The following is a 57065-nucleotide window of genomic DNA, read 5'->3' as shown; positions in this document are numbered from 1 at the left end:
CTCCAGCCGTCGCGCCCTCCGTTGGCGCTGACGATGACTGCGCTGCTGGCTCGGTTGTCGGCGGCGCAGCATCTGGCGTAGCACTCGCAGCAGCTCGCGCCTTCGGCGCTTGATCGTTGGCAAGCCCGGAAGCCGCGCTCGACTCCGTATTCATTTGCTTGGACTCCGCGCCCGATTTCATCGGCAGAAGCCCATCTGCATTATCCAATACCGGATGCTGCATATTAAAAGCGAAGAACCCTAGAATCAACCCGGCTGCGACAACGCCTCCGGCGATTTTCCACGAGAACTGCTCCCGGTAGCGCTGCTGCCAGGACGGTTTGCGACTTGGCGGCGCAACGTCCGCCGCAGGTCTAATCGCCGCGGGAGCCGACAACGATGACAAGGCAGCTGCATCTCCTCCATTTCGCACCGCAGCACGGTCAATTTCTTCAATTTGCGGCAAGATGGCGTCTACTAAAGAGAAAGGAGGCGTCACTTTCGGCAGTTGGGACAACTCATCGGACAACCGCTGCAAGCGCTCGAACATTTGCGCGCACGCCAGGCAATCCATCAGGTGAGCATGCATCTCATCCTCTTCTTGGGAATCAAGATCCCCATCCAGCTGTCTTTGCATGTATAACATCACCTCTTGACAATTCATCCCCGAACACCCCCTTTCTGATAATCTTGGAGCAACGACTGCAAGGTGTGTCTCGCTCGAAATAAATACGATTTTACGGTATTCAGCGGCAAATTCAGTGATTCAGCAATTTCATGATAAGAAAAATCCTGCAAATAGCGAAGAATCACGACAGATCGGTGATGCTCGGGCAATTTATCGATCGCTTCTCGAATATCTTTGGCTAAATAGCCGTTTAACATCTCATGTTCCACATTGTGATCCGCTGTAAAGATCATTTCGTGCTCATCAATCGAAACCGTCGGCTTCGTTTTGCGAAATTTATCGATGCAGATGTTCGTCACAATCCGCTGCACCCACGTCTTAAAGAGCGCTTTTTCCTCATAAGAATGAATCTTGGTATAAATTCGCAGCAGTGCCTCCTGTGAAGCGTCCAGCGCATCCTGTTCATTATTAAGAATATAAAAAGCGGTTCGATAAACATGAGACTCAATTTCTCGCAATAGGGTAATGAGCGCATCACGATCACCGGCTTGAGCTGCTCTTACCAGTTCGGGTGCTATCACTGGGATCCCTCCCTTTGCACACTTATAGACGAGGCTTCGTCTTCTAAGGTTGCAAGACTATTTAAAAATTTTCATACCAACGTATTAGACGCATAGAGTGTCATTTGGTTTCATGATAACGATGGCCAAAATGCGGAAAGCCCCGGCCGGGCGCCTCCAGCTAGGAGACGTCAACCGAGGCTGCCATCTGACAAGCGCTCTCTCTACTTTAGAACGAGACAGCGAAGTTTGCAAGGTAATGTTGACAGCATTGTCACTAAACATGCAAAAATTCCCTTTACATATTCGATCAAAATGATCATTTTACTCCAAATTTTGTCCTCGATTTGATCCCCTGCATGTCAATTTCCATTTGAACTTCCCCCATTTGATCTGTGCGAAACACCTGCGCGCCTTCGTCTTCCAAACGGCCGACAACGTCCGGCGAGGGATGCCCATATACATTCTTCTCTCCGACTGAGATGACCGCTGCCGCCGGTTGCCAGAACGCCACCCATTCGGGTGTGGTTGACGTTTTGCTGCCGTGATGAGCGACTTTTAAAACGTCGATTTTGCGCCCGGTGGTGGTTATAGTACTGCCGTCATCGTCAGTTCGAAATGCGTTAGCGGGCTCAGCTCCTTCAGTAGCGGGTGAATCCCACATGTCTGCCGGATGCTCACGCAAGTAGCTCAACACCTCTGCTTCCGACGCCTTTTCCATGTCGCCGGTAAACAGCCAGCGCGTGCCTTGCATCTCCAGCAGAAGGACGACGGAGAGAGCGTTTTGCTCGCTTGCAAAACTAACATCGGTCGGAATCGTTTGCAGCGGATACAGAATCTTCATCTGGGTCTGCGGATCAATGACAAGCCAGTCTCCGAGACCAGCGGGCATCAAGGGGACATGCGCGGCAAGCAGCGTGCCAAATAATTTAGCGATCCCTGGGGATGACTTGAGCGTACCATTGAACAGAAATTGCTTGATCGGGATTTGCTCCGCTACCGCCTGCAGGCCGCCGCTGTGATCCGCGTCTTCATGCGTCAGGAGAAGGAGATCGAGCTGATGAACGCCTCTCTTTTTCAGCAGCGGTACGAGCAGCTTGGCACCGACTTCATAAGGGTCTTTTCGGAGCTTCCACGCCTCGCCCGGTTTGCCGAAGGTGACCGTTCCCCCACCATCGATTAACAAATGCTTATTGTATGGCGTTCGAATCAAAATCGCGTCGCCCTGCCCAACGTCAAGAAACTGTACACTGCCCTTGCGGTGAAACCGATCCGGCGAGTAGCCGATCCATAGTAGAAGAGCGAATGTACTCAGGCTTAGAAGGAGCGCTGTGATCGGGGATACTCGGAAACTATGGCGTTTCCATCGTCGCTTGTCATACGTGAGGAGCGGTTTAGGCTCCCCTGCCGCCGCGACGCTCCGCCACAGCGCATAAATCGCAAGCATGCAGAGGTAATAAGCCGCCATCCAACTCAAGCTGGGCGTAGGCCAGATCGTTTTGTAGGCTTGAAAGCTTTGCAGCCAGTCTGTAACCCGGAAAATCCCCTGATTCAACCAGCCGATCCCCGTACCGATCGCTTTCCCTGCCGGCATATACAGAAAGCCGATCAGCAGCGCCGCGAGCCCTGCCGGAAACACAACCATCGAAATGATCGGCACTAAGACTGCGTTCGCCGCCCAGGAAATGAGCGAAAATTGATTAAAATAATAGATCGACACTGGGAATGAAATGAGCTGGGAGACGAGCGTGATCGAAGTGGTATTGCGCAGCATTGTGTGGGGAATCCACGGCTCGAGCAGCTTGCCGGTGCGCTGAACGCCAACGATCAACCCCAGCGTGACGAGAAAGGAAAGCTGGAAAGAAACGTCCAGCACATAGTACGGATTCCACAGCAGCATCGCCCCCGCGACGATCGCCATGATGTGCAGTACATCCTTCATGACACCTTTCCGCACAGCGATCAAGGCGATCATGGACATCAGCCCTGCCCGCACAATGGAGGGCGAAGCTCCCGTGACGAGGATATAGCAGGGCAGCAGCCAGATGCAGACGAGCAGAATCGTTTCTTTCGTCAGCTTGAACCGGCGCAGCACCCAGATGACGGCGCCAAGGAATACAGCCACATTGAGGCCCGAGATGGCCAAAATATGCGTCAGCCCCAGCTCGGAAAATTGCTGGAAGCGGTCCGGGTCCAGATCGTCGGTGTAGCCGATCAGCATGCTTTTCATGAACCCGGCCTGCTCAGCCGCCGGGAAGATGCGGTCCATGCGCGCGCTGAGCGCAGCCCGCAGCGCATCGTTCCATCGCAGCAGCTGCACGGCGCTGATGCGCGCAGCCGCAGGCTGCACCTGCGCCTGGTCCACCCCACTGGCCGTCAGCAGCCAGTGGGTATGGTGCAGGCGCAAGTATCGGCGGTAGTCGAAGCCGCCGAAGTTGCGCGCCGAGGCGGGGCTGCGCAGCACCCCGCCCAGCGTCACGGCGTCGCCGCGGCGCCAGCCGGCGACGACGCTCTGCTGCGCCTGCTCCGCGAGGCGCAGCGTGACCTGCACGCTTTCCCCGCCGAGCGGGAAAGCGGCGTCGTCCTGGAAGCGGAGGGACGCCGCTTCCAGGGTAAAGCTGGCCCTGTCCCCGTCGACGGAGACAGGGCTGGCGAACCGGCCGTGCAGCGTGACCTCGCTGCCGTCCAGGTTCGCCTGCTGCTGCGCGAGCGGCAGCAGCGCGGACACGTTCCGCTGGTCGTTCCACTGGTAATAGCCGAAGGCGATCCCGACCAGCAGGACAAGGCTCAGCGGCTGTCGCCCCGGCAGCCGCAGCACATGCATGGCGATCAGCGCAGCCAGCCCCCCCGCGCTGATCAGCCAGCTTCCCGCCTGGCTGGGCACGGCCATCGCCAGCACGTACCCAGTTATCCACAGACAGCATCCTAGAACAACTGGTCTGTTCATCTTTTCCCTCCTCTGATTGGACCTCCCTAACGCTCATGCCAACAAAAAAACCTCTCCCTGGCACGCCGTATATCGGCTGCCAAGTGAGAGGTGCTTCCTGCTCCGTTATTTAATTCACAACATCCGTCATCGTACCTGGAGGCGGTTCATATCCCGCCAATTGCCGAAAGACGATGCCTCGTGCCTGCATCAATTCGCTGACCTTGGCCTGATCCTTCGGATACCCCCGGTGGAACACAATCTCCGTCACGCCGCTGTTCGCCAGCATATTGGCGCACGTCCAGCAAGGCTGATCCGTCACATACACTGTCGAGCCCTCGCGGTCCTCCCGATCCGTGAACAGCAGCAAGTTCTGCTCCGCATGGATCGTCCGGATACACCGCTGCTTCCGAACGACCTCTTCGGTCTCGCCGACCATTTTCAGCTCAATCTCCTCTACCAGCATGCATCCTGCTTCCGTACAATCGGCAACGCCCATCGGCGCTCCGTTATAGGCGGTGCCAAGCAGCTTTTTCCCCTGAACCAGCACCGCGCCAACATGTCTCCGGTTGCATCTGGAACGCGTCGACGCCATATACGCTATATCCAAAAAGTAGGTATCCCAATCTTTCCGTACGCTCATTCTCTCTATCTCCTTACCCGTTTAGCCAAATTGTGCTATTTCTCGTATTCTCTCATATTTCCTACCAGTTGAAAAGATTTACTAGGAATCAGCCACATAAAGATAAGGCCGCAATTTCTCGAAAATTTTGTCCCCGATGCCCTTCACTTCTTTCAGCTCTTCCAGGCGCTTAAATTTCCCCTTTTGGTTCCGATAATCCTGAATCGCCTTCGCCTTACTCGGGCCAACGCCAGGCAAGCTGTCGAGCTGTTCGAGCGTTGCGGTGTTCAGATCCAGCAAAGTCGATTGCGCAATACTTTGCGGGGACGGTTGTATAGACGGTGAAGCGGAAGCCGGCGAAGTTGGAGGCGGCGCTTTTTCTTGCGCAGCAGGAGTCGCCCCATGCTCCGCCTCAGATCTCGCCTCCCCCGCAGGCTTCAGCGCCCCTGCCGCAGGCGAGGCAGCCGTCCTTGTCTCGTTCGCAGCCTTTTGCCCGGCCGTTCCCGTTTGCTCCACCAGCGCCGCCTGCATCTGTGTGTTCAGTGGAATGAGCCCGGTGTAACCGCCGGATGAACCGCCTCGCACAAACGGTATCACGATCCCAAATACAAAGCCAAGCACAGCGGGGATCAGCAGCAGCTTCCCCAATTGAACCTTCGTCAATGGACATATCACCTGCCTTTTTGGCATATTCGCCTCAACCGGGCCATATACTCAAAGATAAACGGCCTTACGCCGTCTTATTGCGCTAATGAAATGAGAGACTAAAGACTGATCATTCAGGAGGGAAAACTTGATGAAAGCAGGATTCATCGGTACTGGGAGTATGGGAAGTATTCTGATTGAAGCGTTCATTCATTCAGGGGCATTCAATCCGGAGCAAATTATTGCCGGCAATCGTACCATTCGCAAAGCCCAGCTGCTTGCGGAGACGTATCCTGGTCTTCAAGTAGCCGAGACGAATAGAGAAATCGTGCAGCAAAGCGATATTATTTTCCTTTGTGTAAAGCCCTCTGAATATAAGAAAGTTATTGATGAAATCAAAGAGGACGTGCATTCCTCGCACTATTTGATCTCGATCACAAGCCCCGTCTTAATCAAACATTTGGAGGGTCTTTTGCCAGCTAAAATAAGTAAAATTATTCCAAGCATAACGAACTATGTATTGAGCGGTGCAACGCTCTGTATCCATGGCAACCGGATGCAGCCGGAGGACAAAGAATGGCTTGAAAACATTTTTACGCACATCTCCACACCCATTCGGGTATCGGAAAACTATACAAGAATCTCATCGGATTTATCGAGCTGCGGCCCGGCTTTTCTCGCCAGCTTCATTCAGGCTTTTATCGATGCTGCAGTGGAAGAAACAGGTATTTCGGCGGAGGAAGCAACGCTGCTTGCCAGCGAAATGACGCTGGGTACAGGCAAACTGCTAACAACGGGAGGCTTTACACCGGCGGCTCTGCAAAAAAGAGTATCCGTCCCCGGCGGGATTACAGCGGAGGGTTTGCGCATTCTGGACAAAGAGCTTGCGGGTGTGTTCTCTCAAGTCATTTGCGCGACGCATGCCAAATATGAAGAAGACATCGAGAAGGCTGAGCAGAGTTTTACGCTCAAAAAGTAGCCTTCTCGGGTTTCTTCTTTTTCTTTAAGGTTCGCTGTGGGTTGCCATGGCTCGTTCCGGTTCGCCCTAACGATTAACCTACAACAATGTTCACTAACTTACCTTTCACAACAATCTTCTTGCGAACGGCCTTTCCGGCGGTCGCTTCTTTGACTTTGTCGAGATCAAACGCGATCTTCTCCATCTCGGCTTCGTCCGTATCTTTGGAAATCATGACGCGATCCACGATTTTGCCGTTGATCTGCACGACGATTTCGATTTCATTGTCGACGGTCCAAGCCTCATCATACATTGGCCAAGGCTCGTAGGTGATCGACTCTGTTCCCCCCAGCTTCTCCCACAGCTCTTCCGCCAAGTGCGGCGCCAGCGGCGACAGCATTTGCACAAAGTTTTTCATCGCGGCGAGCGGCAGACGCTCGGTTTTGTACGCTTCGTTGACGAAAATCATCATTTGCGAAATTGCGGTGTTGAAGCGCAGACCTTCGTAGTCTTCGGTAATCTTTTTGATCGACCGGTGCCATGTGCGTTTGAACGTATCGCTGCCAAGCGTTTCGTCCGCGGATATCTTGCTGTGCACTTGACCGTTATCATCGACGAACAAGCGCCATACACGGCCCAGGAAGCGGAAAATACCGTCTACGCCGGTCGTATTCCAAGGCTTCGTCGCTTCGAGTGGCCCCATGAACATTTCGTACATGCGTAACGTGTCGGCGCCTTGATTGCTGACGATGTCATCGGGATTTACGACGTTGCCGCGGGATTTACTCATTTTCTCCATGTTCTCACCGAGAATCATGCCTTGATTGACCAGCTTGTGGAACGGCTCTTTCGTCGCTACAAAGCCCAGATCGTACAGCACTTTATGCCAGAAACGCGCATACAACAAGTGAAGCACGGCATGCTCGGCGCCGCCGATGTATAAATCTACAGGCAGCCATTGCTGCTGCTTCTCGTGCGAGCAGAACGCCTGGTCGTTGTGCGGATCGATAAAGCGCAGGTAGTACCAGCAGCTTCCCGCCCATTGCGGCATTGTGTTCGTTTCGCGGCGGGCTTTCATGCCCGTTTCCGGATCGATGGTGTTCACCCACTCACTGACGTTCGCCAGCGGAGATTCGCCTGTACCGGACGGCTTGATTTCATCAACCTCAGGCAGCAGCAGCGGCAGCTGATCCACAGGAACCGGCTTCATCGTGCCGTCTTCCAGGTGAAGAATCGGAATCGGTTCGCCCCAATAACGTTGACGGCTGAACAGCCAGTCTCTCAAACGGTACGTCACTTTGCCGCGGCCTTTCCCGTTTTGCTCCAGCCATTCGATCATATGCTTGATGCCTTGCTCAATGTTCAAACCATTGATCGGGCCCGAATTCACGTGCGCGCCGTCACCAGCGTATGCTTCTTTGGACAAATCCCCGCCCTCAACCACCTGAATGATCGGCAGGTCGAACTGTTTTGCAAACTCCCAGTCGCGTTGGTCGTGACCCGGAACCGCCATGATGGCACCTGTACCGTAGCCGCCAAGCACATAGTCCGCGATCCAGACCGGCACTTTCTCGCCATTCACAGGATTTACCGCGTATGCGCCCGTGAAGACCCCGGTTTTGTCTTTCGCCAAATCCGTACGCTCAAGATCGCTCTTGCGGGATGCTTTCTCTTGATACTCTTGCACCGCGTCCGCTTGGACCGCCGTCGTAATGACCTTCACCAGCTCATGCTCCGGCGCAAGCACGCAGTACGTCGCTCCAAACAGCGTATCTGGACGCGTCGTAAACACCGTCAACGCTTGGTCCGCATGTCCGTCGATCGCAAAAGTAACTTCCGCGCCCGTCGATTTGCCGATCCAGTTGCGCTGCATATCCTTGATGCTTTCGGACCAGTCCAGCTCTTCCAAATCCTCCAGCAAACGCTCCGCATATTCCGTAATTCTCAAAATCCATTGACGCATCGGCTTTCGGATAACCGGATGGCCGCCGCGCTCGCTCAAACCGTCGATAACTTCCTCGTTTGCCAGCACCGTGCCCAAAGCCGGACACCAGTTCACCGGCACCTCGTCTACATAAGCCAGGCCTTTATTGTACAGTTGAATGAAAATCCACTGCGTCCATTTGTAGTACTCCGGATCGGTCGTGGAAACCTCACGATCCCAGTCGTACGAAAAGCCCAACGATTTGATTTGACGACGGAACGTGTCGATATTTTTCTTCGTAAACTCACGTGGGTCATTTCCTGTATCCAACGCGTACTGCTCAGCCGGCAAACCGAATGCGTCCCAGCCCATTGGGTGAAGCACGTTGAAGCCTCTCATCCGTTTGAAACGGGAAACGATGTCAGTTGCGGTGTAGCCTTCCGGGTGACCTACGTGGAGGCCCGCGCCGGACGGATAAGGGAACATATCCAGGGCGTAAAACTTCGGCTTATCCGAGTTTTCCAGCACCTTGAACGTCTTCTTGTCATCCCAAATTTTCTGCCATTTCGGCTCAATCGCTTGCGGATTGTAGCCTTGCTGTTCTCTTGTTTCTTTCAATTCCTGCGTCATGTTACACGACCTCCAATAGCTGACTCTAATCTGTTCCATTCACGCCAAAAAACCTCCCATCCCTAGCGGATTTCGCTAGGGACGAGAGGTCTATTCCCGTGGTACCACCCTAGTTAACAGCAGACAGGCTTTGTCTGTGTTCACTCTTCCCCTTAACGCGGGGGTGACGATCCGGCTAACGCTTCGCAAGTCCGAAACGGTTCACCTTCTGGCTCCGAGGCGAGTTCTCAAGTTCGCGGTCTGCCGGGTTCCACCCCTGCCGGCTCTCTGGAAGACGCTCTTCCTGATACTGATCCTCATCAATGCGCTTATGCAACCTAATTAGGTATGATTATATGTAAAATAATGCCGAACTGTCAAGCCGCGGACAGGCCCATCCTTATTTCTTCGCGATAAAGAAGGCTCGCTCCGTCTGCAGTGTCGGCGTTTCCCACGTAAAATCAGCCGCCATGTGCACCTCGCTGAAGCCTGCCTTACGCAGCGTCTGCTCCAGCCACGCCAGCGGGTACGCGCGCTGTTCATGCGTTTCGTCGATCCGGCGGAACATGCCTGACTTGCCCTCCGCTTTCACGAAAATCGTCAAGTCATGCGTAATCTGCACGCGCTCCTCGTCGAGCTCGCTCGTCCAGATGTACGCGACATCGTCCTCGTTCAGATAAAACGGCTGCGCCTCCGCGTACGCAAACAACTGCTCCGGCGTATGCACGTCGAAGACGAACAAGCCGCCGGGCTTGAGCCCCGCATAGGTTTGGCGGAACGCCTCGGCGATCTCTTCCTTCTCCAGCACATAGTTAAGCGTGTCGCAGAAGGAATACGCCGCATCGACAGGCTCCTCGAGCTCCCATTCACACACATCCTGCTGCAGCCAGCGCACTGATCCCGCGCGTGCGCCGCTCAAGATCTCCGACGCCTTGTGCTCGGCGACCGCGAGCATGTCTTCAGACAAGTCGATACCCGTCACCTGGTAACCGAGCCGCGCCAAAGGAATGCTGAGCGTGCCGGTGCCGCAGCCCAAATCAACGATCGTGGACGGCTTGACGCCGAAGCGCTCGAAGCTTTCCAGCAAGAAGCGCTGCCAGTCTTCATACGGCATGCTTTCCATCAAGCGGTCATATGTATACGCGAATTGTTCGTAGCTCATCTTACTCCTGCGTCTCCTCTTGCTTCATGTACGTCCAATCATCCTCTTGGTACACAAGGCCGTCCTTCATCAGCTTGCCCAGCGCCCGTTTGAAGGCGGATTTACTGAGACCGAAGCGGCTCTGGATGAGATCGGCCGACGTCTTGTCCGAGAATGGCATGGCATGGCCAGGACGCTCCCGCAAAAAGGCGAGAATCACCTCAGCATCGTCGTCGCGGCCTTTCTCCTTCGGCTGGCGCATCGACAGGTTCACGCGGCCGTCTTCCCTTACGTAGGCGACTCTTACATCCACTTCCTCGCCGGCGCGCAGAAGCCTTGTCCGCTCGGTTGGCGCGATCAGCCCGATGACGCCAAAGCCAAGCACACCCGCATCGCAAATGACGAATGTGCCCATCTGAAGCGGACGATACACACGAGCTTTCACCCATTGGTGCTGCCAGGAGGAAGGCGCACGCACGCAAAGAGGAGCAAGATCGTCCTCCAGTGCCATCTTTGCAATCAGGCGGCCTTGGCGGTCGTGAGCCAGTGTTACATACACTTTGTCTCCCGCCAGTGGACGTAGCTCATCCATCTCCGGCACCTGACGGTACGGCAGCAGGAGATGTCGGCCGAGCCCCATTTCGAGGAAATAACCGAACCGCGGATGAATGTCCACGACCTCAAGCAGCCCGACTTCGCCCATGACGAGCTTCGGACGCTTCATCGTCGCCATCATGCGATCCTGCGTATCGTGGAAGAGGAATACCTCCACCTTGTCCCCAACTTTGATGCGGCCGACGATCTCGGCATAGGGCAGCAGATAGTCCTGATACCCATCATTCAGAAAATAGCCGTTAGGCGAAACTTCCCTCGCTACGTCTATCGTAACGAGGGAGCCTGCTTCCACTCTCATACGCGCTCCACAACCTTGGCGTCAGACCAAAGTCTCTCAATGTTATAGTAGGAGCGGTCGTCGCGGTGGAACACATGCAGCACAACGTCCCCAAGATCGAGCAGCACCCATCTCGCGGTGTCGATGCCTTCATAGCTACGGATATTCACGCCGTACTCGTGTGCTTTTTTTCTAGCTTCAGTGGCAATCGCCTGTACTTGCGTCTCCGAGTTCCCGTGGCAGATAACGAAATAATCGGCGATCAACGAGATGCCGTTCAAATCAAGCGTGACAATGTCCATCGCCTTTTTATCTTCCACCGCATTGACAACAAAAGCTAGCACTTCTTCCGGGGTTTTACTCATTCAATCATCCTCCAAAGTTAGGATTGTATTTGTTGCAGCAAATCGTTGCGCGTTAAGACGGTCAGCGGATAAATCCGCTTTCCTTTGGCTAACAGGAACGAGATCGTGGAATCGAAGCCAGCAATGAGCGCCTGCTCCAAGCTCGTCTTCGCCAGTTCGCGAATGTTATCCACGCCGGGAAAATCGCGCCCAGGTTCCATGTAATCGGCAAGACAGACGATTTTATCGAGCAGCGTCATGTTCTCGCGGCCCGACGTATGGTATCGGATGGCATCCAACACCTCTTCGTCGTCGATCCCGAACTGGGACTGGGCGATGAACGCCCCGGCATGCGAATGCCACAGTTCTTTGTCAAAGTCCAGCAGGTCCTGCGGCAAGCCGTTCTCACGGATAATCTTAGCTTGCTCTTGTACGGGCCAATATTTGCAATAATCGTGTAAAATAGCTGCCAAATCCGCCTTCTCGGCGTCGCCGCCGAAACGCTCGGCCAGCATCACGCTCGTCTCCATCACGCCCAGCGTATGGAGCCAGCGGCGCTCCGGCATTTGCTCTTTGACCGCAGCAATCAAAGCCTCACGATTCATACAGCCGGTTCACCTCCATGTACTGAAGCACCTTATCCGGCACGAGATATCGCACCGACGCCTGCTCAGCGCGGTACTTGCGAATCGCGGTCGAAGAGATTTCCACCATCGGCATCGGCACCAGCTGGACGCGCGTCCGAATCGCCTCCGGCAGCTCGTTCAGATCGAGCGAATAGCCCGGCCTTGCGAGTCCGATAAAATGAATTAGCCGCACGATGTCATCGATGCGATGCCACTGCGGCAAATATTCGACCATGTCTGCTCCGATGATATACGCGAATTCGTGCTCGGGATACTGCCGCTGGAGAAGCTCGATCGTATCGATACTATAAGATACGCCGCCTTTGTGAATTTCGATATCGATCCCCCGAAAAAATGGGTTACCTTCCGCGGCGAGACCAACCATCTCCCACCGCTGAAGGCTTGTCGCCCTCGGCTTGTTCGGCTTATGCGGCGGCACATTCGCAGGCATGAGCCAGATTTCGTCCAAGCCTGCTTCCACCCTTGCGCGCTCCGCGGCGATTAAATGACCCGTATGAATCGGATCGAAGGTGCCTCCCATAATTCCGATACGCATATGTCCACCTCTTATAGAGGAAGTTCAAAAAGTCATCTGAAAACCCGACTTTTTGAACACTCACTTATAGTCTTACACCGGAAGTTCGATCTTTTTCTTATCTTTCGATTCTTTGTACAGCACGACGATTTTACCGATCACCTGAACCAGCTCCGCGTCGGCTTTCTCCGACAATTCAGCACCAACCTCTTGACGGTCTTCCCCGCTGTTGTTGAGCACGGTCACTTTAATCAACTCGCGCACTTCGAGCGCTTCCTGAATGTGACGGATCAAATGATCGTTAATGCCGCCCTTGCCTACTTGAAAAATCGGATCAACATGATGCGCAAGCGAGCGCAAATATCTTTTCTGTTTGCCTGATAACATGGAAGTCCCTCTATTCATTCTTATTCAGCTAATGACTGTTCTACAACCTGTCTCATTGCCTCAACAGGTGCAGGCTTGCCCGTCCAATACTCAAAGGCGTACGCGCCTTGATAAATAAACATCCCGAGCCCGCCGTGAATGCGCGCGCCGATCGCTTCCGCTTCCCGCAGAAAACGCGTGATGCGCGGATTGTAAATCAGATCGCTCACGAGATGATGCGGGCGCAGCAAACCGACTGGCATCGGCACGTCCTCCACATGCGGATGCATCCCCGCGGATGTGGTGTTCAGCACGAACGCCACCTCGTCCACAACGTCCTCCAGCTCATCCATACCGACCGCAATCGTGGTCGTGAATGCGCTGATGGTGGCCGCCAGCTCGACAGCCCGCTCCTTGGTGCGGTTCGCGATATAAATCGTGCCCGCGCCTTCCTTCGCCAGCGCATAGGCTACACCGCGCGCGGCGCCGCCAGCGCCTAGCACGAGCACCTTTTGCCCCTTGAGGTCGATGCCGGTCTCTTCTTTCAACGAGCGCACATACCCGATGCCGTCGGTATTGTAGCCGATCAGGCGGCCGTTCTCGTTCACGACCGTGTTGACTGCGCCAACGATGCGCGCGCCTTCGTCAATCTCGTCCATATAGTTCATGACGTCGACTTTATGCGGAATCGTCACATTGACACCGCGAAAGCCGAGCGCCCGGATGCCGCGAATCGCCTCGCCAAGCTCCTCCGGCTTCACGTGAAAAGCCGCGTACATACTGTTCATTTCCGCTTCCTCAAACGCGCGGTTCAGCATAATCGGCGAACGGGAATGCCGAATAGGATCCCCGAAGACGCCATATAAAATCGTATGACTGTCGATCGTCCGGTTCTTCTTCTCCATGTTGCTGCGTTTCCCCCTATCGCACTAAATCAAAGCTTCACGCAAAATCACTTTAACGCCTTTCGGCGCATGGACAGCAAGCTGAGCCCCCGCCATGCTGTTGAGCTTGATCCAGCCGAGCCCGGAAATGAGCACGTCAAAAGACTTGCCCTTCGGTACGTTAAGCGGCGTCTTCACAAGCGCCGGCAGTTCATCCAGATCCGCTTTCCCCGGCGGAGTCAACATGACGCCTTTATGCTCTTCATAGAGCGCATCTGCCTTCTCTAGCTTCGTGCGGTGAATCTGAATCGCGTTCGACGTATAGCACGTAAACGACTGGTGTTCGCCGCGCACAAAATCAAACCGCGCGAGCGCGCCGAAAAACAACGTCTGCGCCTCGTTCAGCTGGAACACCATCGGCTTGAGCGGCTTGTCCGGCATGAGCGGGCCAAGATCTCGCTTTTTCACGACTTCCGTCAGTCTATGCGGATACACAATGCCCGGCGTATCAATGATGTAATGGCCGTCGTCCAGCGGAATTTTGACGAGATCCAGCGTCGTGCCCGGATACTGAGACGTCGTAAGCTCCGCCTCCAAATCGCTGTAATCGCGAATCAGACGATTAATCAATGTCGATTTGCCCACGTTCGTTGCACCGACAACATAAACGTCCATGTTGCCGCGGTGTTCAGCAACCGACGAAATGACGCGGTCGAAGCCGATATTCTTTTTCGCGCTGCACAAGACGATGTCGACAACACGCAAGTTCGCTTCCTTGACTCTGCGCTGCACCCAGTTAATGATTTTGTTCGCATTCGTCACCTTCGGCAGCAAGTCGATCTTGTTGACAACAAGCAGCACGGGATTCGAGCCGACAAAGCGAGCAAGCGACGAAATCATGCTGCCTTCAAAATCGAAAATATCGACAATTTTGACCACGAGCGCCTTCGTTTGTCCGATATGCCCCAGAAGCTTCAGAAAATCGTCCTGCTGCAGTGTGATGCTCGACGATTCGTTATAATGTTTAATCCGATAGCAGCGCTGGCAAATCAACGGCTCTTTCTGCAGTGCCGCCTCCGGGATAAACCCCAGCTTGGTTTTATCCTCCGCCTGCAGTCCAACGCCGCAGCCCACACAATGTAAGTCTACTCTTTCCGTCATGAATCCTCCCTATTTCTTCATCCTGGCGATGGCCCATTTCTCAATCAGGCGGTTCACACGGGTGAACACACCCTCATCCTGCCGGGAAATCGGCTGTACCAGAATGGTATAAAGCCCCATCCGATTGCCGCCCAGTACGTCGGTCAGCATCTGATCGCCGATCACAGCCGTCTGGCGGGCATTCGTGCCGAGCAGCCTCATCGCTTTCGTAAACGAAGCGTTCGTCGGCTTCTTCGCCCGGTAAATAAACGGCATACCTAGCGGCTCCGCGAAGGTCGATACGCGCAGCTTGTGATTATTCGATACAATCACAACTTTGAAGCCGATTTTTTGCATGCGCGCTAACCACTCGATCAGCTCCGGCGTCGCATGAGGATCGCGTGCACCGACGAGCGTATTGTCAAGATCCGTAATGATGCCCCGTATTCCGAAGCTCCATAAATGATCGGCATCGATGTCATAAATCGTCCCCACCGATTGTCTGGGCACTAGCTTATTCAGCAAACCTTTTCCCTCCACGACTTCCTTGAGATATACGTGAAACTATACCATAGAGACACCATTGTTGCAAAAAGAAAAGAACATATTTTCCCACTACGCGCGGTTTGGAAGCGGCAGCCAATCCAGGACGTTCTGAATATGACGATCCCAGAATCCCCATTCATGCTGGCCCGGCTCTTCCTCGTACTTCGCTTCCAATCCGATCGAGCGCAAATAGTCGCTGAACCGCACGTTGTCTTCATATAAAAAGTCTTCCGTACCGCAAATCTGATAAATCTGCGGTGCAGGCTGCGAGGAGCTCACCATCTGCTCCGCAAGGTGGAACAAATCGCTGGCTGTGCCTCGAAGCTCAGCGCCTTCCCCGAAGATCAGCTTCGCATCCTGCGGAAAAGCTTGCATCCGATTGGCGATGTCGACCACGCCGGACAAGCTCGCTGCTGCCGCATAGCGATCCGGATGGCTCAGCGCCAGCTTCAAAGCTCCATAGCCGCCCATGGAAAGGCCCGCTACATAGTTGAGCTCGCGCTCTTCCGCCAGCGGAAAGAACGAGCGCGCAATCGCCGGCAGTTCCTCGCTGATGAACGTCCAATACTTTGGCCCATACGCCATATCTGTATAAAAGCTCCGGTTTACCGCAGGCATGACGACCGCAATGCCATGCTTGGAGGCGTAGCGCTCAATCGATGTTCGGCGCATCCAGATGGAGTGGTCGTCGGACAAGCCGTGGAGCAGCAGCAGCGTCGGGTGCTTCGCCCCGTGTTTCTGCGCCGCCATTCCGATTTGACTCGTGGACGGCTGCGGTAAAATAACGTTCATTGTAGCGGCGACGCCAAGCGCGTCGGAGTGAAAGTGACAATCAAAAAAAGCCATGACAAATAATCTCCTCTCAGTTCGAAACCACCCCCAGTAAAGGCGAGTGGCTCGTCGTCGTTATTTCATTTGTTGTTTCACACGGGTAATCAAATCGCTGGCAGTCTGATAATCGACTTCCGTCGCTGCCCGTTGGCTGTACTTCGCCTTCTCGAACAGTTCCAGCAGTAGCTCGAGCTCGTTCTTCAGCCACTTGCTCTGCTCGCTCCAACGGGTCGTCGCTTCGCGCAGCGTCTCATGCTCCAGACGGGTGTAGCCTCTACGGCGGGAGGTTCGGAGCCATCGCTCAAACTCCACCACAATTTTCTGATTGAAATTGACGACTTGAATCTTTCTACGTCGTGCCCGGAAAGCGCGCCATGCTTCGCTGCGGAGGCCCAGAAATGCGCCTGCACCGATCACGGCAGCGGCGGCGATGCCGCCAAGTGTCCACCAGAGCCAGTTCAAGCCGCCCGACTCGGCTGCCGTTTCCGTAATATCCGGCGTGTCTGTATCCGTCGTCAGATCTTCCACAACCGGCGCCGCCTCCGGAAACGCATTCGGCAGTGTAAATCCGGATGTCGGCTCGAAGGAAATCCAGCCATACCCTTCAAAATAAACCTCGACCCACGAGTGGGCGTCGGAGTTGCGAACCGTATACGTGGCTGCGCCGTCCAGATCGACGCTCGCCCCGAGCTGACTTAGGATGCCTTGTTCTTGCATTTCGTCAATGGCGGACGATGTCCCCGACGAGTAACCCTTCACCCAGCGCGTCGGCAGCCCGATCGAGCGGGTCAATACGGCCATTGCGGTCGAGTAATAATCGCAGTATCCCTGTTTGATTTCGAACAGGAAGCGGTCGACAAAATCTTTGCTTTTCGCTTTCGACTCATCCGGTGTGTTTGTGTAAGGGTAGTGTGTCGATAAATATGCCTCAATCGCTTTCGCTTTGTCGTATCCATTCGTCGCGTTTTTCGTGATGTCGACCGCAAGCTGCTTGACGCGCTCTGGCAGATCAGCAGGCACCTGCAAGTATTCCGCCCATTCCGGCTGACCAGTATAATCCTCCTGCACCGCTCTCAGCCCGTCTTCTTCAATAATAGGCTCCTGAACGAGCAGCTTGTAATTTTGCGGGTAGCCTCCTCGGCCCATAAAGCGCAGCTCGCTTTGACGCGGTGACCACAGCACACGCTGAAACGGGTTCTCGCCGCTATTGATTTCTTCCACTTTCTGTATCGCAAAGCCGCCGAACAAAACGGGGAAAGCCTCCTGGCGTTCCATGACGATGCTTTGCGTCACTTCTTTAGTCTTAAGCAGCGACGTATTGAATCTTGCGTCAGGCTGCAAAGCGTTCACATTCACCCGAAAGATCGGGAGCTTCCTCTCCACCGGGCTAAGCTCCCAGCCTTTGCCATTATACAACGAACGGGTTTCTCCGCGGAAGTACGTTCTTTTGCTCGATTCCACCGTCATCACCGGTGTGTAATCGTAGCGGAAGCCGCCGCCCAGATGGCTGTCGTCCCGGCTATAGCCGGAAGACGCGTCGGCCGTAGAGCCCGTCGCCGTCGTGGAGATGCCTTTGCCAAGCTGCGGCACCGTCTCGCCGTTGCTCACCTTCCATGCGGTGTACGGATCGGTCAGAATCGGATTAATTGTCGGGGCAAAATACCCTACAATCCCAACGACGCAGATCAGCAGCACAATGGGCACGAGAAACGAGGACGGATAGTCCGAGATCGTCTCCCAGATGCTGGGCGCCCGCATTTTGAGATGCGTAAAATGTTTGATAATGAGCAGCATGAAGCCGCACAACAGCACGACGGCGACCTGCGGCCACAAAAAAATCGTCGAGAACGAATCGCGAACCGCGAAAAATAATACCGATACAAAAATGAGGACGACGATGCGATACCGCGATTGCACGGACCAGATCGTGAATAAATAAATGAGCCAAGCGGACAAGCTGAACCAAATGTAAGGCTCTAATTGACCGGCATTCAGACCAATGAACCGCAGCACGCTATTCCACGTTGTCAGCTTCAGCGGTACAAAATGATACCCCATTCCGATTCCATGCAGGAGTGCAATCGATACGAACTGGATAAGAATACGCCAGGACTCGCGCAGCTTGGGAATAAAATACGAAGCCGCCGTCAGCGCCAGCGTCGTCGTCACATAGGTGACGGTTTGCGGCAGCCACACGCCGTCTTCTTTCATAATCCAGATGACAAACTGATAGAGAAAGATCGCCACGAGCACAGCGGACATCCGCTTAGCCCAATCGTAGAACACCCACCGACTCCACCATACGTTAGGCATATCGCTTCACCCCTCCCAATTGCTCAGGGAGATCGGCGAGTTGATTGACCTCGTAAGCCATATAACCGAGTGCGCGAACGGCTTTGACCCAATCTTCATGCGCCGGTGCAGTCGGCCCATTCAGCGGTTTAAGCGGCTGTGTGCCGCCACCGTCGACCCAGATATGGCAAGGATTCACACCCATAAGCTCGAGCTGCTTCAGGATTTGCAGCATCGGCCCCCCCTTGGACGGGGAAATAAGGACGAAGAAGCAGCCTTGCGGCCATTCGCGTGAACGCTCCTTAATCATCTGCGACAAGGACTGGAAGCCGTCGGCCTCCACACCGACCAAATGATTCACAATCTCCGTATGCTGGTGCTGACTCATTTTCGGCTCATAGTACGTAAACGTTTTGCCCGGCGAGAGGAGCCCGAGCGCCAGCTCGCGCCCTATGCCGAAACGGAAAATCGAAGCCGCGATCGACACCGCCAGCTCGAACTGCATCGCGTCCCGATAGGAACGCGACGTCCGATCGAGCACGACAATCGTTTTGGGCAGCGATTCCCGTTCGAACTCCTTGGACTTCCATGTGCCGGTCTTCGCCGTCGCATTCCAGTGAATGCGGGACAGCCGGTCGCCGTAAATATATTCCCGAACACCGTTAATTTGCGTCGTTTCCCGATGCGACCGGGTCGACGTGGAATGATGCTGCATCCCTTTCAGCATGTGATGGAACTGCGCCCATTCCCGAATCGCCACCGTCTGCGGATAAACCGTAATCGGTTCCTGCATTTCCAACCGCCCTTTATGCTGGAAGAAGCCGAAAATATCCTCCGTCAAGCACTCCGTCGCATCGAACCGATAGTTGCCTCTGCGCAGCGGAGGGGTTAAATAATGGAACTCGCCCCGGCGCTTCCAGTCCGGCACAATCGAACCTTCAAACACCGACTCGTCGCCGTTTGCGCGGATCAAACGATCCTTGAGAAGCACATATGGAATCGGCCAGACGCCGGGAATTTGCACGGAGATGCGGATGTCGAGCATGCTGCCCGCCTCCACCTTGGCTTCGGAGCCCTGCACCGTCAGCTTGCGCGTCCCTTGCGAGCGCCGAATGCCGCTCCAATAGCCGGAGAGCAAGTAGACCGATAACAGCAGCATAATAATAAAGAGCATCGAAGCGAGCTTACCGCCTTGAAACAGCAGGAAGAACAAGGTAATGGTAAATAACGTGATCAGAAACCACAAAGCCGCAGGCAGCCGGGGACGCTCCCCGAATCGCAATAGAACGGGTCGCTTCATAGGCTCACTTCTCCATTCTTACCGGAACGCGGACCTGCTCAAAAATTTTGGCCAACACCGAAGGGACGGTCGCTCCGTCCATCCGGGCTTCCGGATGAAGAATAATCCGGTGGCTGAGCACAAACGGCGCCAAATATTTTATATCGTCCGGAATGACGTAGTCTCTGCCGTGCAAGTAGGCGAACGCCTTGGAAGCCATTACGAGGGAAAGCGTCGCCCGCGGGCTTGCTCCGAGCAGCACGGAGGCGTGCTCACGCGTTTTGCGCGTTAGCGTCACCAAATAATCGGCTACCGCATCATCCATATGCACATGGCGGACTTGATCTTGAATGTGGAGCATGCGCTCGCTATCGAGAATCGGCTGCAGCGCTTCCATCGGATGGGCGCTCCGCCCAAAGGCGATCATCGCCTTTTCCGCCGCTTCGCTTGGATAGCCCAGACTGAGCTTGATCATAAAACGGTCCAACTGCGCTTCCGGCAGCGTGTACGTGCCTTCAAAATCGATCGGGTTCTGCGTCGCGAGCATAATGAATGGCGCGGGAAGATCGAATACGTCGCCGTCCACCGTGACGTGATGCTCCTCCATCGCTTCAAGCAGCGCGGATTGCGTTTTGGTCGTGGCGCGGTTGATTTCGTCAACGAGCAGAATATTCGTCATGATCGGGCCCGGACGGAACAAGAACTTCTCTTCTTTGGGATGATAGATGGAAACACCGGTAATATCGGAAGGCAGTAAATCCGGGTTGCATTGGATGCGCCGGAAAATGCCGTTCATCGAACGGGCGAGTGATTTGATCAGTACGGTCTTGCCTGTGCCGGGAACGTCTTCGAGCAGCACGTGGCCGCCTGCCAGCATCGCGGTGAGCAGCAGCTCAATCTCTGCGCTTTTGCCTAATATGCACGATTCCAAATTGGCTTTAAGGCGGGCTATTTCTTCTACATGATGATGAGTGGCAGTTTCCATCGTGGTTCCTCCTTCGGGATATGCTGCGCCCACTTATATGAGTAAGCGTTGCCAGAAACGAATATAAACGGAAGATCGTAAAACCGAGGATTTGTCAGAAAAATGAGGAAAACATATACATTTCTAGTGTACAAGAAAGTTTTTCTGGCGTATACTTGTAAATCCTCTAAAGTTCTTTGTTTAAATATACACCATGTGCGTTACGGGATTGTTACAAGGGCATAAAAAATAGGACAAGCCTGCGGCCTGCCCTTCTCTTCCTGTGCCTCTTATCCCTTCGGCTTCGTCAACACCGCGGCGATAAAAGAAAAAATAATCGCTGCGGAAATCCCCGCCGAAGTGACTTTAAAAATCCCGGTGATAATGCCTATATAGCCGTCTTTATGCAGCTCCTCCAAAGCGCCGTGCACGAGCGCGTTGCCGAAGCTCGTGATCGGCACGGTGGCGCCGGCGCCGGCGAACTCAATGAACGGATCGTACAGATTGCAGCCGTCCAAGATCGCGCCGATGACAACGAGCGTGCTCATCGTATGTGCCGGCGTCAATTTGCCCACATCCATAAGCAGCTGGCCCACGATGCAGATTGCGCCCCCAATTAAAAAAGCCCATACAAAATTCATGCGTACAGCCCTCCTGACTCAATCGCAACGGCATGTGCGATACACGGAATGCTTTCGCCTTGCTGGAATGACAGCGGAGACAGCAAGGCGCCGGTCGCCACGACAAGAATCCGCTTCAGCTCCCCGGCAGCCATTCGCTTCAGCAAGTGGCCGTAGGTGACGGTCGCCGAGCAGCCGCAGCCGCTCCCGCCGGCCTGGACGTTCTGTTTCTCGCGGTCGAAAATCAGAAGTCCGCAGTCGCTGTAGGTCGTCTGGTCGATCGGGAAACTGTGCTTATGAAACAGTTCTCGCGCAATGCTCGTGCCAACCGCTGCGAGATCGCCGGTAATGATCAAATCGTAATACGATGGATCCCGGTCCAACTCGCGGCAGTGGGTCTGGATCGTATCGACCGCGGCGGGCGCCATCGCTGCGCCCATGTTGAACGGATCGGTGATCCCCATATCAACGATCCGACCGATCGTAGCGGCGGTCACGACGGGCCCGTCGCCTGATTTGCCCAGCAAGGCGACGCCCGCCCCCGTGACCGTGTACTGCGCCGTCGGCGGCTTCTGCGAGCCGTACTCCGTCGGATACCGAAACTGCTTCTCCGCCGTGCAGTTATGAGAGCAGGTGCCCGCCATAATGTAATTGGCGGCGCCGGAATCGATGAGCTGGGACGCGATCGCCAGCCCTTCCATCGAGGTGGAGCACGCTCCGAAAATGCCGATGTACGGCATATTCAGCGTGCGCACCGCGAATGTGTTGGAGATGATCTGATTCATCAGATCGCCTCCAACATAGAACTGGATCTGGCCGTCCGTCAGCCCGGCCTTCGCCAGCGCGCGCTGCGCGGCTTCCTCGAGCAGTGCCTTCTCGGCTTTTTCCCACGTCTTCTGACCAAGGGTCAGATCGCCGTGCACAATGTCAAAGTCCTCGCTCAGCGGACCTTCGCCCTCGTCGGGACCGACAACAGTGCCGGTGGACAAAATAACCGGCCGCGATTTGAACTCCCAGCTTTGATGCCCTTTTAGCATACGTGCCTCAGCTCCCGCCCATAAAGATTAGATGCGCGATCCCGACGAAGAAAGCGGCGACCGTGCCGAACACGATCACCGAACCGGCTAACTTGAACATATTGCCGCCTATCCCGAGTACAATGCCTTCCGCACGATGTTCGATCGCTGCGGAGCACAGCGAATTGGCAAAGCCGGTAACCGGAACCGCAGACCCCGCGCCGGCCCACTGGGCGATTTTGTCGTAAACGCCAAAGCTAGTCAGAATGACGGCAATAATGATCAAGCTTGCTACGGTCGGGTTGCCCGCCGTTTTCTCCGTAAAGCCGAACCATTTGATGTACATTTGCATGAAGCATTCCCCGATCAGGCAGATCGTGCCGCCGACGAGAAATGCACGGAAGCAGTTTTTGACGACCGGCCGCTTCGGTTCCTGCGCTTTCGCCAGCTGTTGGTATTCCTGCTGCGTCATGGTCAAATTTTTCTTTTTCTGATTTGCCATATGGCCCACTCCAATCCCTGTAACTTTATGCTTTCAACAGTACCTTCACGCTCTGAATGACCTCCGTCAGTCTGGCGGAGCTTGCCTCGTACATAAGCTTGGCTTCCGTATCTTTCGTTGTCATCGCAAACAGCTCGAGATCAGCCTCACACTTCTTCAGCGTCGCCAGCAGCATCGGCCGCTGTGTCGGCTCGGGCACCTGAATTTTATCGTCGAACAGATCGACGGTCAGATCGCCATGCGTGTCCACTTGGGCAAGGAACACATTTTCTACCGGAATGCCCATCTTCTTCAGCTCGGTCATCAGCCAGCCCTTACTCTTCCCGGCAGCGGCAAGCGGCTCCAGCTGAATCACACCGTCCAAAATCACGGCATGCGTCGGCTTCTCGATCGGCAGCTTCATGTCCAGATGCTTCGGAGTCAACGGCTGAAGATCGCTCTTGAGCAGAACGCTCAGGTCGCCGCTGGACTCAAGCATCGCGAATTCGACATCGGCGACGCGGAAAATATTTTTCGTCCGCAGTTGCTCCATCAGCTCGTCGCCCGTATATCGTTCCTTCTTCAGATTGTCCTCCAGAATCTTGCCGTCTTTAATGACAACCCGGCCTTTGCCCTCGATCCAGTTGCGCAGCGTTTTGCTTTTCATTGCCAGCAATTCCAATCCGAATGGGACGAGGCACCACACCAGAATGGCAATAATGCCATGCGAATAATTCGTTTCTACATCGGTTGAGATGGCGCCCGCCAAATCCCCCAGCGTAATGCCGATCACATATTCAAAAAATGTCAGCTGTGAGATTTGCTTTTTTCCCAATACGCGTGTCAACGCAAATAGAATGACAAGCGTGGAAAACGCCCGAATGACGATATGTATCCAATCCGGCATCGTGCTTGGCCTCCTTTTGTCCTCTTCCAGCCTTCACATTATGTGCTAAATCGGCGGCGGCTATCAGGAAAACGGACTGGATTTATTTGTTATGATAATCAATTTACACTTCGGGTATCGTAAGTAGCGGCACTCTTACTGCAGGCCACAATAAAACTAAACGAAGAGGTGCAACCCATGACTGTAGCTTCCCAAGTAAAAACGACACTCGCTTCCCTCAAAAGTGCGCAAGCCAGCCTTGAGACCTTTGCGCTGAGCACGCAAAACCAGGAAGCCAAACAGCTCTATCAGAATGCCGCCGCTTCGACGCAGGAAATCGTAAATCAGGTTTCCTCTCGTGTGCAGCAGCTTGAGAATGAAGAGCCGCAATATAAAGGCTTCTAACAGAAGCCTTACATGGAAAAGCCGACTGCGAACCGCAGCCGGCTTTTCTTCACAAGAACAACAAACATAAGATAAACACCAACAGCACGAACAAAATTAAAATGAGAAGCATCAGTTGCTCCTGTTGCAGTGGCATAGCCGCCCCTCGTTTCCCATAAAATTACTCGGGTTGTTGACCCGACGCCTTTCTAACCTCGTTTGCCAACCGATGAAACTCCTCCCGCGCCTCCGGGTCGTCAGTTGCGAAGTACGCCGCGGACAAAAAAGAGATGATCACATTGGCATCCTCTACACTTAGCATGGTATTTTGCCTCCTATGGATGGGGTTCCCCGGCCATTATTTGCCGGTCCAATAATCGAAAGTCAGTTTGCTGCTGCGGAAAAAAGCATACGGGATGTAGCAATAGCCCTGATCGCCCCACGCTTTCCCCCAGGAGTTGCGGGCAATGATGTAACCCTCGCCTTTCCGTTTGCCTTCCCGGTAACCGACGGCTAACAACGCATGTCCGCCTAGCAGCTTGTCGGTTCGACGGTTGGGCAGAGGAACTTTCCCCGTCGTACGGGCGGTCTTGCCTGTAAACGAGCTGTAGATCCAGATCCCGAAGACAACGGGATTGCCTTCCGCGAGCGCCGCTTTGATCCCGGCCAGATCGTGAATCCGGTGGTAGCCGTCGATCCGGTAATAATCTGCCGACCCTTCCGCCTCCGGCGAAGGCTCTTCGCGAAACTTGGCGATCTGGTACGGCCATATCCGCTCTGGACATACACCTGTCTTATGAAGCACTTTCATACCGTCGCGAATCGTCGCCCCGGAATCCTGCATGACCGTGTTCTCCAGTTCACGTTCATGCCAATAGTGGAACAACCGGGATAGGCGTGTCGAAGTTCCCTGATCTTTGCGCAGCCAAAACTCCCGAAGCCCGGACACGATCGCGTTCGACGTACAGGAGCCGAGCGCGCCCTGATTCACAACTGGGGGCATATCGCCGCGTAAATCGACCCGTTTAGGCAGCTGCGACTCACGAACGTACGTAACACTGCGGAAAGAAAGGTCTCGGAAATCGCGGGAATCCCGTCTGACTGTATATTTGCGCATCGTTTCTTTCCTCCTATGGAGCTGGCGAACCAGCGTACTTCAGTGTATTCACCCATAGGCGGTCAGGTGCGTTTGCCTGCTTGACAAAAAGAGCCCATCCGCTTAATAAAAGCGAAGGGACTCTTTTGAATAAATCAACGCGGGTTACCGTTATTCCGTAATCGTAACCGTGACCGGCGACCATTCGCCGATGACGGTTTGACCGTGCAGCGAGACGCTGCCTTCCGGGGTCAAGTCTTTCTCTGTCATGATGCCGAGCGCTACCGTGAATCGGTTGAACTTGATCGGCACATTTCGCTCGCGGCGCACTTCTTCATCGTTGACGAAGAAAACAACTTCATCAGCGGCTCGGTTGTACGTAATGCGGTACGTGTTGAATTCGCGCGGCATGAAGTTTGTGTCTTCTTTGAAAATGCAGAAATAACGCGTTTTATTCGTCTCCGGCACCTGCACGCCTGGGAACGGCAGCACCGCATACACGCTGGCGTATTTATCGTTGCCGGCGAAGAAATCCAGTGCCGCGCCGGTCGTAAAATCAAGCAAGTTCAGCGACACGAAGCCGTCATACAGATCGCCAGGGGTCGTCCCCGTCGTGCGGGCGCGAATTTGCAATTCGAACGATATCTCTCCGTTCTCCGGCACATCCACTTCTTTCGCCGAGTAGTACATATGCTTGGCATTGTCGAGAAACTGCACATAATCGTTTTTGCGGCTTAGCTGCGCACGGGCGTACAGCGTGTTATTACGCACAATGACCGTCGCATTCGGTTCTCTGAACTCCCAGAAAGAGCCGTCCGGCAGCGGGAAGCCGCCGATTTTCCAAACTTCGCCCTCATCTAAAATGGTATGAAAATCACCAATGGTAAATTGTCTGCTCATGGTAGTGTACCTCACTTTGCAAGTAGTCGGCTCTGACTAGAGCCGCTGAATAATCGCCTGCACAATAAGCGAAAGCATCATGATGACGCCGCCTCGCGTCGAGGCTTTCACCGAAGCGCCCATCAGCGGAAGATACGCGGGAGATGGATTTTCGGCTTTCAATAACGTGTACACCCGGTAAATCGGAATGGCTGACAGCAGAGCCAACAGCGCATAATAAGGGAAGACCCCGGCAATTACGCATACGATCAATGCGATATACGACAGGGCAAACAGCGCTTTGCTGAACCAGAGCGCCCGCCGTTCGCCCCAGACGACGACCAGCGTCTTTTTGCCTGCGGATTGATCGGCTCTCCAGTGTAAGAAATGATGATTAAACAAAATCAACGTAGTCAGCAGCCCGATGGGCAATGACAGGATAATCGGCCGAAAATCAACTTGACTCGTCTGCACGTAGTAGCTGCCCAATGTCGGCAAAATGCCGAACGACAGCAAAATCGCAATCTCGCTATAGCCTTTGCCGCGGTAGCCGAATTTAATCGGCGGCGCGACGTAGAAGTAAGCGATCAACCCGCCTAATGCGCCGAACAGCAGCACCAACCAGCCGCTGAACAGGCTCAGCACTACACCGCTCACCAGGGCAATCGCAAAAAGCCCCCAGGTCACAAGGCTAAACGTTCTCTCCTTGATTGTACCGTTGGCTAGAAATCCGGAATTCGTGGAAATCGTCGACGCAGTTTCTTTGGCCGCTGTATCAATACCGTTGCGGAAATCCCATAAATCGTTAATCATATTGGAAAATAAATGCGCGGCCACCGCCCCGATGATCGTCACAACAAAAAGCCATGGATGAAACGTATCGTTCCATACCAGCGCGCCGAGGCCGCCTAACAGAACGGGAATCACCATGACAGGAATGACCCGAAACCGCGAAAGCTTCATGAATAATGTCCAATTATTCATCGCTCACTCTCCTTTCTATTCATCTATTACTCTACGAATCTACCGCCTATGCCCTCATGTTATCCCAATCGAAATCGGCCGGCAAGTACAGAAGGTTTCCCTATGCACCATGCGGTCCCTCGTCTGGAGGAAGCTGACAGCAGCAAAAAGAATGCCGGAACGCATCCGACATTCTTGACTTCTTCCATATTGAAATTCTACTCCAGATAAAAAACTTCGCGCATCGGCGTAATCGGCACCGCTTCGCGGAAGTCGAAGGAGCCGACGACCATCTTGGACGTAATCGCATTCCAGCGGTTGCAAGCTTCGCTTTCCGCGAGGTAGGCAAAAGCTTTATCCAAATCGTCACAGTGGAACACATAGAAAAATTGATTGCCGTTCTGGAAGATCGAGTAGTCGCGGATCCCCGCTTTGCTATGCTCTTCCATAATTTCCGGCCAAGGCTCCAAATGCATGCGAACGTACTCGTCCAGCACGTCCTCCTTAATTGTCCATGTCCAAGCGAATTTACCGCTGTTCTTCATTGAGAATTGCCTCCTTGGCGTTGTGGAATCTATCTTTTTACAAGATCCTCGCGAATCGGTGTGAACACATCCAAGAGTGCAGACGCTTCCAACGCCGTCACGCCGTGCTGTGCGCCGCTAGGTATGTAAACCGTTTGGCCCTGCTCAATTACCGTCACAACGCCATCGATCGTGAATTCAATTTTCCCTTTCAAGCAATAGGACATCTGCTCATGAACATGGCTATGCTGGTAACCGACTGCCCCAGGCTCGAAGTGAACCTCCATCATCATTAAACCGCCTTCGGCTTTCAGAATGCAGCGTTTGACGCCGGGTTCTGCGCCTTCCCATACACCGATATTCGACATGTTGACGTTCTCCTCTCATTCTCAAAAAGAAATAAAGGATCGTTAAGCGCGATCCTTCACTTACCTTTCAATTATATCCGAAAGGAACCCAAATGAACATACTTGAAAACAAATGAACGTAGTTAGGCCGTCGTCTCCGCCCGGTTCTTTCCTTTGTCCGACTCGCCGGCGTTGCGGTTCGCCGCTTCGCGGTCGAGCTGCATCTCCTCGACGGTTTTCACTTTGATGCGCGCTGCGCCCTCATTCGCCCGTGTCGGAATGAGGTTGCCGGCCGCCATGCGCGCCTTCGCCTCGGCAATCGCCGCCGTGTATTGCGGCAGCCATTTCTCACCGGCAATGAGCATCTCGTCGACCATTTGCCAAATCTCTTTCGGGTTGCACACCGCGCCTACGAGCGGGTCCATCATGAACGCCTGGCGCAGCAGCTTGTCGTCGCCATGGACGGCCGCTTCGACCGCCAGCCGCTGCACGGAGATGCTGACGTTGCACACGGCAGCAGGGCCGAGCGGTAGATCGCCGACAAGCGGCATCGAGATGCCATTGCGGTCGACATAGCCAGGTGCTTCAATGATGCTGTCCGCTGGCAGGTTTGAGATGACGCCGCGGTTGACCACATTGAAATGCCCGCGGTACACGCGGCCGGTCTCCAGCCCTTCGATGATGTACGAACCGTGCTCATCGCTTCTGCGGTCCGGCGCATAAACCATCGCCGGATCTTTCATCCAGTTCGGGAAATCCGTCTCGAACCAGCTGCGCCCTTCCGTGCAAACGCGCAAATAGCCGCCGGTTTCGCCGTTGATCCAGGAGCCGAGATCGATCCAGTCCTGGATCTCGCTTGCTCTTTTGCGGTACCACGGCACATACTCGCTCAGATGGCCGTTCGACTCCGTGCTGTAATAGCCAAAACGGCGCAGCATGTCGATGCGGACTTTCTCCGTGCGCGCGTAGTCCTCGTGCTTTTCGAACGCTTCCAGCAGACCTGCGGTCAGATCCTGGCCGTTATGCTTCGCTTGAATGTACCACGTCTGATGGTTGATGCCTGCACAGATGATGTCCACATCTTCACGTTCCAAGCCGTACACGTCGGCAATCTGCTTATGCCCGTGCTGCACGCCATGGCACAGCCCGATTGTGCGAACGCCGCCGTACTTGTTGCACGCCCACGTTAGCATCGCCATCGGATTCGCGTAGTTCAGCAGCGTCACATCCGGACGTGCCATCTCGCGGATGTCCGCGCAGATGTTCAGCATTTCCGCGATGCCGCGCTGTCCGTACATGATACCGCCGGCGCACAGCGTGTCACCCACGCATTGGTCGACTCCATACTTCAGCGGGATGTCCACATCTGTCGCGAACGCCTCCAGCCCGCCAACGCGAATCGTACAAATCACATATTTGGCATCCTTGAGCGCTGCCTTGCGGTCTGTCGTCGATTGAATCTGAATCGCGAGTCCATTCTCACGAATATCGCGCTGGCACAATTCCGTGACCATCTCCAGATTGTGCTCGTTAATGTCTGTAAAAGTAACCTCCATCTGCGAAAACTCAGGGACGGACAGCAAATCCCCTAACAGTTTGCGCGTAAAACCGATGCTACCTGCTCCAATGAATGCTACCTTGAAATTGCTCATTATTCTCGTCCTCCCGCTTGAATGATCTTCATCGTCATTGTATCAGTGTAAGCGGGGAAACCGTTATCAAAATCCTCACCACTATCTCATCATTTTGTCAAAAATTCTAACTTCTATCTGGGGACGATCAATTTGTGCGTGTTCATGGAGTTGCGGTATTCCGCAGGCGTCTGGTTCGTATGCGCCTTGAACAGCATGTGAAAATATTGCCGGCTGCCAATGCCGACATAATCGCAGATCTCCGCGATCGGGACGTCGGTTTCCAGCAAGAGCATGCACGCTTTCTCCATGCGCAGCGCCGTCAAGTACGCCATCATCGTCTGGCCCGTCACTTTTTTGAAAATGCGCTGCAAATAGCCCGGATGCAGGCTCACGGCTTGTGCAATGTCTTTGACCTGCATGTCGCGGTCATAATTTTGCTGCATATACGCCATACTTTGTTTGACATAGTAGTCGCTTGGCTCGGAAGCGCCCTGCCTTGTCTCTTCCCGCAGTCTGGCGATGCGGACCAGCAATTGAACAAACAGCAGTTGAACAAGCATCCCGCTGCGGCCGGCGCCTTTGTCGAGCTCGAGCACAAGGCTCTTCATGACGTGGTACACCTCGTCCGGATCGCGCAGCACCAAATAAGACTCCGTTTCCTTCAAAAAAGCCGCCACTACCTCCTCCGCCATGGCCAACTGGAGAATGGACGGCAGCGCGCCGCTATGAGGCACGTAGCGGAATTCAACGTTCAGCATGCGGCACGGCCCCGCTTCGCCGACAAGCAGCCGGTGTGGCACGGTCGCATCCAGCACGATGAATTCCCCTTTTTTCAGCGTCACGCTGTCAGTCTGGCGGGAGGAAAGCTGAAGCTCTACGTCGCAGATCCCGTCAATGACATACATAATTTCTGCGGATTCGTGCGTATGAAAAGGCATTTGAAACCCTTGCCACTGTTTAAAATAGTACGCCACCACTTGCGGCTGAACGTGCTCCGCCGTCAAGCGGGCGGGAAATAATCCATGTGCGTCAGGCATGCGATTCCGTCCTTTCCAAATAAGCCGTCTACCGCCATTGTAAGCCGGACGCAGGCAAAAGAAAATCCCTCCCGGGATCAGGAGGGACTCGCCTTACTCGTCGCGGTCTCGCGTCGAGAATGCCTTTTTCACATTATCCATGATTTCCTCGACCGCTTCGCTGACCAAATCAGTGGGCGTGGTAGCCTCATCTTCCGGCTTCGTAGGAATCGTATCTTGGCAAACATGATCGAAGTAATGGCTTTTGTCCATCGGGCAGACCCTCCTATCGAAATGTAAAGCTGCATTCGTTTCCTTGTTGTTTGCGTAATCGCCCGTGTTTATGCACGTTGGTGACGGCAGCAGGAAATCCCTCTTGCCTAAACGCGAGAGTTGGAGTAAATTAAACCTATATGAACCCATATCAACACAAATAAACCTATTGTGAAAAAGGAGACCTCATCCATGGATATTCGTTACGCGTCCCACCCGAATGAAGTTAAACAGTTCGACACTGAACGTCTGCAATCCGAGTTTCAAATCAGCTCGCTTTTCAAAGAAAATGAAGTCACGCTCGTTTACTCTCACGTAGACCGTTTCATCATCGGCGGCGTTGTGCCAACGACGCAAACGGTGCAACTGCAAAGCGATCGTAAAAATATGGCTGCCGACTACTTCCTGGAGCGCCGCGAAATCGGCATCATCAACATCGGCGCGCGCGGTACGATTACCGTTGACGGCACAGCTTACACCATGGACAGCAAAGACTGCATCTACATCGGCCTTGGCTCCAAAGAAATTACATTCGCGAGCGACAACGCTTCCGAGCCTGCAAAATTCTATTTCAACTCCACGCCTGCACACAAAACGTACCCAACGGTGAAAGCCGCGATCAGCGAAGCGACGCCTGCACACCTGGGCAGCATCAATACGTCCAATGAGCGTACGATCTACAAATACATCCACCTTGACGGCATTCAAAGCTGCCAGCTCGTTATGGGCATGACGCTCTTGAAACCAGGCAACATGTGGAACACCATGCCAAGCCATACGCACAACCGTCGTTCCGAAGTGTACCTGTACTTCGATATGCCGGAAGATGCGGTTGTTTTCCACATGATGGGCGAGCCACAGCAAACACGCCATATCGTGATGCGCAATGAGCAAGCGGTTATCTCCCCTAGCTGGTCCATCCACAGCGGTGTAGGTACAAACAATTACACATTCATCTGGGGTATGGCGGGCGAAAACCAAATGTTCGACGACATGGACGCCGTCGCGATGAAAGACCTGAAATAATCGGTCTTCCGGGCCAAAGAATGGATGATAGCCGATGAATCCTTTGCGCCGATACGAAACGATCATGGAGGTGCTGCTCGCTCAGAAGGAAGTTACCGTGAGCGAGCTTAGCGAACGCCTGGCCGTTACCGGCAAAACGATTCGCGAAGATTTGGCCAAGCTGGAAGAAAAGGGCCTGCTCGTCCGCATTCATGGCGGCGCGATGCTGGCCCAAAGCGACCAGCTTGGCATTCTTTCTGCGAAGGCGCCTAACGTCAAGCATACCGACAAAAAATCGGAAATAGCTAGCCTGGCGCTCCGTTACATTCAGCCGCGGGACATCATCGCCCTCGACAGCGGCAGCACCACGCTTGAAATCGCCCGGCGGCTCGACAATCAGCCGCTGACGGTGGTGACGAACGATCTTTTTATCATCTCTGAGCTCGTGCATAAAGATGAAATCCGATTGGTCGTGCCCGGCGGATCCCGTTTGCGGAACATGCTGACCGGACCGGAAGCCGTCGATTACGTGAAAGGGCTCAATATTCAAAAAGCCTTCCTCTCGGCGACCGGCGTTCATCTGCAGCACGGATTTACAATTTATACAAGCGATCTCGTGGAGTACAAACGCGCCTTAATCGGGTCCAGCGCGACCGTGTATGGGGTTGTCGATCATTACAAATTCGGCCAGTGCGCTTTGCGAACGTTCGCTTCGCTGTCCGAAATGGCGATGATTCTGACCGACAGCGGTCTCTCCGATGAAACCGCGCAAAGCTTCCGGGACGCAGGCATCGATATTGTCACTCATTAGGGGAAAAGGGGTACGTTATGACATTATTTAATCTTGCAGGTAAAACAGCACTCGTAACCGGCGCATCCGGCGGACTCGGTCAAGGCATGGCGATCGGACTAGCGGAAGCCGGCGCAAACGTCATTGCCGTTTCTTCCTCCGAAAGCGTTCAAACCGTTGAAGCAATTCGCGCACTTGGCGGCAAAGCCGAGCTGATCGCGGCTGATCTGAGCAATGAAGATGTACTCGAAGATGTAGTGAACCGCGCCATTGGTTTCTATGGCAGCGTCGACATTCTCGTGAACAACGCGGGCATTATCCGCCGCACGCCGGCAGTTGACCACGGGCGCCAAGACTGGCACGATGTCATCGACCTCAACCTCAACTCGGCGTTCTTCCTCTGCCAGTTGGTTGGCCGTCATATGATTGAGCGCGGCAGCGGCAAAATCATCAACATCGCGTCCATGCTGACGTACCAAGGCGGCATTAACGTGCCTGGCTACACCGCGAGCAAGCACGCGATTGCCGGTGTAACCAAAGCGCTGGCGAACGAATGGGCTGGCAAAGGCGTTCAAATCAATGCCATCGCACCAGGCTATATGACAACGAACAACACGGCGCCAATCTTGAAGGACGAAGCTCGTACGAAATCCATTACCGAACGTATTCCGGCAGGCCGTTGGGGCTCTCCTGAGGACTTGAAAGGTCCGGTGGTGTTCCTGGCTTCCCAGGCTTCCGATTACATGAACGGCCACGTGCTTTGCGTGGACGGCGGATGGATGGCGCGCTAATGGGATTCGGCACACTGGCTCATACCGTTGGCTGCCTGCCTCTGGCGGCGCTCACCGACAAACTGCGCAATCGCCCGATCGACTTCGTGCAATTGGCGCTGAGCAAAGCGATCGCCGACATCGACACGAGTCTCGGGCGCTTGAGCCCAGGGCTCGCGAGCCATATCGGCGAGCAATTTGATCGCGCCGGGCTGCGCATCGGCGTGCTCGGCTGCTACATCAATCCGGTCAATCCGGATGCGCAGCAGCGCCGCTATGAGATTGATCGTTTCAAAGAGCATCTGCGCTACGCGCGCGATTTCGGCACGTCGATTGTCGCTACAGAAACCGGCGACCTCACGACGTATCGCGGGCAAGATCCCGAACGCTACGAGGAAATCGGCTGGAACGTTTGCCGCGAGACGTTCGAAGAGCTCGCTGAGGAAGCGGAGCGTTGGGGCGTAACCATCGGTCTGGAGCCGGTCTTCACCCACACCCTTTCCTCGACAGAGAAAATGGCCCGCATCCTGGACGAAATTCCGTCCAGCACGCTCGGCGTTGTGTTCGATCCGGTGAACCTGCTGCCGCCAACGGAAGTCGATAAGCAGGAAGCGTTCCTCGATCACGCGCTGGCTACTTTCGGATCGCGCATCGTGCTTGCGCATTTGAAGGACTTTGTCGTCGAAGACGGCCGGGTGAACGCCGTTCGCTCGGGCAACGGCCGCTTCGTGACGAAGACGTTCCTCGAGAAGCTGCACGCAGTGAAGCCTTTGGTCGATGTGTCCCTCGAGCAGTTGGATGACACGACGCTGGACAGCACGGTGCAGTACGTAAGATCACTGCGATAAAAATAAAGGTGTCCCCTGAGCCATTTCCTATGGCTTGGGGGACACCTTTTTGCTGTTGCTGGCCTGCTCAACTGGCAGATGCCCAGCTTATGCACGATATGGTCTTGTCAGCTAGTCGACAATGACGGGCTTGGCGGGGTCCTTTGAATACTCGAACATCAGCTGGATTTGCTTCTCCGTGTTCCGCTCCAAAGACAGTGGCGGGAGATTGTCCTCGGCGAAAAATGCCACTTCGCTCGTCTCCAACCCGCCCCCGGCTTGCCCACCGACAATCTCGCACAGAATAAAAATTTTGTAAATATGATAAGGTTCCGGCGGGTGGTTGTGAAACTTTTTATCTAGCACCGCAAGCAGCCGCACGGGCTTTACTTCGAATCCCGCTTCCTCTTTGACTTCCTTCACGGCAATTTCGGAAGGCGAGTAGCCAATGTCCGCCCACCCGCCGGGCATCGACCAGGCGCCGTCGATTTTTTCTCTAACGAGGAGAATCTGCCCTTCGCGAAAAACAACACCGCGCACGTCTACCTTCGGCGTCGCATAGCCTTCGTCGCTGGCGAAGGTGAGCTTGATTTTATCCCGGGACTCAAAGGTGTACGCCTCCATCATCTCGACGCTCATCTCCCGCAGCTCTTCAAAACGCTCCCGATCATAGACGTCCCTGGAATACGTTAATCCGCTTTGCGCAATCGCCTGAATTTGTTTCGCCCAGCGCAGCCAATTCGGCTGGCTAAGATCATCGGATGAATTGAGATTCATGGCGTATCCTCCCGGACTACAGATTAGAGCCTGACCCATTTAGGGCCTTGCCATGTATGAATATAATACCATGTTTCGCCGGTCGGAGACGCCCAACTTCGTGAAGCGGTCACCGTTTGCAGGGAGAACGTCATTGCCCCCTGGACATTCTGAGGGCCCCAGTCCTTCGGGATATACGGTTGGTCGAGCGCGACAGACGTCTCCGTCAAATCAATGCGGACGAGCTCTTCTTTGACGCCAAGTTTGGCATCGTGTGCCAACTCACCGGTCAGTTGAGACGAAATTTCCATCGCCGGGCTAACCCACTTGCCGTTCCCGTTACTGTCGATAAAAAAGTACCAGTCGCTGATTTGCCCAATTGTCTGGATATGCTGCGGCTGGAGCACTTGCTCAGTGTCTGCGTTATAGCCATATGCGAACGGCCCATCAGACGCATGGAACGAAACGGGCATGTCCAATACCTTCGTCGAAGGTTCAACTTTTTCTACGCCCAAACCATACCGACCATCTTGCGGAACCCATCGTTCTCCCAGCGAAGTCTGCACTTTGTACCAGATACTCGGAGGAACCATCCCCTCTTGATGGGTGTACTTGGCAAGCGGCTTCAACAGCCCGGCTTCGATCTTGGGCTCATCCGCTAACGGCTTCTCGAACGGATACTGATAAACCGGCCGTTCCGAGTTGATAGGGACGCTGCCTTCAACCGGGACGCCTTGATATTTTTCGGCATAAGAAAACGGTCTGACCCATTTATCGCCTAGCCACGAAGTATGGATCAAGAACCAGGAATTCGTATTGCGGCAAGGCGTGTACGGGTCGCAATCGGGAATGGACGCAATCGCTTGAACCTGCTGCGGGCTCAGCGCATAAGCACTCTCCGCTCTGGGCGCATCCCAAATCGGTGTTTCCGCATCCAACAACGTAATCGGCTGCTCCTTGTATGCCAATTTCCCTAACTTATATGCGCCTTCTTCCAGGTTGATCCATACTGTACCGAGCCATGTCTCGATGGGCAATTTATCCGCTGTGACGAGCCCCATCAGATTGTCTCCGTACGAGCGGGAAATCTGGACGGATTGCAGCGCGCTCAAAGCGCCGATGGCCTGTCCTGACGTCGTCTCTTGGCTGGGATACAGCTTAAAGCTATCAATCAGCGTGATGTAAGGCATCGGGTCCTGCATGTCCGAATCTGCATAAGTGCGGCTCGGCGCCGGAGTAAACAACATCGCGGCAAGCGCGAGAGCGGCGATACTTTTTTTCACAGTAAACGTTCCTTTCTATGGGGGCGTGATGTCTAAACGTGAGATAGACTAACCTTACAACGAACTCTCTTATTCTACCATAATAGGAAAAGAAAAGAGACTATTCACCAAAACTTCATGGTGCATAGCCCCTAATCGCTGCCTCAACGTTTGATATCCGCTTCCACGAGCACGTGAAACGCTTCGCCCACATGCTGCTGAAGCGCCTGCAAGGCGGCAACGCCTACGGCAATATCGTCGTCTCCTGCGCCACCGCTCACGCCGACGCCGCCGATCACTTCCCCGTTCACGACGATCGGAAAGCCCCCGACGAAAATCGTAAACTTCCCCGGCATCATCGCATGGATGCCGAACGCTTCGCCGCCCACCGCCGCAGGCCCGCCCGGCTGATTGAACAGATGCGTCGAGCGCCGATGGCCGCTCGCCGTAAACGCCTTGGCCATGGCCAGCTCCGGGCTCGTATTCCGAGCCCCGTCCATGCGCTCCATGGCCAGCACATAGCCGCCGTCGTCGACGATGCAGATCGTCTCGGCGGCGCCGAGCGCTTGAGCGGCCGCTATGCCGCCCGCGATCATCGCTCTCGCTTCCGCAAGCTCGAGCTTCAAAACAGATTTCATCAAGATGTCCTCCCTCAGCGCTTAGCGAACACATTCTGGGTAATGCCCTTTTCATATGTATGGGCTGAGCGGCAGGATATGTCGAATGGACACCAAAGACGGTGAAAAAAATACAGCCTATGTAATTGTGCTGAGAAATACAGCGATTCATTGACGTATCAACAAGTTCATCAAAGCGCTTGAAACATGCTAATCTTCAGGACTCCTCGTTTCCAATGTCTTCGCATCCGTCCTGAGCATACAGCAGAGACAATAAGAAGCCTGCAAAAAGGCAGGCTTCTTCGTATTTTCCTTGGCTAAGCGGACTAATTCCTGCAAATGTGCATCTTTTCCGCTCGGAATTTCTACTATTGGCAAAATCGCACGGAAAGCCTGCTTTTTCGCAGGATTTTCCGTTTTTGCCGCTTTTCGAGCGAGATTCCTGCCTTTTTGCAGGAATCTCCTCGCGCTGGGCTCCCGCTAGCGGCGCCGACCGAGCACTGGCAACTGGCAATTGACAACCAGCAGCTGGCAGCCGTCTGCCCCTACAACCCGAACGCCTGCGCCAGCAGGCGGTACGACTTCAGCCTCGCCTCCACGTTGTGGATCGGCGAGACGACCATGATCTCATCGGCCTGGTACGCCTCGTTCAGCGCCAGAATCTGCGCCTTCACGCTGTCAGGCGTGCCGACAATGCGCTGATGCTGTCTGCCGCGGATCAGCGCGTAGTCATTCACCGTGTACGGATAATGCTTCGCCGTGTCCACGGACGGAAAGAACGGCAGCAGCCGGCCTTGCCCCAGCGACAAGAAAAACAGATCCGTGCTCAGCGCCAGCTCATTCGCCTCTTCCTCCGTGTCCGCGCAGATCGCGAGCACGGCGGCCAAGGAATACGGCTTCTCATTCAGACTCGAAGCCGTAAAATGCTCCCGGTAAATGCGCAGCGCTTCCGCGCAATCCGCATTACCGAAAAACTGCGCGAACCCGAACGCGGTGCCCTGTTCGGCCGCAAGCCGGGCGCTGTCGTACGAGGAGCCCAGCAGCCAAATCTCCGGCGCCGTCGGAATGATCGGCGCCGCATGCAGGCCCGGGAAGCGGTGTCCCGCGGGCTGCGTATCGTGCAAGTACCCGGTCAGGTCGGCCACCTGCTGCGGGTACTGATCCACGACATTCACGTACTTGCCTTCCTGCAGCGCACGTGTCGAAATCGGCATGCCGCCCGGCGCGCGCCCTAGACCGACGTCGATCCGGCCCGGGTGCAGCGCCTCCAGCAGGCGGAAGTTCTCCGCCACCTTATACGCGCTGTAATGCGGCAGCATAATGCCGCCCGAGCCCACGCGGATGCGCTCCGTTAATGCCGCGACGTGCGCGATCAGCACCTCCGGGCTCGAATGCGCGAGCGCCTGCGAAGCGTGGTGCTCCGACATCCAAAAGCGCGTGTAGCCGAGCTTCTCGGCTTCCTGCGCGAGCGCTGTCGTCTCCGCCAGCGTCTGGGCCGCATCGCGGCCTTCTCCTATTTGCGATTGGTCAAGAACCCCCAATTTTAACATGCAGCTTCACCTCCCCCTAACTGTAACACAAATAGAAACAGAATAGCAAAGGAGGAAAAATCGACAACATTTTTACCGCCAAAACTAGACAATCTCTCTCAATTTACACCTCTATCAAACTTGCCGAATTCATGCTATTTTAGACTATACACCCAAGCAGAAGGAGAGATTGTCATGAGAACGATCTATGAAAATTACCGGGGCTTTAAAATCAATAAGGACGACAACAGCTACACGGCCATTCATTCCAACTGCATTATTATGAACCAATCGCCGCTCAGCCAAGTGCTGGATACGATTGATTCCTATATTGATTCCCAGTTGAACGCCCTCCAAGCGGACGAGTCTGCCAGTTATCCGCAGAGCTAATATAAGCTTAGCCGCCCCAACACCAAATGGCAGCGCCCTCTCCAGGGTACGCTGCCGCTTCTCTTATTTCAATTCACTCTCATCCTCAATCGCCGGAATCACAATCACCGCCCGGACGCCCTGCGCCTCCCGCTGCTCGTAATGCAGGCCGTAGCCTGCGCCAAAGTGCAGCTCAATCCGCTTTTGCACATTAATCATGCCATAGCCTTTGCTGCTCTCCCGGCCTTCCAGTACGCTGTTCAGCCGCCCCACATCGATAGGCCTGTAGCCGTTGTCCTCGACGCGAATGACCAAACGGCCCCCTTCCACGTTCACTTTGATCCACAGCTGCCCGTCCTGGTCCATTTGCTTGATGCCGTGCAGGATCGCATTCTCGATGATCGGCTGCAGCAAGACCTTCGGCACGATGTATTTCTTCGCTTCCTCATCCACTTCCCAGTGCACCTGGAACGCATACTCATACCGGAACAGCTGCAGCCGGACGTAAGCTTCCGCGTGGTTGATCTCCTCCATCACCGGAATGAGCAGCTTGCCTTTGCTGAGGCCGATCCGCATGATCAGCGACAGGTCCTTGATCATCTCCGCCGATTCATTTGCCCCTTCCATAAGCGTATGCCAATACACTGATTCCAGCGTGTTGTACAGCAAATGCGGGTTGATCTGCGCGTGCAGAATCGACAGCTCCACTTCCTTATTTTTCAGCTCCAGCTCGTATTGATCGTAGATCGTCTGGTTGAGGCGGTTCGTCATCCGGATAAAATGGTTGCTGAGCAGCACGATTTCATTCTTGCTCTCGGCGTGCAGCGAAATGCCTAAAGGCCTTCCGGGATGGTACGAGTTCGTGATGCGCGCCAGCCGCGAGATCGGCTTCAGAATCGACTGAATGAAATACATGCTCGCCAGAATCAAAATGAAAAAATACCCGAACATAATCCAGTGTACAAGCCGCTGGACCAAAATATGGTCGCGGATGATCGACTGCACCGGCACCCGCATCACAAGCCGTGTATTCGTCGCCTCGCTCGTATGAATGACCGACATCATTTCGATGCTGCCCTCCTGATGCCGGAACACGCCCTCCACCTGATCGGCCGGCACATTAGCCTTCGCTCCGATCGCATACGCCGGCGTATTCGTCGCGATCACCGTGTTGCTGTCATCGAGCAGCAGCACCTGCGCTTCCTCGTACTTGCGGAACGGCTCGAAATCGCTCTGCAGCGGCATCTCGATCCCGGACACGACCAAATAGCCGATAACCGATTCGCCGTTATAAATGCTGTTCAGCTGCCGCATATACGCAACGGTCTGCACGCCGGACGAATTAAAGCCGAATTTGTCGATGACGCGGATGATGCCCTTCCCTTTGGCACCGCTCACCTCCTTGAACCACGGCAGCTCATCCAGATTCGTGGAGTAGAAGACGCCGCTTTTCAGCAAATCGGGGTTCGGAACGAAGGAATACAATTGATTGCGGTCTGAAAAAAACAGCGAGTACGTGATGGCATTATTCGAATAATTGCTTAAATATTTATCTAGTGCTTTAAACACTTCAAAGCGCTCATACTCCGAAGAGGACGAGATGTTGTTGAGTTGCTGAATCTCCTGCGAGATCATGATTTTTTCGGTCTTTTCGTCAAAATCGCTGCTTTCGCGGTCCAGCGTCAGGTGGCTGCCCTCCACGAGCTGCAAAAGTGCGCTGCCGACCTGCACTTCTGTAATCGTTTCCAATTTCTTAGCAACGCCAAGGTCAAGCACAAGAATCGGAATCACGACGAATACAATCAGCAGCAGGATGAGCTTTTTCATCAGATTCATGTTTTGAAGCATTTTTCGCATGGGAGTAACCGCCCTTTATCAATTCGCTAATGAGAGTTAAATTCGCCGCCGTTCCCGTTACTCCTCTACGCGTCTACCCGCTGGGCCAACCATCACCGCTGCAGCGCAAAAAGCGCCGTCAGAACAGCATTCTGATCAGCGCTTGACGCCTACCCCTTGACGCTCGAAACCGAGAGGCCGCGGATGATGAATTTTTGGAAAATGAGGAAGAACACCACCGGTGGCAGCATCGCCATCGTCAGTACAGCAAAGCGGACGCTCCAGGGAATGACCGAGTTCTGATACACGACGTAGCGGTATATTCCTGTTGCAATCGGGTACATGCTTTTTTCGGTCATGACGATGTTCGGCCAGTAGAAATCGTTCCACGTTGTCGAGAACGACAGCATGAGCAGCGTTCCGATAATCGGCGTCGACAACGGCACGGCGATCGTGAGAAACGACTTGAATTCGCTGGCGCCGTCGATGCGGGCCGCTTCCAGAATTTCTTTGTGAATGCCGTCAAAAAAGTTTTTGAGCAGCAGCATGTAATACGCGTTGGCCGCAGCTGGCAGCCAGAACGCCCAGTACGTGTTGATCAGCCCCAGGCTTTTCAAATTTAGGAAGTTGGGCACGATATAGCTCGCCGGCGGAATGAGCAGCGTGGAGAAGAAGAACAGCGTCACCCACCTTTTCAGCGGGATGTGCAAATGCGACAGCGCAAAGGCAGCAAGCCCGAGAAAAAGCAGCGAAAATACCGTATTGCCGAGGTAGATAAAGAGTGTATTTTTAAGAAACGTAAATAACGGCAGGTCGAAGGCATGGAAAGCATCGTCATAATTTTGCCAGATCCAGTGCTTCGGGAAAAAGGTCGGAGGGAATGTGAAGAACTCCTCGCGTGTCTTGAGCGATCCGAAAAATGTATTTAGAAACGGATAAATCATCGTAACGGCGACGGCGACAATCACCAGCACCATCCCGGTGTAGCCGATTTTTACCGTACTTTTTTTGAAATCATAGAGCGAAATGATCCCGCGATCCTCTTGCTTCATGTCCGTTCACTCCTACGCTGCATGATATTGTAGACCACGGATAACAGAATGAGCACAAAGAACATCAAACTGCCCATCGCGCTCGCTTTGCCGAAGTCCAAATCGCGGAACGCCGTGTGGTTCAACCAGAGTAAATAGGTCAGTGTTGCATTGTTCGGACCGCCGTCCGTCATCGAAAGCTGGGCTTGAAACCCTTGCGACGTCGTGATAACCTGCAGCAGCAAAAGGAGCAGCATCAGTGTCTTGATACTTGGCAGGGTGATGTAGCGAATGCGCTGCCAGACAGAGGCGCCGTCGATTTCAGCCGCTTCGTACCAGTCCTTCGGGATACTGACGATGGCAGCAATGTAGATCAGCGTAGCGCTGCCGAAGCTTTGCCATGTCTCCATGAAGACGATGGAGGGCATCGCCAGATGCGGCGAGAAGAAGGAAAGCTGCGGAAGGCCAAGCGATTGTAAGAACGAGTTAATCGGCCCCACCGCGTCGAAAAACCACATCCACATACCGTAGAGCACGATGGCAGGAACGGCGCTGGGCAAGTAGCTGACAATGCGCGCCGCACCTTGGAACCAGCGAAGCTCGGACACGGCGATCGCGACAAGCGGCGGCACCCAGAAACCAATGACAATGCCGAGGCCGATGTAGAGCAGCGTATTTTTAATCGATGTCAGTAGCAGACTGTCCTTGAGCACAGAGACGTAATTGGCGAGCCCTGTGAAATGATTCCCGCCAACGAAGTCAACCGTGTAGAAACTGTAAAAAATGCCTTTTACAATCGGCACCCATAAAAAGATCAGAAACAAAATCACTTCCGGCAAAATGAACAGCGTCCCCCACACATACGGGTTTCGTCTCTTCTTGAGGCCTCTGGCGGCAACAGCCGGTTCTGCGCGAAGCTCCGCATTCATTCGTAACACTCCCTTATGAAATCGGATCTGGCCGCTGAGGGCTTAGAGACTGCGAGGAAAATGAAGTGTGGCTCTTTTCCTCGCAGTTCCCCAGATCCGAGGATTAATCCCTGAGGCTATTCAACCTTTACTTTGTCAAACACTTCGGTTTGCACTTTCGTGGACGTATCGGTGAGCAGCTTTTTCAGATCCACATCTTTGGTCGTGAACACTTTTTGAATGACGTTCGCCATTTCGGTGTAGAATTTTTGAGCTTCGTACTGCGCTTCCGGTTTGCCGTCCCACAGCGCTAGCAATTGCGGATCGTATTTAAACACGTTGTCGTACTTCGCCAGCAGGTCGGTGTACTTCTTACCGAAGTCCGAAGAATCTTTCCAGTAGTTGATCGGCTGCGGGATGTACACGCGGTTTTTCGTTTTGCGGTCTTCGATTTCTTTTTGTGTGGATTTCAGGAAGTCGTCGGTGAAGTACTCATCCACAATCCATTTGAACGCCATTTCCTGCTGGTCTTTGTCGCTCTTCGGATTGATGACGCGGTAGTTGCCGCCGAGCACGCCCGTATGCTTGCCGCCTTTGGTGAAGGAGGGCATTGGATACACGACGAGGTCGTCCTTGGAAATGCCGCCTTCGTTAATCGCTGTATCCGCTGCGTTGCCACTGCCGCACATGACCATCGCACCGCGTCCTTGCGCGAAGGCGTTCAGAGCATCGCCGTAACCGAGCGCCCAGTTTTGCGGGATCAGGTTTTCGTCTTTCAGCTTCTTATAGAATTGAAGCGCTTGCAATCCGGCGTCAGAGTCAAAGAGGGACACGACTTTGCCGTTATCCAGCTTTTGCACGTCACCGCCTGCGGCATAAAGGAAATTCGTCCAGTTCCAACCCGCTTCCGGCCCTTTGCCCATCGGAATAAAGCCTGCGATGCCTTTCGCCGGATCGTTGATTTTGCGCGCCGCATCCAGCAGATCGTCCCACGTCCAGTCCATCGGAGGCAGCGGAACGCCTTTTTCCTTGAACAGCTTCTTATTCAGCGTAATCGTCATGACGTACCCGTCAATCGGCACCCCGTATGTTCTGCCGTTTACGACGAAAGGCTTCGACAGCAGGTCGTTCATATCTTTGGCATGCTCCCAAGCGTTCATGGAATCGGTGATGTCGGCGATCCATTTCTTGTCGACCAGCACTTTGCCTTCCGTCGCGTATGTCGTATACTCAGTCGGCGCGCTGTTCGATGCCATTTTAATCCCGATTTCCAGGGGGTTGTACTGCCAATCATCCTTTTTGAACTCGACGTTCGGATATTTCGCTTTGAAGCGGGCAATCCGCTGATCGAGCTGGTCGTTCTTCTCCTTCTGATCAGCCTTGAAGCTTTCGGCGGTGATCGTTACTTTTTTGGCTGGAGCCGCAGTTGTTGTCCCCGTCGAAGCTGCCGTCGCTGCCGCATTCGGACTTACTGTGCTCGTCGTTGTCGTATTGGACCCGCAGCCGGCCAGTAGAACGGTCAATGCAACCGCCCCCGCACCCAAGGTAGATGCTTTTTTCATCTTCATCGTGTGGTTCCCCTTTCCAATCATTTCTCGCATTTGGTTGGTACATTTCTGATTATAGAGGGAGCCGCCCTAAACGACGATGTGTCGTGTTACGCTCTTCGTGTCACATATTACGGTCCTGCCGCTTGCTTCACATCCGAAATGTTCATCCCGAAATGTTTCTTGAACAGCTTGCTAAAATGCTCCGGCGACTCGTACCCGATGTCCTCCGATATCTCATATCGCCGTTTATCCGTCGTCAAAATGAGCCGCTTGCCCTCCTCCATCCGCAGCTTCGTCACGTAATCCCACAGATTGATGCCCATCACTTTTTTGAAAAGATAGCTGAGATAATTCGGGCTGAGATGCACGCTGTCTGCGATGTCCTGGAGCTTAAGTCCTTTCAAGCGAAAATGCTGCTCAATGTACAGCTTCGTCTCGTACACGATCCGGTGATTGGCTTCATCCACCTGCGTTTCAGTCATATTTGCCCGGTTCGCGCCGCCGCCAATGTCTTCGATGTAGAGCACGTAGTGATCCTGATGCTTCTCGCAGTACGCCAGACTCTCCATCGCCTCCCGGTACAGCACCGGCCACTCGGTCACACCCTCCCGGATGCGAGAAATCCCGAACTGGCTCTTCACATGCAAGTAGCGCTGCAAATTCGTATGAATCATTTGCGCGATCATCTGCAGTTGATTGATGCTGGAAGAACCGCGCTTCTCCTCTTCCGTGAGTTGGAGCAGCAGCGTAAAGCGTGAATGATGATTGTCAAAAAGCAGATGCTGCCACTGGCCGGCCGTCTCCTCCACCACATTCATCGCCGCATATTTCAGCAGGCTGCGGTCTTTCAGGCTCAGGATCTCTTCATCGTTGCGCCCGCCTCGCTCCAACGCCAACTTAATCGTCATCATGCTGAAATGCGTCCCATTCATGCGATGGTCAAGCTGCTCCATGATCGAGGCCACTTCCGACGGCCGAATCGTACTCGTCATCAGCTCGTTCAAATAGTAGTTGATTTCATGCGACATATGCTTGGGCAGCGAACGGACGCCCTCGCCCTGCGAGAAGCGCTGCCCTTTCTCTTCTTTGTCTTTCAGGATTTTAGTGACGATCGCAATCAGGTGCGGCGGCGTAATCGGCTTGACCAAATACTCCTTCGCGCCAAAACGGATGGCCTTCTGCGCATACTCAAATTCACCGTGGGCCGATAAAATGACAACCGGAATGGACGGATCATGCGTAAAAATGTTCTCCATGAGCTCGATGCCGTTCATTTGATCCATTTGAATATCGGTGAACACGAGATCAATCTTTTCCAAGTGAATAAAATCCAGCGCTTCAAACCCGTTACTTGCGATAAACACTTCGTTAATCTCCAGCTTTGACTGCTTCAGAATCGCAGCCACACCTTTGCAAATCATCGGTTCGTCATCGACGACCAGAATGTTAACCATAATGCCACCTCGTTCTATTTGCTGCATCCCCTTCATTCTAGTCGGAAACGGCGGGGTTGAACATGATTTTTATTACGGATATTGTGTGGGATTGTTGGGGGAAGGGGGAGTTGGGTGGTGGTGGCGTGGGGTAGAAAACTAGCTAGCTGAGGACGGTGGCGTGGAGGCGGAAAGGTAGCTAATTGGTGGCGGTGGCGTAGGGTCGACAGTAGTTAGTTGGTGGGCGGTGGCGTAGGAAGGAAAAGTAACTGGGTGTGGGATGTAAATAAGAGTGGTTGACCGCTTCTATTTGCGCAAATTAGCCAGGTTCAGTCAAAATAAGCGTGGTAAACATCCTCTATCCGGGGTCAGCTGGGGCCCTACGAGAGTTTCGAGAGCAAATAAGCGTGGTTTACCACTCCTATCCGGCACCAACTATCCATTGGATCGACCGCTTGCAGAGTTAGCTAGGGCTGGCCCCTTCTAATTGCGCCATTTTGCCACTTTCCAGCGACTTAACTAGGGCCAAACCCTCTTAGCTCGCGATATTTGCCGCATTTCACGCACAAATTCCCAACTTAAGCAGGCCTAGCCCCTTCTAGCTGCTGCTATTTCGCCATTTTCGGACGAGCTAACTAGGGCCAGGCCCTCTTAGCTCGCTCACGATGCCACTTTTCACCAACAACCGGCCACCTACACCAACAAAAAAACACCCGCCCCCACATCTATCATGGGTAACGGGTGCCGATCAGCATCAGCTATTTCATTTGCTGCAACAAATTAACGCGGTACGCTTCGCTTTCGAGTCCTTGAATCTCCTTGTACTCCTCCTCGGTCAGCCTTCTCGGCTTGCCGACGGACTTCGCGATCAAATAAATTTTCGCGCTCTCTTCCATGACTTCGGTGCGGTAGTAGGCTTCGCGCAGGTTTTTGCCTGTGGTGACCAGCCCGTGGTTCTTCAAAAGCATCGAGCTGTAGCGATCTGCTTTCTCCGCCACCAAGTTCGCCAGCTTATCCGTTGTCGGCACGACATACGGCACGAACGCAACGTCGCCGACCAGCGCCGCTTGATCCGGGAACAGCATCGGCAGCTCGTCATCGACCAGCGTCAGCGCGATGCAATACGCCGGATGCGTGTGCACAATCGCCTTCATCGTCGGATTCACCCGATAGCAAAATAAATGCATCAACACTTCCGACGACGGACGGTACGTTGAATCCAAAATGTTCCCCGACGGAATATCCACAGGTACCCATTGGTCAGGCTCAATATCTTCGAGAGCAAAGCCGCTCGGCGACAAAAACATCGTATCCTCAAAGCGCGCCGAGATGTTGCCGCCAGGTCCTACTACTAGGCCTTTCGCGACGCTTTTGCGCGCATATTTCGTTAATTCCTCTCTCGTCTGTTGTTCCGACATGAGGTTTCAGCTCCTTACCGTTTTCTTCGCAATTACTTGTCTAAAATGCCCATACGCCTCTTCCCACTCATCCGTCGCCTCAGGCACATAGCGATCCGGCGGGAACGAGTCCATGACGGCCTGCCGAATCTCCGCGAGCGAACCGACCTCGCCGTGCGCCATCACCTGCATCATCAGGTTGCCGATGGCCGTCGCTTCAATCGGTCCAGCCACGACCGGCTTGCCAGTGGCGTTCGCCGTCAACTGGCACAGCAGTCGGTTCTGAATACCGCCGCCGACCATGTGCACAGTCGACAGTCTGCGCCCCGTCAGCTCCTCCAGTTCATCGAGCGTCTGCTTGAACTTCATCGCGAGGCTGTCAACGACGCAGCGGACGAGCGCTGCTTTGGTCTGCGGCACGGCCTGCCCGGTGTCCGCGCAGTACTTGCGGATGCGCTCCGGCATATTGCCGGGCGCGAGGAAAACCGGATCTTGCGTATCGATATAACTGCCGAGTCCCGGCTCCGCCTTCGCAAGATCTTGCATGTCCTGGTAGCTGAGGGATTCCCCCTCCAGCTCCCATTGGCGTTTGCAGGCCTGGAGCAGCCACAGGCCCATGATGTTTTTGAGGAGGCGGATCTTGTTCTCCGCGCCTCCTTCGTTCGTAAAGCCATACCGCAGGCTGGCCTCCGTCATGATGGGCTGGTCGATTTCGACGCCCATCAGGGACCACGTGCCGCAGGAGATAAAAGCATAATCCCCGGCCAAGGACGGGATGGACACCACCGCAGACGCCGTGTCATGCGACGGCGCCGCTACGATTGGCATCTCGCCGATGCCGAGCTCGGCGGCAATCTCCTTGCGCAAGGCACCCTGCTTCGTGCCCGGCATGACGATGTCCGGGAACAAGCTCGCCGGCAGCCCCAGCTTTTGCAACAGCGGCGCATCCCACGTTCTTGCCGCCGAATCGAGCAGCCCCGTCGTCGAAGCGATCGTGTACTCGGCCGAGCGCTCGCCGCTCAGGTAGAACCGGAACAGGTCCGGCATGAGCAGAAGCCCAGTGCCCTGCTCTGCCGGCAAACTGTCGTCCAATTGATCGGCATGCAATTGAAAAATCGTATTAAAAGATAATGGCTGTATCCCCGAACGACTGTACAGTTCCTCGGCCGGAATCGCCTGCAGCAGCGCATCCATCGCCGCCGCATTTCGAGCCTCGCGATAGTGATATGGATTGCCGAGCAGCTTTCCTTTTGCATTTACATAGCCGTAATCCACGCCCCATGTATCGATGGCAAGGGAATCGGGCGTACCGCTGCCATGCTGTTTATAAGCGAGAATGCCTTCCTTCATTTCATGGAACAGGCGGAGAAAATCCCAATACAAGCTGCCGTGAAGCTCCACCGGATCGTTGGAAAACCGATGAATCTCCTCCGCAGACAGCTTGACGCCATCCCACTTGCCGAGTATCGTTCTGCCGCTGCTTGCGCCAAAATCCACAGCCAGCATATTCAGCTGTCTTGTGCTCATGCTTGCTGCACCTCCATGCGCCTACACGCGCTTACTTATAGAGCGGTCCGAAGTTCGTGCAAGCCCGGTAGTCAGCGCCTTCCGGATCGGACGTACCGAAGTTGCCCCAGACGCGCGGACGGAAAATTTGATTTTTCGCCACATTGTGCATGGAAACCGGAATACGCAGCATCGCCGCCAGGGTAATCAGATCCGCCCCGATGTGGCCGTAAGAGATGGAGCCATGGTTCGAGCCCCAGTTATCCATGACCGCGTACACATCCGTAAACGAACCTTCACCTGTCAAAATCGGCGCAAACCACGTCGTCGGCCACGTGGAGTCCGTGCGGTCGTCCAGCGTTTTGTGCACATCGGCAGGGAGATCAACCGTGTAGCCTTCCGCCAGCTGCAGCACAGGACCAAGTCCCTTGACCAAGTTAATACGGGACATCGTGACCGGCATGCCGCCTCTCGTCAAGAAGTCGGAGGAGAAGCCGCCGCCGCGGAAGTATTCCACGGATGCCGGACGCCAGGATGTGGCTTCCAAACATTTTTGCGCTTCTTCATCGGTAATTTCCCAGTGCGGTTTCATCACCGGCTGGCCGTCACGCGACTGCTCGCCTGTACCGTCCAGTGCAGCCGGACCGGAGTTGATCAAGTGCAGGATGCCGTTCGCCGCAGCGCCTTCGAGCGTATGGCCGGTTACGCGTTTCACCGCGTCAGGGCTCCAGTACGTGCGCACATCCGCAAAAATTTGCGCCGTATTCGTCAGCAAGTTGCCGAACAGCATGACGACGCCGTTTAAGCTGTCGTTCTCCGTTGCAACCAGGTATGGCGCGCGCTTACCGTTCCAATCGAACGAAGTGTTCAGGATCGCTTCCATGAAGTCGCCGTTCGGGAAATGATCGGTCCACTGGCGCTGCCCTTGGAAGCCGGACAGGATCGCGTTGTGACCAAGCGCCTCTTCACCAAAACCAAGCTCGTTCAGACGCGGATTTCCGACCATCAGGTCGCGAACGATCAGGGACATTTTGACAACCGTTTCCCAATCTTGATCTTTTTTCTCGCGGGACGTTTGGATACTGGCCGGATTGTTGTCCGGGCCTTCTGCGCAGTTTTCTTTCACCCAATTCAGCGCCATCTCATACTCCGCCGGATCGTAGATCACTTCGTCAATGCGGCGAACCAGCTCCGACATATCGACGTATTCGTTGCGCATGCCGAGGTAGTTCTGGAACAGCTCTTCGTTGACGATGGAGCCCGCGATGCCCATGGAGACGGAGCCGACCGACAGGTACGATTTGCCCTTCATTTGTGCGACAGCCAGACCGGCCTTAGCAAAACGAATCAGCTTCTCCTGCACATCCTGAGGAATGTCCGTCGTGCCGGCATCCTGCACATCTTCGCCGTAGATGCCGAAAGCTGGAATGCCTTTCTGCGCATGGCCGGAAAGCACTGCCGCCAAATATACCGCGCCCGGACGCTCGGTGCCGTTGAAGCCCCAGATCGCTTTTGGCGTGGACGGGTCCATATCCATCGTCTCCGTGCCGTAGCACCAGCAAGGCGTTACCGTGATGGAGACGCCAACGCCAGACTTGGCGAACTTCGTCGCCGCTGCGGCCGCTTCCGCTACACCGCCGATGCAAGTGTCGGCAATGACGCACTCGACTGGCGCGCCGTTCGGGTACTTCAGTGTTTCGCTCAGGAGCGCCGCAACCGCTTTCGCCATGTTCATCGTCTGCTCTTCCAGCGATTCGCGAACCCCTTTTCTTCTACCGTCGATCGTCGGGCGAATCCCGATTTTCGGAAAATCTTGACTCCAGCGATTCGTTTCAATTGTCATATCTTTTCATCCTCCTTGTATTGGCGAGCCTCGCAATCACGCTCGAAATGTGTCGAATTTAGGGTTACCGATAATTCAAATCACTCAACAACAACGCCTTTTTTCAAAATCACATTGGCATAAAGCGCCTTCTCGCCGGTCGCAACGATGGCATAGGCGCTCTTCGCCCTTTCGTAAAACGCGAAACGATCGACGTACTCAATCGCCGGCTTCATATGCTCGCTGATGATGGCTTCGTACTCGCTCCAGATCGGCGTTTCGACCGTGTCCCCCGGCACTTTCGCCATAAGAGCAACGGGCTGTTCACAGTAAGTATCCAGCGGGAACAGCAATAAAATCGCTTTCAATAAATCGGGTACCGCATGACCGTCACAACGAATCAGCCGCTGCGCGTGGCTTGCTGCGGGAAAATTGCCGTCGCCCAGCACGATTTCATCCCCATGCCCCATCTCCATTAACACCTTTAAAAGCTCCGGCGTCAGGATCGAAGGTATCCCTTTGAGCATCCTAAACATCTCCTAATTAAAGTTGTGTTACCGATAACTCAAAATTAGCAACTTTATGCCTTGCTGTCAATCCTTATTTTCTATACAATAGACAAATAGAATTGGGATGAAGGGTGATTAATCTCGTGATAACCATTTATGACATCGCTGAAAAAGCCGGCGTATCCGCGATGACCGTATCCCGGGTGATCAATAATACCGGCCGCATCAGTGAGGATACCCGCAAACGGGTCCGCAAGGTGATGGAGGAGTTGAATTACATCCCCAACAGCGCCGCACGCAGCCTCGTTTCCCAGAAAACGAATATCTTGTCGCTGCTCATTACGGATATTACGAATCCGTTTTATACAACCCTGGCCCGAGGTGCGGAAGATGCCGCCAAGAAGGCTGGGTATCGGCTGCTTTTTGCCAATAGTGACGAGGATTATGTGAAGGAAAAAGATTACGTCGACATGATGCTCTCCACGCGCGTCGACGGCGTTCTCTTCGCCCCAACCGGCGATCGCTCGGTCGATAACCTGAACCGCCTGCTCCAGCACCAGATTCCGCTGGTCATCCTGGACCGTGAAGTGCCCGGCATCGAAGTCGACATCGTGCTCGGTGACAGCAAGGAAGGCGCGAAGAAGCTCGTCGAGCACCTCGTCGCTCTTGGCCACCGCCGCATCGCCATGATTAACGGCTCACCGGACGTATCGACAGCGAGGCTGCGCTACACCGGCTACCGGGAAGCGCTGCTGCTCAGCGGCTTGCCGATGGACGACGAGCTCGTTGTGCATCTCGGCTACCATGTGTTCCACGAGGAAGCGGCGCTAGATGCACTGCTCGCGCTGAAAGAGCCGCCGACAGCGATCTTCGCAGCGAACAATTTGCTCGCCGTTGGCATCATTCAGTCCTTGCGCGAGCGTGGACTCCGGGTGCCGGAGGACATCTCCGTCGCCTGTTTCGATGATTTCGGGCCTGCCGAGATGATCAATCCGTTCCTGACCGTGGCGGCTCAACCGGCTTACCAGTTCGGCTTGCTCGGCATGCAGCTGCTGATCGAGCGGATTGAAGCTGAGGCCGCGCAAGCCCCACGTAAAATCATGCTGCCCTCCGACCTGATCATCCGGTCATCGACGCGAGATTTGGATTGAAAGGAGACTTGTTATGGATACGAAGGTTGAAGAAACGCTGCGCGCTTGCATTCAGCAATGGAACGCAATGGCGAGCGCGGATGAGGAGGACCAAGAAGGAGCGGCCGACCATTTTCAATCGTCGTTTTATGTATGGATCGAGGCGGTTCGCGCGTGGGTTCAGGACATGCAGCCAGCACCTGAATCGCTAGATGCGTTTATGGCGCTGCCTGATGTGGAAGAAATCATGGACCTGCTCCCTGCCCCGCTTCACCTCAACTTCGAGACAGAAGCCGAGCTGATTCTGGACAATTTCATCCGCGAAGAAGAGGAGCGGTACGATTAAGGAAACGGGAGAACGCGAAACTATCGTTAGGCGGGGCGAGTTTTTGATGTGAAAGCGGGCCTAGGCAGCAGGCGTCATGCCGGCTCTGCCGCTGAGCGCTGCCATTCGGCACTTCAATGATTTCAGACTTCATCGCCTGGGCGCGCGTTGCTTCGCCGACGCATGGCGGCGGTCAAACCCTGCTCCCGGTGCGAACCTGTATTTCCTACATCAAAATTCGGAAAACAGGGGGATTTTGCGAAGAATCCTGCATTTCCTACAGCTAAAACAAGGCTTCCCCCTCCATTCCAACGGAAAAGAGGCGTGATGGCGAGATTTACCTGTAGCTTATACAGGATCCCAACCATTTCGCCCCTTTTTTCATAAAATCACTTGTAGTTTTTGCAGGAAACGGGCAGAGGAACCTTACTGAATTTCTTCCACGGAAACGAGAAAGCGCAATGAGAGGTCGCTGCGAAAGTTGCTACGGGAGCAATTCAAGCCATGTCCGCTGGCACAGCTTCCCTCCATCTATCCCTTAGCACCGGGCGAAGCCGGAATGGCGATCCGATACGTCCCTGATCCGAGCTCCAGCACGAGGGTATCCCCCAGTTGCTGAGCGGACAGCACGCCGGCTGCTTGCCCTACATCCGCATCATTGACAACTGCGTTCTCCATGGCGCCGCCCGGCAGCCTCACTTCGGCTGTCGTGTTTGGCGGGAGCTCAAACTCGTAGGTGACCGAACTGCCGTCTTCATCTTCGCCGAGCTGCCACTCACTGCGGATCAAACCATAGACAGACTGATATGCTGCCTTCGCATAGGTCAGTCCCGAATCAGGACGCGGCTGGAAGCGAATGCGTTGATACCCCGGCACTGCCTCGTCGAGATCAAGTCCGGCCACAACCCGATACAACCAATCCCCGATGGAACCGTAGGCATAGTGATTGTACGAATTCATGTCATCGCTCCAAAATGTGCCATCCGGTTTAATGCCGTCCCAATGCTCCCAGATTGTCGTGGCCCCCTGGTGGATCGCATACAGCCAAGACGGATAGCTCTCCTGCTGCACCAATTTCACGGCCAACTCGTGGTAGCCGTTTTCGGACAAAGCGTGGCACAAATAAGGCGTGCCAACGAAGCCGGTCGTCAGATGGCAGTTATTCTCTTGCACATATTCAGCCAGCGTCCGGGCGAGCCGTTCACGCACGGAGCCCTCGACTAATCCAAAAATCAAAGGCAGCACATGTGCTGTCTGCGTATGTGCGGCAAGCCGCCCGCTCGCCGTCATAAACTCCCGCTCAAAGGCAGCGACGATTTGCTCGTACAGCTTCGCATATTGCTCCGCATCCTCATGGCGGCCAAGCACTTTCGCAGTTTTTACGAATAAGCCGGTAGAGTAGGCATAGAAGCAGGTCGCGATGAGGTCTTTGGGCGTTGCGCCAATATAGCTGCCCTCTTTGGCATCCAGTCCAAGCCAATCCCCGAAATGAAAGCCGGTGTTCCAGAGATGCTCGTCATCCCCTTGCGCCCGCATATAGTCAATCCAGGCTTTCATGCTCTCGTACTGCTCTTCAAGAACACGCCGATCTCCGTAACAAATATACAGCGTCCATGGGCATATGACTGCCGCATCCCCCCAGGCCGCAGAGGAGTACGCCTTCTCATCTAAAACATGCGGCACCACGAACGGCACGCCGCCGTCGCTGCGTTGATCGGCTTTCAGATCGCGCAGCCACTTGGCAAAGAAAGCGTCCACGCCGTAATTGAACGCCGCCGTCCTTATGAACACTTGCGCATCGCCGGTCCAGCCCAGCCGCTCATCCCGCTGTGGACAATCGGTCGGCACGTCGAGAAAGTTCCCCCTCTGCCCCCAAACGATATTCTGCTGCAGCCGATTCAGAAGGGGATGCGAGCATTCGAACGTTCCGCTAGGTTCCATATCCGTATGAATGACGTGTCCCGTGAAGCGCTCCAATTCAAGCGGCGTCTCCTCAGGCCAGCCAACAACCTTCACATACCGGAAGCCTTGGAACGAAAAATGAGGTTCATATGCCTCGCCGCCGCCCTTGCACGTATACCGAACAGTCTGCTTCGCATTGCGTAAATTGCCTGTGTAAAAATTGCCATCCCTATCCAGCACTTCGGCATGCTGGAGCGTAAGCTCCGTGCCTTCCGGCAGGTTCAGTCGGAGATGCAAGCGGCCCACCATGTTTTGGCCCATATCGATCACGGTTTCACCTACAGGCGTCCGCAACAGCGCAACCGGCTTCAGCCGCTCCGTGATCCGTGAGGGTTCATTTTCCTGCATGACCAGAATGTCCACCGCATGCTTCACTTCGCTCACAGCGGTCCAGTTCTCATCGTCGTATGTCGCTGACGTCCATCCTGTCTTTTCCATACGAGCATCATAAATTTCACCGTGATACAGCTCCGACATTAGAATCGGCCCCGTTGAAGCTCGCCAAGTCCCGTCCGTGCCAACAATATCCGTCGTACCATCGGCATAATCGATATGCACTTGAAGGAGAAGCGCCCGCGTATCCCCAAAAATGTTGCGCTGATCCTGCCAGGCCAAATTCCCTTTGTACCATCCATTCGCTAGCGATGCGCCGATCGCGTGGCTGACGCCGGAGCGAATGCGATTCGTCACATCGTAGGCTTGAACCTGCAGTCGATTGCGGTAACTCGTCCAGCCCGGTGTATACTGCCAATCGCCGACGCGCTCACCGTCCAGCTCTAGTTCGTACAAACCGAGTGACGTCGCATAAATCGTCGCCCTTCTCACCCCCGAGCGGACAGTAAATGACTTGCGCAGCAGAAAGATTTCCTCTGCCTGCGGATCGATGGATGCAGAATCAGGTGTAATAAAAACCGCCGACCAATCCGAAGGATGAAGCAGCCCCATTTCCAGATAAGCTGTCTCACTCCAAGCCGATTCCTGGCCATGCTGATCCCAGACTTTTACGCGATATTGGTATTGCTGGCGAGACTCAAGAGGCTTGCCTCCATATTCCACCCATACCGAACGTTCCGATTCCACTCTACCGGTATCCCAGAGGAGTTCGTTCTCATTAAATTCTCCCGAATCGCTGTTGCAGCATACTTGCAGACGATACGCCCTTTGTATCACATGAACGCCATCCGACTTTAGCTGCCAACTGAAACGAGGAATTGTGACGCCGAGTCCAACCGGGTTGTGCAGGCTCTCGCATCGCAAGTGTGTAACTTCGAATAAGGTCATCGTACACATTCACCTTTTCACTATGAATTCGTGCGCCATCTGTCATCGGCACCGTTACGTTTATTGTAAAGGGGATTCCTTTTCCAATTAGGGGGTACTTCGGACATTATTATAGGTTGATCTGGACAATCGTAACGCTTATTTATAAGATAGCATCATGATGCCTAAAGAACGGAAGGAGCATGCTTGTGAGCATTAAACGCCGCAGTTTTGTGATGTCGGAGGACAGTTTTTTTCATCCGGGTGTGCCAATCTATGTGAACCGGGCTTATGAATCCTTCGATTCATCCGAGCATTCCCATGAATTCATCGAGATTACCTACGTCAGCGAAGGCGCCGGCGTGCACTATATAGCTGATGAAATTGTTCCTGTCCTGCATGGAACCCTCTTTTTCATACCGGTTGGATGCCGGCATGTGTTCCGACCCAAAACGCCGGAGAAAGATCGGCCCCTGATCGTCTATAATTGTCTCATTCGCGCAGCTTATTTGACGGAACTCGGCAGCGGCTTTCCGCAAGCTTCCGGCATTTGCAGTACGTTTGCCGACAGCAGTCTTCCCTGGTTTACCATGAAGGATTCGTCCGGCGAATATCAAGCCATGTTTCGGGAATTGTACCGGGAGTTCTCCACCAAACCGCCCGGCTACTTGGCTGTGCTCACTTCGCTCGTCATTCGGATCTTGACGGGCTTATATCGGCATCAGCTTCAAATCGGCGCACCTGCCGCGGAAAAACCGCAGTGGCTAACCCTCGAAGAAGCCATCTCCTATGTTGACCGGCATTACAGCACCGACATCCGGCTTGGAGAGCTTGCGGCGCAGAGCAGCCTCAGTGAACGGCAGTTCAGGCGCCTCTTCAAAAGCCAAACCGGAATGAGCTTCACCGATTATGTCCAGAGCATCCGCATCGACGCCGCTTGCAAACTGCTCATCGGCAGCCGCAGCAGCGTGAGCGAAGTCGCGGCTGCTGTCGGATATGCCGACATGAAATTTTTTCACCGGCTGTTCAAGAAGAAAACCGGGATCACGCCAAGACAATTTCGCAATGGAGCACATGAGGCTTCTACGCTTAAATAAATGCCCCCGCGAACTCGCGCGGGCTTCTTCAGCGAGCGGATTTTAGCGCAATGCCCGGGCAAATTAATCCAGCCGACATACATTATCAATAATCAGGCGGCGAAAAACTGCCGGGCGTGCCGAGATCTCATGCCCTGCACTGCGGTAAAGCAGACTCGCTTTAAAGCTCATATTTGCAAGTCAGAAAATTCTGACTTACAATACCTAATAATTCAATCGATCGAAACGAAACATAATCGGAATGCGATGACGGAAAGAGTAGATGGGATCCATGGCTTGCCAGGGACGCGGCGCCACCGACTGAGAGCGCGCGAAGTCATGCCCCATTGAAGTTCATTCCCGAGCAGGCTGCTGAACCGCGACAACTCGCTTGCCGCGCAAGTAGGTTCGCCCGTCTCCCTGCGTTAAAGGGCTCAAGATGAAGCCTTTCCCCGTATGCGCATGCGGCTGAAAACTTCTGAATTAGGGTGGTACCACGGCTCCTCGTCCCTTGCGGCGAGGGGTCTTTTTGTATGCTTTTATCGAAATCGAGGAGGAATTTTCCATGACAAATGCTAAACTGGA

Annotated in this window: 57 protein-coding genes and 1 other annotated feature (2 of these 58 cut by a window edge); of the genes, 11 read left to right on the top strand and 46 right to left on the bottom strand. The window is 54.3% G+C overall.

What is annotated here, in order from left to right; genetic code table 11:
* The 5 genes from ABE504_RS12580 to ABE504_RS12560 form a co-directional block, all read right to left on the bottom strand.
* Positions 1 to 625, bottom strand: partial view of a hypothetical protein gene (locus ABE504_RS12580; protein WP_430088706.1) — the start only. The gene continues 629 nt to the left of window position 1, outside the view; only the first 625 of its 1254 coding nucleotides appear in the window; it begins with the start codon at positions 623 to 625; the stop codon falls past the left edge of the window.
* 14 nt (positions 626 to 639) lie between these two features.
* Complete coding sequence (locus tag ABE504_RS12575) at positions 640 to 1188, bottom strand: RNA polymerase sigma factor (RefSeq protein ID WP_430088633.1); 549 nt, start codon at positions 1186 to 1188, stop codon at positions 640 to 642.
* 298 nt (positions 1189 to 1486) lie between these two features.
* Positions 1487 to 4114, bottom strand: coding sequence for a DNA internalization-related competence protein ComEC/Rec2 (locus ABE504_RS12570; protein WP_430088632.1), 2628 nt, complete (start codon positions 4112 to 4114; stop codon positions 1487 to 1489).
* A gap of 109 nt (positions 4115 to 4223) precedes the next feature.
* The gene (locus ABE504_RS12565; RefSeq protein ID WP_430088631.1) at positions 4224 to 4736 is read right to left on the bottom strand and encodes a deoxycytidylate deaminase; all 513 of its coding nucleotides are present in this window, start codon (positions 4734 to 4736) and stop codon (positions 4224 to 4226) included.
* Between the two features lie 81 nt (positions 4737 to 4817).
* Complete coding sequence (locus ABE504_RS12560) at positions 4818 to 5378, bottom strand: helix-hairpin-helix domain-containing protein (RefSeq protein WP_430088629.1); 561 nt, start codon at positions 5376 to 5378, stop codon at positions 4818 to 4820.
* Between the two features lie 133 nt (positions 5379 to 5511).
* On the opposite strand from ABE504_RS12560, the gene comER reads away from it, so the two are divergent.
* A complete protein-coding gene (gene comER / locus ABE504_RS12555; protein WP_430088627.1) occupies positions 5512 to 6339 on the top strand; it encodes a late competence protein ComER in 828 nt (275 codons plus the stop codon).
* A 73-nt stretch (positions 6340 to 6412) separates the two neighbouring features.
* On the opposite strand, the gene leuS is transcribed toward comER, so the two are convergent.
* The 18 genes from leuS to ABE504_RS12465 all read right to left on the bottom strand — a co-directional run bounded on the left by leuS (position 6413) and on the right by ABE504_RS12465 (position 23715).
* Positions 6413 to 8872, bottom strand: a complete 2460-nt coding sequence (leuS, locus tag ABE504_RS12550) for a leucine--tRNA ligase (RefSeq protein ID WP_430088625.1) — start codon at positions 8870 to 8872, stop codon at positions 6413 to 6415.
* A gap of 74 nt (positions 8873 to 8946) precedes the next feature.
* Positions 8947 to 9184, bottom strand: a binding site (T-box leader).
* 67 nt (positions 9185 to 9251) lie between these two features.
* A complete protein-coding gene (locus tag ABE504_RS12545) occupies positions 9252 to 10013 on the bottom strand; it encodes a class I SAM-dependent DNA methyltransferase (protein WP_430088623.1) in 762 nt (253 codons plus the stop codon).
* A gap of 1 nt (position 10014) precedes the next feature.
* Positions 10015 to 10905 (bottom strand): CvfB family protein, encoded by an 891-nt coding sequence (locus tag ABE504_RS12540; RefSeq protein WP_430088621.1) that lies wholly within the window; start codon positions 10903 to 10905, stop codon positions 10015 to 10017.
* Complete coding sequence (gene rsfS, locus ABE504_RS12535) at positions 10902 to 11249, bottom strand: ribosome silencing factor (RefSeq protein WP_430088619.1); 348 nt, start codon at positions 11247 to 11249, stop codon at positions 10902 to 10904. The genes ABE504_RS12540 and rsfS overlap by 4 nt, the downstream gene beginning before the upstream one ends.
* 17 nt (positions 11250 to 11266) lie before the next feature.
* Positions 11267 to 11833, bottom strand: coding sequence for a bis(5'-nucleosyl)-tetraphosphatase (symmetrical) YqeK (yqeK, locus tag ABE504_RS12530; RefSeq protein ID WP_430088617.1), 567 nt, complete (start codon positions 11831 to 11833; stop codon positions 11267 to 11269).
* Positions 11823 to 12410 carry a nicotinate-nucleotide adenylyltransferase gene (locus ABE504_RS12525; protein ID WP_430088615.1) on the bottom strand — a complete coding sequence of 196 codons (588 nt, stop codon included), beginning with the start codon at positions 12408 to 12410 and terminating at the stop codon, positions 11823 to 11825. Before ABE504_RS12525 ends, yqeK begins: the two co-directional genes overlap by 11 nt.
* Before the next feature lie 72 nt (positions 12411 to 12482).
* The gene (yhbY, locus tag ABE504_RS12520; RefSeq protein ID WP_430088613.1) at positions 12483 to 12776 is read right to left on the bottom strand and encodes a ribosome assembly RNA-binding protein YhbY; all 294 of its coding nucleotides are present in this window, start codon (positions 12774 to 12776) and stop codon (positions 12483 to 12485) included.
* Positions 12777 to 12796: 20 nt separating this feature from the next.
* Positions 12797 to 13660 carry a shikimate dehydrogenase gene (aroE, locus tag ABE504_RS12515; protein ID WP_430088611.1) on the bottom strand — a complete coding sequence of 288 codons (864 nt, stop codon included), beginning with the start codon at positions 13658 to 13660 and terminating at the stop codon, positions 12797 to 12799.
* Positions 13661 to 13684: 24 nt separating this feature from the next.
* Positions 13685 to 14800, bottom strand: a complete 1116-nt coding sequence (gene yqeH / locus ABE504_RS12510; protein ID WP_430088609.1) for a ribosome biogenesis GTPase YqeH — start codon at positions 14798 to 14800, stop codon at positions 13685 to 13687.
* Between the two features lie 9 nt (positions 14801 to 14809).
* A complete protein-coding gene (locus ABE504_RS12505) occupies positions 14810 to 15304 on the bottom strand; it encodes a YqeG family HAD IIIA-type phosphatase (RefSeq protein WP_430088607.1) in 495 nt (164 codons plus the stop codon).
* Positions 15305 to 15394: 90 nt separating this feature from the next.
* Positions 15395 to 16171: an alpha/beta hydrolase gene (locus ABE504_RS12500; RefSeq protein WP_430088605.1), complete on the bottom strand. Its 777-nt coding sequence runs from the start codon at positions 16169 to 16171 to the stop codon at positions 15395 to 15397.
* A 60-nt stretch (positions 16172 to 16231) separates the two neighbouring features.
* Positions 16232 to 18469 (bottom strand): transglutaminase TgpA family protein, encoded by a 2238-nt coding sequence (locus ABE504_RS12495; RefSeq protein ID WP_430088603.1) that lies wholly within the window; start codon positions 18467 to 18469, stop codon positions 16232 to 16234.
* Complete coding sequence (locus ABE504_RS12490; protein WP_430088601.1) at positions 18462 to 19748, bottom strand: DUF58 domain-containing protein; 1287 nt, start codon at positions 19746 to 19748, stop codon at positions 18462 to 18464. The genes ABE504_RS12495 and ABE504_RS12490 overlap by 8 nt, the downstream gene beginning before the upstream one ends.
* 4 nt (positions 19749 to 19752) lie before the next feature.
* The gene (locus ABE504_RS12485; RefSeq protein ID WP_430088600.1) at positions 19753 to 20712 is read right to left on the bottom strand and encodes an AAA family ATPase; all 960 of its coding nucleotides are present in this window, start codon (positions 20710 to 20712) and stop codon (positions 19753 to 19755) included.
* Between the two features lie 269 nt (positions 20713 to 20981).
* Entirely contained in the window at positions 20982 to 21332 is a 351-nt protein-coding gene (spoVAE, locus tag ABE504_RS12480; RefSeq protein ID WP_430088598.1) for a stage V sporulation protein AE, read from the bottom strand.
* Positions 21329 to 22348, bottom strand: a complete 1020-nt coding sequence (gene spoVAD / locus ABE504_RS12475) for a stage V sporulation protein AD (RefSeq protein WP_430088596.1) — start codon at positions 22346 to 22348, stop codon at positions 21329 to 21331. The genes spoVAE and spoVAD overlap by 4 nt, the downstream gene beginning before the upstream one ends.
* 7 nt (positions 22349 to 22355) lie before the next feature.
* Positions 22356 to 22829: a stage V sporulation protein AC gene (gene spoVAC / locus ABE504_RS12470; RefSeq protein WP_430088594.1), complete on the bottom strand. Its 474-nt coding sequence runs from the start codon at positions 22827 to 22829 to the stop codon at positions 22356 to 22358.
* Positions 22830 to 22854: 25 nt separating this feature from the next.
* Positions 22855 to 23715: a DUF421 domain-containing protein gene (locus tag ABE504_RS12465; RefSeq protein WP_430088592.1), complete on the bottom strand. Its 861-nt coding sequence runs from the start codon at positions 23713 to 23715 to the stop codon at positions 22855 to 22857.
* A 177-nt stretch (positions 23716 to 23892) separates the two neighbouring features.
* Between ABE504_RS12465 and ABE504_RS12460 the strand changes: the two genes are divergently transcribed.
* Entirely contained in the window at positions 23893 to 24099 is a 207-nt protein-coding gene (locus tag ABE504_RS12460; RefSeq protein ID WP_126142435.1) for a DUF1657 domain-containing protein, read from the top strand.
* Positions 24100 to 24259: 160 nt separating this feature from the next.
* Here the strand turns inward: ABE504_RS12460 and ABE504_RS12455 are convergent, their stop codons facing one another.
* The 9 genes from ABE504_RS12455 to ABE504_RS12415 all read right to left on the bottom strand — a co-directional run bounded on the left by ABE504_RS12455 (position 24260) and on the right by ABE504_RS12415 (position 30810).
* Positions 24260 to 24400, bottom strand: a complete 141-nt coding sequence (locus ABE504_RS12455; RefSeq protein ID WP_430088590.1) for an N-acetylmuramoyl-L-alanine amidase — start codon at positions 24398 to 24400, stop codon at positions 24260 to 24262.
* 36 nt (positions 24401 to 24436) lie between these two features.
* On the bottom strand, positions 24437 to 25195 hold the full coding sequence (locus tag ABE504_RS12450; protein ID WP_430088588.1) for a C1 family peptidase: 759 nt from the start codon (positions 25193 to 25195) through the stop codon (positions 24437 to 24439).
* 150 nt (positions 25196 to 25345) lie between these two features.
* The gene (locus tag ABE504_RS12445; RefSeq protein WP_430088586.1) at positions 25346 to 26074 is read right to left on the bottom strand and encodes a DUF6081 family protein; all 729 of its coding nucleotides are present in this window, start codon (positions 26072 to 26074) and stop codon (positions 25346 to 25348) included.
* 36 nt (positions 26075 to 26110) lie between these two features.
* The gene (locus ABE504_RS12440; RefSeq protein WP_430088585.1) at positions 26111 to 27037 is read right to left on the bottom strand and encodes a prenyltransferase; all 927 of its coding nucleotides are present in this window, start codon (positions 27035 to 27037) and stop codon (positions 26111 to 26113) included.
* Positions 27038 to 27234: 197 nt separating this feature from the next.
* A complete protein-coding gene (locus ABE504_RS12435) occupies positions 27235 to 27561 on the bottom strand; it encodes an L-rhamnose mutarotase (protein ID WP_430088583.1) in 327 nt (108 codons plus the stop codon).
* Positions 27562 to 27590: 29 nt separating this feature from the next.
* A complete protein-coding gene (locus tag ABE504_RS12430; RefSeq protein ID WP_126142447.1) occupies positions 27591 to 27908 on the bottom strand; it encodes a cupin domain-containing protein in 318 nt (105 codons plus the stop codon).
* Between the two features lie 122 nt (positions 27909 to 28030).
* Positions 28031 to 29539 (bottom strand): alpha-glucosidase/alpha-galactosidase, encoded by a 1509-nt coding sequence (locus tag ABE504_RS12425; protein WP_430088581.1) that lies wholly within the window; start codon positions 29537 to 29539, stop codon positions 28031 to 28033.
* A 113-nt stretch (positions 29540 to 29652) separates the two neighbouring features.
* Positions 29653 to 30558 carry an AraC family transcriptional regulator gene (locus tag ABE504_RS12420; protein ID WP_430088580.1) on the bottom strand — a complete coding sequence of 302 codons (906 nt, stop codon included), beginning with the start codon at positions 30556 to 30558 and terminating at the stop codon, positions 29653 to 29655.
* A 93-nt stretch (positions 30559 to 30651) separates the two neighbouring features.
* Positions 30652 to 30810 carry a hypothetical protein gene (locus ABE504_RS12415; RefSeq protein ID WP_430088578.1) on the bottom strand — a complete coding sequence of 53 codons (159 nt, stop codon included), beginning with the start codon at positions 30808 to 30810 and terminating at the stop codon, positions 30652 to 30654.
* A gap of 192 nt (positions 30811 to 31002) precedes the next feature.
* Between ABE504_RS12415 and kduI the strand changes: the two genes are divergently transcribed.
* Genes kduI through ABE504_RS12395 form a run of 4 tightly spaced genes read left to right on the top strand, consistent with a single transcriptional unit; the run spans position 31003 to position 34223 of the window.
* Complete coding sequence (kduI, locus tag ABE504_RS12410) at positions 31003 to 31836, top strand: 5-dehydro-4-deoxy-D-glucuronate isomerase (protein ID WP_430088576.1); 834 nt, start codon at positions 31003 to 31005, stop codon at positions 31834 to 31836.
* Positions 31837 to 31870: 34 nt separating this feature from the next.
* Positions 31871 to 32626 carry a DeoR/GlpR family DNA-binding transcription regulator gene (locus ABE504_RS12405; protein WP_430088574.1) on the top strand — a complete coding sequence of 252 codons (756 nt, stop codon included), beginning with the start codon at positions 31871 to 31873 and terminating at the stop codon, positions 32624 to 32626.
* Positions 32627 to 32643: 17 nt separating this feature from the next.
* Complete coding sequence (gene kduD, locus ABE504_RS12400; protein ID WP_430088573.1) at positions 32644 to 33396, top strand: 2-dehydro-3-deoxy-D-gluconate 5-dehydrogenase KduD; 753 nt, start codon at positions 32644 to 32646, stop codon at positions 33394 to 33396.
* A complete protein-coding gene (locus tag ABE504_RS12395) occupies positions 33396 to 34223 on the top strand; it encodes a sugar phosphate isomerase/epimerase family protein (protein ID WP_430088571.1) in 828 nt (275 codons plus the stop codon). The genes kduD and ABE504_RS12395 overlap by 1 nt, the downstream gene beginning before the upstream one ends.
* A 111-nt stretch (positions 34224 to 34334) precedes the next feature.
* Here ABE504_RS12395 and ABE504_RS12390 read toward each other — a convergent pair whose 3' ends face one another.
* The 4 genes from ABE504_RS12390 to ABE504_RS12375 form a co-directional block, all read right to left on the bottom strand.
* Positions 34335 to 34979 carry an NUDIX hydrolase gene (locus ABE504_RS12390; RefSeq protein WP_430088569.1) on the bottom strand — a complete coding sequence of 215 codons (645 nt, stop codon included), beginning with the start codon at positions 34977 to 34979 and terminating at the stop codon, positions 34335 to 34337.
* 23 nt (positions 34980 to 35002) lie between these two features.
* Positions 35003 to 36241 carry a hypothetical protein gene (locus ABE504_RS12385; RefSeq protein ID WP_430088567.1) on the bottom strand — a complete coding sequence of 413 codons (1239 nt, stop codon included), beginning with the start codon at positions 36239 to 36241 and terminating at the stop codon, positions 35003 to 35005.
* Positions 36242 to 36384: 143 nt separating this feature from the next.
* Positions 36385 to 36858, bottom strand: coding sequence for a GlcG/HbpS family heme-binding protein (locus ABE504_RS12380; RefSeq protein ID WP_430088566.1), 474 nt, complete (start codon positions 36856 to 36858; stop codon positions 36385 to 36387).
* Between the two features lie 524 nt (positions 36859 to 37382).
* Entirely contained in the window at positions 37383 to 38387 is a 1005-nt protein-coding gene (locus ABE504_RS12375) for an LLM class flavin-dependent oxidoreductase (RefSeq protein ID WP_430088564.1), read from the bottom strand.
* Between the two features lie 174 nt (positions 38388 to 38561).
* On the opposite strand from ABE504_RS12375, the gene ABE504_RS12370 reads away from it, so the two are divergent.
* The gene (locus tag ABE504_RS12370) at positions 38562 to 38756 is read left to right on the top strand and encodes a hypothetical protein (protein ID WP_430088562.1); all 195 of its coding nucleotides are present in this window, start codon (positions 38562 to 38564) and stop codon (positions 38754 to 38756) included.
* Between the two features lie 63 nt (positions 38757 to 38819).
* Here the strand turns inward: ABE504_RS12370 and ABE504_RS12365 are convergent, their stop codons facing one another.
* The 9 genes from ABE504_RS12365 to fucU form a co-directional block, all read right to left on the bottom strand.
* Positions 38820 to 40592 (bottom strand): sensor histidine kinase, encoded by a 1773-nt coding sequence (locus tag ABE504_RS12365; protein ID WP_430088560.1) that lies wholly within the window; start codon positions 40590 to 40592, stop codon positions 38820 to 38822.
* A gap of 149 nt (positions 40593 to 40741) precedes the next feature.
* Positions 40742 to 41623, bottom strand: a complete 882-nt coding sequence (locus ABE504_RS12360) for a carbohydrate ABC transporter permease (protein ID WP_430088558.1) — start codon at positions 41621 to 41623, stop codon at positions 40742 to 40744.
* A complete protein-coding gene (locus ABE504_RS12355) occupies positions 41620 to 42531 on the bottom strand; it encodes a carbohydrate ABC transporter permease (protein ID WP_430088556.1) in 912 nt (303 codons plus the stop codon). The genes ABE504_RS12360 and ABE504_RS12355 overlap by 4 nt, the downstream gene beginning before the upstream one ends.
* Before the next feature lie 116 nt (positions 42532 to 42647).
* Positions 42648 to 44078, bottom strand: coding sequence for an ABC transporter substrate-binding protein (locus ABE504_RS12350; RefSeq protein WP_430088554.1), 1431 nt, complete (start codon positions 44076 to 44078; stop codon positions 42648 to 42650).
* A gap of 110 nt (positions 44079 to 44188) precedes the next feature.
* Entirely contained in the window at positions 44189 to 45514 is a 1326-nt protein-coding gene (locus ABE504_RS12345) for a response regulator (protein ID WP_430088553.1), read from the bottom strand.
* Positions 45515 to 46251: 737 nt separating this feature from the next.
* The gene (locus ABE504_RS12340) at positions 46252 to 46911 is read right to left on the bottom strand and encodes a class II aldolase/adducin family protein (protein WP_430088551.1); all 660 of its coding nucleotides are present in this window, start codon (positions 46909 to 46911) and stop codon (positions 46252 to 46254) included.
* A gap of 6 nt (positions 46912 to 46917) precedes the next feature.
* Positions 46918 to 48417, bottom strand: coding sequence for a rhamnulokinase (locus ABE504_RS12335; RefSeq protein WP_430088549.1), 1500 nt, complete (start codon positions 48415 to 48417; stop codon positions 46918 to 46920).
* A gap of 31 nt (positions 48418 to 48448) precedes the next feature.
* Positions 48449 to 50239, bottom strand: a complete 1791-nt coding sequence (locus ABE504_RS12330) for an L-fucose isomerase (protein WP_430088547.1) — start codon at positions 50237 to 50239, stop codon at positions 48449 to 48451.
* Positions 50240 to 50319: 80 nt separating this feature from the next.
* Positions 50320 to 50745: an L-fucose mutarotase gene (gene fucU / locus ABE504_RS12325; RefSeq protein WP_430088545.1), complete on the bottom strand. Its 426-nt coding sequence runs from the start codon at positions 50743 to 50745 to the stop codon at positions 50320 to 50322.
* A gap of 125 nt (positions 50746 to 50870) precedes the next feature.
* On the opposite strand from fucU, the gene ABE504_RS12320 reads away from it, so the two are divergent.
* On the top strand, positions 50871 to 51878 hold the full coding sequence (locus ABE504_RS12320; RefSeq protein ID WP_430088543.1) for a LacI family DNA-binding transcriptional regulator: 1008 nt from the start codon (positions 50871 to 50873) through the stop codon (positions 51876 to 51878).
* 13 nt (positions 51879 to 51891) lie between these two features.
* Positions 51892 to 52203, top strand: coding sequence for a hypothetical protein (locus tag ABE504_RS12315; RefSeq protein WP_430088541.1), 312 nt, complete (start codon positions 51892 to 51894; stop codon positions 52201 to 52203).
* A 510-nt stretch (positions 52204 to 52713) separates the two neighbouring features.
* Here ABE504_RS12315 and ABE504_RS12310 read toward each other — a convergent pair.
* Positions 52714 to 55425: a glycoside hydrolase family 78 protein gene (locus ABE504_RS12310; RefSeq protein WP_430088539.1), complete on the bottom strand. Its 2712-nt coding sequence runs from the start codon at positions 55423 to 55425 to the stop codon at positions 52714 to 52716.
* A 188-nt stretch (positions 55426 to 55613) separates the two neighbouring features.
* On the opposite strand from ABE504_RS12310, the gene ABE504_RS12305 reads away from it, so the two are divergent.
* Complete coding sequence (locus tag ABE504_RS12305; protein WP_430088537.1) at positions 55614 to 56501, top strand: helix-turn-helix domain-containing protein; 888 nt, start codon at positions 55614 to 55616, stop codon at positions 56499 to 56501.
* A gap of 544 nt (positions 56502 to 57045) precedes the next feature.
* On the top strand, positions 57046 to 57065 hold the 5' end (the start) of the coding sequence (locus tag ABE504_RS12300) for a bifunctional 3-deoxy-7-phosphoheptulonate synthase/chorismate mutase (RefSeq protein ID WP_430088535.1). 1054 nt of this gene lie beyond the right edge of the window; the window shows 20 of its 1074 coding nt (coding positions 1–20); its start codon is at positions 57046 to 57048; the stop codon falls past the right edge of the window.

It is taken from the genome of Paenibacillus oryzisoli (genome assembly GCF_050467285.1).
In the GTDB taxonomy this organism is placed as follows: Bacteria; Bacillota; Bacilli; order Paenibacillales; family NBRC-103111; genus Paenibacillus_E; species Paenibacillus_E oryzisoli_A.
The sequence above is the reverse complement of the archived record's forward strand: the minus strand, read 5'-3'. Positions and strand labels throughout refer to the sequence as shown.

Excerpts from the sequence above, each read along its gene's own strand:
- ABE504_RS12570 (WP_430088632.1), bottom strand. The coding sequence starts at position 4,114 with ATGAACAGACCAGTTGTTCTAGGATGCTGTCTGTGGATAACTGGGTAC.
- ABE504_RS12565 (WP_430088631.1), bottom strand. The coding sequence starts at position 4,736 with ATGAGCGTACGGAAAGATTGGGATACCTACTTTTTGGATATAGCGTAT.
- comER (WP_430088627.1), top strand. The coding sequence starts at position 5,512 with ATGAAAGCAGGATTCATCGGTACTGGGAGTATGGGAAGTATTCTGATT.
- leuS (WP_430088625.1), bottom strand. The coding sequence starts at position 8,872 with ATGACGCAGGAATTGAAAGAAACAAGAGAACAGCAAGGCTACAATCCG.
- ABE504_RS12545 (WP_430088623.1), bottom strand. The coding sequence starts at position 10,013 with ATGAGCTACGAACAATTCGCGTATACATATGACCGCTTGATGGAAAGC.
- ABE504_RS12540 (WP_430088621.1), bottom strand. The coding sequence starts at position 10,905 with ATGAGAGTGGAAGCAGGCTCCCTCGTTACGATAGACGTAGCGAGGGAA.
- rsfS (WP_430088619.1), bottom strand. The coding sequence starts at position 11,249 with ATGAGTAAAACCCCGGAAGAAGTGCTAGCTTTTGTTGTCAATGCGGTG.
- yqeK (WP_430088617.1), bottom strand. The coding sequence starts at position 11,833 with ATGAATCGTGAGGCTTTGATTGCTGCGGTCAAAGAGCAAATGCCGGAG.
- ABE504_RS12525 (WP_430088615.1), bottom strand. The coding sequence starts at position 12,410 with ATGCGTATCGGAATTATGGGAGGCACCTTCGATCCGATTCATACGGGT.
- yhbY (WP_430088613.1), bottom strand. The coding sequence starts at position 12,776 with ATGTTATCAGGCAAACAGAAAAGATATTTGCGCTCGCTTGCGCATCAT.
- aroE (WP_430088611.1), bottom strand. The coding sequence starts at position 13,660 with ATGGAGAAGAAGAACCGGACGATCGACAGTCATACGATTTTATATGGC.
- yqeH (WP_430088609.1), bottom strand. The coding sequence starts at position 14,800 with ATGACGGAAAGAGTAGACTTACATTGTGTGGGCTGCGGCGTTGGACTG.
- ABE504_RS12500 (WP_430088605.1), bottom strand. The coding sequence starts at position 16,171 with ATGGCTTTTTTTGATTGTCACTTTCACTCCGACGCGCTTGGCGTCGCC.
- ABE504_RS12495 (WP_430088603.1), bottom strand. The coding sequence starts at position 18,469 with ATGCCTAACGTATGGTGGAGTCGGTGGGTGTTCTACGATTGGGCTAAG.
- ABE504_RS12490 (WP_430088601.1), bottom strand. The coding sequence starts at position 19,748 with ATGAAGCGACCCGTTCTATTGCGATTCGGGGAGCGTCCCCGGCTGCCT.
- ABE504_RS12485 (WP_430088600.1), bottom strand. The coding sequence starts at position 20,712 with ATGGAAACTGCCACTCATCATCATGTAGAAGAAATAGCCCGCCTTAAA.
- spoVAE (WP_430088598.1), bottom strand. The coding sequence starts at position 21,332 with ATGAATTTTGTATGGGCTTTTTTAATTGGGGGCGCAATCTGCATCGTG.
- spoVAD (WP_430088596.1), bottom strand. The coding sequence starts at position 22,348 with ATGCTAAAAGGGCATCAAAGCTGGGAGTTCAAATCGCGGCCGGTTATT.
- spoVAC (WP_430088594.1), bottom strand. The coding sequence starts at position 22,829 with ATGGCAAATCAGAAAAAGAAAAATTTGACCATGACGCAGCAGGAATAC.
- ABE504_RS12465 (WP_430088592.1), bottom strand. The coding sequence starts at position 23,715 with ATGCCGGATTGGATACATATCGTCATTCGGGCGTTTTCCACGCTTGTC.
- ABE504_RS12460 (WP_126142435.1), top strand. The coding sequence starts at position 23,893 with ATGACTGTAGCTTCCCAAGTAAAAACGACACTCGCTTCCCTCAAAAGT.
- ABE504_RS12455 (WP_430088590.1), bottom strand. The coding sequence starts at position 24,400 with ATGCTAAGTGTAGAGGATGCCAATGTGATCATCTCTTTTTTGTCCGCG.
- ABE504_RS12450 (WP_430088588.1), bottom strand. The coding sequence starts at position 25,195 with ATGCGCAAATATACAGTCAGACGGGATTCCCGCGATTTCCGAGACCTT.
- ABE504_RS12445 (WP_430088586.1), bottom strand. The coding sequence starts at position 26,074 with ATGAGCAGACAATTTACCATTGGTGATTTTCATACCATTTTAGATGAG.
- ABE504_RS12440 (WP_430088585.1), bottom strand. The coding sequence starts at position 27,037 with ATGAATAATTGGACATTATTCATGAAGCTTTCGCGGTTTCGGGTCATT.
- ABE504_RS12435 (WP_430088583.1), bottom strand. The coding sequence starts at position 27,561 with ATGAAGAACAGCGGTAAATTCGCTTGGACATGGACAATTAAGGAGGAC.
- ABE504_RS12430 (WP_126142447.1), bottom strand. The coding sequence starts at position 27,908 with ATGTCGAATATCGGTGTATGGGAAGGCGCAGAACCCGGCGTCAAACGC.
- ABE504_RS12425 (WP_430088581.1), bottom strand. The coding sequence starts at position 29,539 with ATGAGCAATTTCAAGGTAGCATTCATTGGAGCAGGTAGCATCGGTTTT.
- ABE504_RS12420 (WP_430088580.1), bottom strand. The coding sequence starts at position 30,558 with ATGCCTGACGCACATGGATTATTTCCCGCCCGCTTGACGGCGGAGCAC.
- ABE504_RS12415 (WP_430088578.1), bottom strand. The coding sequence starts at position 30,810 with ATGGACAAAAGCCATTACTTCGATCATGTTTGCCAAGATACGATTCCT.
- kduI (WP_430088576.1), top strand. The coding sequence starts at position 31,003 with ATGGATATTCGTTACGCGTCCCACCCGAATGAAGTTAAACAGTTCGAC.
- ABE504_RS12405 (WP_430088574.1), top strand. The coding sequence starts at position 31,871 with ATGAATCCTTTGCGCCGATACGAAACGATCATGGAGGTGCTGCTCGCT.
- kduD (WP_430088573.1), top strand. The coding sequence starts at position 32,644 with ATGACATTATTTAATCTTGCAGGTAAAACAGCACTCGTAACCGGCGCA.
- ABE504_RS12395 (WP_430088571.1), top strand. The coding sequence starts at position 33,396 with ATGGGATTCGGCACACTGGCTCATACCGTTGGCTGCCTGCCTCTGGCG.
- ABE504_RS12390 (WP_430088569.1), bottom strand. The coding sequence starts at position 34,979 with ATGAATCTCAATTCATCCGATGATCTTAGCCAGCCGAATTGGCTGCGC.
- ABE504_RS12380 (WP_430088566.1), bottom strand. The coding sequence starts at position 36,858 with ATGAAATCTGTTTTGAAGCTCGAGCTTGCGGAAGCGAGAGCGATGATC.
- ABE504_RS12375 (WP_430088564.1), bottom strand. The coding sequence starts at position 38,387 with ATGTTAAAATTGGGGGTTCTTGACCAATCGCAAATAGGAGAAGGCCGC.
- ABE504_RS12370 (WP_430088562.1), top strand. The coding sequence starts at position 38,562 with ATGAGAACGATCTATGAAAATTACCGGGGCTTTAAAATCAATAAGGAC.
- ABE504_RS12365 (WP_430088560.1), bottom strand. The coding sequence starts at position 40,592 with ATGCGAAAAATGCTTCAAAACATGAATCTGATGAAAAAGCTCATCCTG.
- ABE504_RS12360 (WP_430088558.1), bottom strand. The coding sequence starts at position 41,623 with ATGAAGCAAGAGGATCGCGGGATCATTTCGCTCTATGATTTCAAAAAA.
- ABE504_RS12355 (WP_430088556.1), bottom strand. The coding sequence starts at position 42,531 with ATGAATGCGGAGCTTCGCGCAGAACCGGCTGTTGCCGCCAGAGGCCTC.
- ABE504_RS12350 (WP_430088554.1), bottom strand. The coding sequence starts at position 44,078 with ATGAAGATGAAAAAAGCATCTACCTTGGGTGCGGGGGCGGTTGCATTG.
- ABE504_RS12345 (WP_430088553.1), bottom strand. The coding sequence starts at position 45,514 with ATGGTTAACATTCTGGTCGTCGATGACGAACCGATGATTTGCAAAGGT.
- ABE504_RS12340 (WP_430088551.1), bottom strand. The coding sequence starts at position 46,911 with ATGTCGGAACAACAGACGAGAGAGGAATTAACGAAATATGCGCGCAAA.
- ABE504_RS12335 (WP_430088549.1), bottom strand. The coding sequence starts at position 48,417 with ATGAGCACAAGACAGCTGAATATGCTGGCTGTGGATTTTGGCGCAAGC.
- ABE504_RS12330 (WP_430088547.1), bottom strand. The coding sequence starts at position 50,239 with ATGACAATTGAAACGAATCGCTGGAGTCAAGATTTTCCGAAAATCGGG.
- fucU (WP_430088545.1), bottom strand. The coding sequence starts at position 50,745 with ATGCTCAAAGGGATACCTTCGATCCTGACGCCGGAGCTTTTAAAGGTG.
- ABE504_RS12315 (WP_430088541.1), top strand. The coding sequence starts at position 51,892 with ATGGATACGAAGGTTGAAGAAACGCTGCGCGCTTGCATTCAGCAATGG.
- ABE504_RS12310 (WP_430088539.1), bottom strand. The coding sequence starts at position 55,425 with ATGACCTTATTCGAAGTTACACACTTGCGATGCGAGAGCCTGCACAAC.